Raw genomic sequence first — 56,559 nt, forward strand, 5'->3', positions numbered from 1 at the left:
GGGGGTTACTTCCCCCGTGGGGGGGGGTGTGGGGGGGTCCGGCCCGGGGGGGGCGGCACCGGGGCGCGCCCGGGGCGGGGGCCGGGCGCTCGACCCCCGCCCCGGGCCGGGGGATCGCCCGCGCCGCCTCGTCGGCCTGGTCCCCCAGACACCCGCCGACCTCCTCTACCTCGAAAGCGTCGAGCAGGAGCTCGACCAGGCCGACAGCGAGTCCGCCCACGGGGGCGAGTCCTCCGGGGCGCGGAGCATCCTCGACCGCCTGGCCCCGGGCATCGCCGACGCCACCCACCCCCGGGATCTGTCCGAAGGCCAGAAGCTGGCCCTCGTCCTGGCGATCCAACTGGCTGCCGCACCCCGGATCGTGCTGCTCGACGAACCGACCCGCGGGCTCGACTACCGGGCCAAGGCGGAACTGACCCGGATCGTCGCCGCGCTCGCCGACGAGGGCCGCTCCGTCGTCATCTCCACCCACGACGTCGAGTTCGTGGCACGGACGGCCGACCGGGTCGTCGTGATGGCCGAGGGCGACATCGTCGCGGACGGTCCCACCGCCGAAGTCATCGTCGCCTCACCGGTGTTCGCCCCACAGACCGCCAAAATCCTGGCTCCGCTGTCCTTCCTGACCGTCGATCAGGTGAACTCGGCCCTTTCGGCGGTCGCCGCCGAGCCCCACGACGGCGAGGACCGGACATGAACGCAGGCACCGCGACCGCCATCCGGCTCACCCCCCGCGTCTCGCTGGTCATCGCCCTGGCCGCGTTCCTCGGAGCGGTCGCGTTCTTCTGGCCATTCGTCGTCGCCCCCGGGAAGTTCGGTTCCAACTACGCGCCGCCGCTCATCTTCGGCGTCCTGCTCGTCCTCGTACTGTGCGTGGTGCTCTCCGAGATGGCCGAGGGCGGCATCAGCTCCAAGGCCCTGGCCATGCTCGGCGTGCTGTCCGCCGTCAACGCGGCCCTGCGTCCCCTCGGCGCCGGAACAGCGGGCATCGAAACGGTCTTCTTCGTCCTCGTCCTGGCCGGCCGCGTCTACGGCCCCGGCTTCGGCTTCACCCTCGGCTGCACCTCGCTCTTCACCTCCGCACTGATCACGGGCGGCGTCGGACCCTGGATGCCCTACCAGATGTTCGGCTGCGCCTTCGTGGGCATGCTCGCCGGATTCCTGCCCCGGGCCACCGGTCGCCGCGAGGTTCTGATGCTCGCCGCCTACGGCTCGGTCTCCGGATACCTCTTCGGCTTCCTGCTGAACCTGTCCTTCTGGCCGTTCTCCCTCGACCCGAACAGTTCCATCGCCTATCTGCCGGGCCTGCCGTTCACGGAGCAGTGGCACCGCTACCTCGCCTTCGACCTCGCCACCTCGCTCGGGTGGGACACCGGCCGGGCCGTCACCAACTTCGTCTGCATCATGCTGGCCGGCCCGGCCGTGCTCACCACGTTCCGCCGGGCAGCCCGCCGCGCCCGCTTCCAGGCCCCGGTCCGGTTCGCCCCGTCAGCGCCCCCCGCCCCCGACGTCAGGTGAGTCCGGGCGGCCGGGGCGAACAACACGCCCCGGCCGCCCGGCACTTCTCGGTCAGGAGGTGGGCAGCTCACCTCGGACGGTACGGGCCGCGGCCACCAGGTTCTCCAGGGACGCCCTGGTCTCGGGCCAGCCGCGGGTCTTCAGACCGCAGTCGGGGTTGACCCACAGGCGTTCGGCGGGAATCGCCTCCAGCCCCGTGCGGAGCAGCGCGGCCGCCTCGTCGGCACCGGGCACCCGCGGGGAGTGGATGTCGTACACGCCGGGTCCGGCTTCGCGCGGGTAGCCGTGCGCGGCGAGTTCGCGGGCGACCTGCATGTGGGAGCGGGCGGCCTCCAGGCTGATCACGTCGGCGTCGAGATCGTCGATGGCCTGGACGATGTCGCCGAACTCGGCGTAGCACATGTGGGTGTGGATCTGGGTGTCCGGGCGCACACCGCTGGTCGAGAGGCGGAATGCCTCGGTGGCCCAGTCCAGGTACGAGGCGCGGTCCGCCGCGCGCAGGGGCAGCGTCTCGCGCAGGGCGGGCTCGTCGACCTGGATGACCGAAGTCCCCGCCGCCTCGAGGTCGTCGACCTCGTCACGCAGCGCCAGGGCGACCTGCCGGGCGGTGTCGCCGAGGGGCTGGTCGTCCCGGACGAAGGACCAGGCCAGCATCGTGACGGGCCCGGTCAGCATGCCCTTGACGGGACGGCCGGTGAGCGACTGGGCGTACGAGGTCCAGCGCACCGTCATCGGCCCGGGGCGGGAGATGTCTCCCGCGAGCACCGGCGGGCGGACGTAGCGGGTGCCGTAGGACTGGACCCAGCCGTGCTGGGTGGCGAGGTAGCCGGTGAGCTGCTCCGCGAAGTACTGCACCATGTCGTTGCGTTCGGGCTCGCCGTGCACCAGGACGTCGATGCCGGTCTTCTCCTGGAAGGAGATGACCTCGCCGATCTCGGCCCTGATCCGTTCCTCGTAACCGGCCGTGTCGATGCGGCCCGCCCGCAGGTCCGCGCGGGCCGTGCGCAGCTCAGGGGTCTGCGGGAACGAGCCGATGGTGGTCGTGGGCAGCAGCGGCAGCCCGAGATGGGCCCGCTGCGCGGCGGCCCGTTCGGTGTACGGCTGGGAGCGACGGCCGTCGGCGTCGGTGACGGCCGCAGTCCTGGCCCGGACAGCGGGGTCGCGGGTGAGGGGGGAGTTCCTGCGGGAGGCGAGGTCGGCGCGGTTGGCGGCGATCTCCGCTGTGACGGCGTCGGTGCCCCGGGCCAGCCCCCTGGCCAGGGTGACGACCTCCGCCGTCTTCTGTTCGGCGAAGGCGAGCCAGCGCAGGACCTGGGGGTCGATGTCCCTCTCGGCCGCCGCGTCGAGGGGCACGTGCAGCAGGGAGCAGGACGCGGCCACGTCGACCCGGTCGGCGAGGCCGAGCAGGGTGGCGAGAGTGGAGAGGGACTTCTCGTAGTCGTTGATCCAGATGTTGCGGCCGTTGACGACGCCCGCGACGAGCCGCTTGCCGGGCAGCCCGCCGGCGGCGGCGAGGTCCTCGAGATTGGCGGCCGCCGCGTCCGTGAAGTCCAGGGCAAGCCCCTCGACAGGGGCCTTCGCCAGGACGGACAGGGCATCGCCGAGCCGGTCGAAGTAGGAGGCGACGAGGAGCCGCGGACGGTCCGTCAGGGAGCCGAGGTCACGGTAGGCGCGGGTGGCGGCGTTCAGTTCGGCCGGGGTGCGGTCCTGGACGAGCGCGGGCTCGTCGATCTGCACCCATTCGGCGCCTGCGGCGCGCAGATCGGCGAGTACCTCCGCGTACACCGGCAGCAGCCGGTCCAGCAGGGTGAGCGGTGCGAAGTCGGCCGGCACTCCCGGCGCGGGCTTGGCCAGCAGCAGGTAGGTGACGGGGCCGACGAGCACCGGCCGGGCGGTGTGCCCGAGCGCGAGGGCTTCGCCGAGCTCGTTGACCTGCTTGGTGGAGTCGGCGGTGAAGACGGTGTCAGGACCGAGCTCGGGGACGAGGTAGTGGTAGTTGGTGTCGAACCACTTGGTCATCTCCAGCGGCGCCACGTCCTGCGTGCCGCGGGCCATCGCGAAGTAGCCGTCCAGCGCGTCGGTTCCGACGGCCGCACGGTGTCGCAGGGGGACCGCGCCGACCATGACGCTGGTGTCCAGGACGTGGTCGTAGTACGAGAAGTCGCCGGTCGGTACCTCGTGGACCCCGGCGTCCGCCAGCCGCCGCCAGTTGGAGCGGCGCAGACCGGCCGCCGTCTCCCGGAGGGCGTCGGCGGTGACACGGCCCTTCCAGTAGCCCTCGATGGCCTTCTTCAGTTCCCGGTTCGGGCCCTGGCGGGGGTAGCCGTACACGGTGGCTCGTGCTGCCGCGGCTGCGGGCTTCGCTGTCACGGAACTCTCCTTCGCGAGATGACTCCTGAACATCCCGGGACGGGACGCGGACGCGAAGGGGTGACGAACCGGACGGATCCCGGCCGCGCCCTCGGCGCGGTCCTCCGTACGGTATGCACGCCGACCCGCCCACGAGGTCACCGGGATCTCCGCACACGAGTGGGTCGCGTGCGGGCAACGGGCAGGTCTTCGGACTCGCGGGCAGGTCCGCCGAGGCGGACACCTACTGGCCGTCGCTTCCCAGATCCGACCGGATCCAGTGCGTATGACGGCGGTCGTTCCCACTCACCGCTGCGGGGCAGTCCCGGAATCACACCGGGTTCCCTCTTGCGACGCGCCTGCCTGGCGGACAGGGCGAACCAGCTGCACGGGCCAGACTAGAGGGTCGTCCACGCCCCGGGCACCGCCGTTCACATTCCGGAACGTGAAATGAGACACGGGTCGGTGTCACGGCCTGGCCGGAGCCCGCCCCCACGCCGCGGTCCGGCGGGTACGCGGGACGCTCGCTCGAAGAGCGTGATCCGCGCTCCTGTGGGACGAATGTATTGCCCCCGGGCCGCCGCAGCCGCTGATCAGTGACCGTCCGGTTCCGCGAGGGGCCGCGCATCATCGCCGGCCGCCCGGGTACGCGCACCGGGCACCCACCCCGCCGGAGGAAGCGAGAACACCGTGAAGGAACCTCAGCCGAGAGACCCCGAGGACAGTGCGGACCCGATTCCGAGGGACCCGCCCGACCAGCAGGCCGCCGAGGACGAGGACCCCTGGGACGTGGTCGGTGGCTCGGCTCGGCCGGACGCCGACGAGAAGCCCGATTCGAAGATTCCCGACACGGACGAGGCCGGCACCGGCCGGCGGGGCTCCCCGCATCCGGGCCACCACCCCGAGCACCCGGTTCCCGACGAACCGTCCGGCTGACACCCACGACACGACGCGGCGAAGGCCGCGAAGGAGAACTGATGTCTACGTCCGCTGCGGATCAGGTCGTACCTGTCCCGGGCCTCCCGTGCTGGGTCAACCTGATGGTCGGTGACCTGTCCGCCGCCCGGACCTTCTACACGGCGGTGCTCGGCTGGGACTTCCGGGCCAGTTCCCTGGGCGGTGAGTTCCTCGTCGCGTCGTCCGGGGGTGAACCCGTGGCGGGGATCGGGGCCCAGCGGCCGGGGCTCTCCCCGTCCTCGGTGTGGACGCCGTACTTCGCGGTGCGGGACGCCGACGTGACGGCGGCGCGAATCCGGGACCGGGGCGCCACCATGGCGGTCGGGCCGATGGCGCTCGGCGAGGGCCGCGCCGGACTGGCAGCGGACCGGGACGGGGCCACGTTCGGATTCTGGGAGGGTCCCGCACTGGCCTGGTCGCCGGGCGAGGGCAGCGCCCCCGCCCGTATCGACCTGCAGACCCGTGACGTGTTCGATGCCGCGGTGTTCTACGGGGAGGTCTTCGGCTGGGCCGCGGGAGCGGACTTCGACATCGTGCACCGGCACGACCACGTGGTCGTCGAACGGGACGGACGAGCGGTTCTCTCACTGCGTGGCGGTGGCGTGCAGACGTCCCCGCAGACACACCTGCGACCGCGCTGGCTCGTGAACTTCACCGTCGACGACGTCGAGCGGGCGGTTGTCGCCGCGGTCGAGGCGGGCGGCAGCAGGCCCGAGCCCTCAGCCGCCTCCTGGACGCCGAAGGGTTTCTCGCGCACTCTGCAGGATCCGGACGGCGGGCTGTTCACGCTCTCCCAGCGGTAGGGGTGAGGAGGCAGCCGATACCCAGCACCCGGCTTCACCCGAACGGGTGAGTGGTCCGGGATCGGGCCCGCCGGCTCGCGGGCCCCGTGGTCAGACGGGCCGGACCCGGGTGCGCAGCAGGCAGAACTCGTTGCCCTCCGGGTCGGCCAGGACGTGCCAGCTCTCGTCACCGCTCTGGCCGACATCGGCGGGCCTGGCGCCGAGCCCGAGCAACCGGTCGAGTTCGGCGTCCTGGTCGAGGTCGGTGGGACTGACGTCGATGTGCAGCGGGAGCTTCCCCGGCCTCGGGTCGCTGCTGGGACTCAGGACGAGAGTGGGCTGCGGACCGCCGAAGCCGGCGTCGGGCGGCCCGATCTCGATGCTCCCGTCGTCCTCCCGGCCGAGTTCGGCGTAGCCGAGGACCTCGCCCCAGAACACGGCGAGCAGTTCGGGATCGGCGGCGTCGATGACCAGTTCGGAGATGCGGCATGCCATGGCCGGCAGTGTACGTGGACAGCCGGGCCGGGTCCGGGAACACGGCGGCCTGCCGGTCTCCGCGACAAGGACCCCGGGCCCGCGCGGAGGTAAAATTGCCGGTGGCCGGGTGACGCCCTCAATTCGGACGAGCCGGAGGACCATGATGCCCCGGACAGTGAAAGCGAAGCGTCTGCTCGAGGAGCACGGGCAGACCTATGCCGAGGAAGCCGGCATCCGGCTGCGGAACACGCCGGCACCGCTGTATCAACTGCTGACCCTCTGTGTGCTGTTCTCGGTGCCCATCAAGGCGGACATCGCGGTGGCCGCCGCCCGGCAGCTGTTCGGCGCCGGGATGCGCACGCCCCGGGCCATGGCGGCCTCCTCCTGGCAGGACCGGGTGGATGCTCTCGGCCGGGCCCACTACCGCCGCTACGACGAGAGCACGGCCACCGCGCTGGGGGACGGGGCGCGACTTACTCTCGACCGGTATCGCGGAGACCTGCGGAGGCTGCGTGACACGTCCGGCGGAGACCCGGAGCGCATCCGGGAACTGCTCCGGGGGTTTCCCCGCATCGGACCCGTGGGAGCCGACATCTTCAGCCGGGAGGCACAGGCCGTATGGCCGGAGCTGAGCCCGGCGTTCGACGCGCGGGCCCGCGACGCCGCGGCCGAGCTCGGTCTGCCCAGGACGCCCCAGGGACTGGCCCGTCAGGTCTCCGACGAGGACCTGCCGAGGCTGGCGGCGGCACTTGTCCGGGCCGACCTCGCCAAATGATGGGCGTCCCGCAGCGTCCCGCGGAGTCCCGCCGTCGAGCCGCTTCAGGGCGTGCGTGCCGGATGCCGCGGGGCGGAGGCGGACTTTCAGAACACGCCCTGGGAACCCTCAGACCTGGCCGAGGTCCGAGCTGAGCCAGCGTTGCGGCCGCATGTGGATGACGACCTGCTCGCCGTGCTCCTTCCAGGCGACGTCGACGTAGCCGTCCACCTTGTCGGCGGGCAGGTAGCGCGACGACATCTCGACCAGCTGTTCGCGTGTGGCCGGGACGGTCGAGACGACGGGGCCCTCGACCGAGACGTAGCGGACGGTCGGTGAGACCCGGTCGACCATCAGGCAGAACCGGCCGGCCGAGGCGATCGACTTCCCCTTGCGGGAGTTGAGCCCTGTCATGATCCAGACGTCGCCGCCGGGCCGGTACTGGTACCAGATCGGCACGGTCAGCGGTGATCGGTCCTGCTCCGTCGCGTTCACGGCCAGCGCGGCGACGTGCGGCTCCGCCAGAAACTGCTCGCGCTCTTCACGGGTCAAAGCCACGGGTGACTCCTTCGTGGTGGGTTCGTGAGCCCGGATGTGTCGATGCGAGGCATTATGCAGCGTTCGCCCCGTCACGTCGGTAGCGTCGCGGTCCGGCGTGGGGCGGGTGGATGTCAGGGCGTCAGAACGATCCGTTGCCCGGGTGCGGTGGGCGTGTTCCAGGCCTGCCCGACTTCGCTCAGCGGCATGGGCAGGGGGTCGACGGCCAGCGTTCCGGCGGCGATCTGCTCGGCGAGGGACGGCAGTTCGGCGACGATGCCGGCCGTCGTCACGGAGCCCTGGCCGCTGCCCATGATGTTCAGGTTCGCCGCGCGCAGCAGGTACGAGGGCAGTGAGATGTCCTGGCCGGCCATGGACCCGATCTGGATCCAGGTCAGGGCCTTCGCGCGGTCGCCCCGGGCGGTCAGCAGCGCGGGCATGGCTCGCTGGGTGACATCGCCCCACAGGTAGTCGATGACGACGTCGACGTCCGCCGCCGCCTCTCCGAGCCGGTCCGCCACGGCCCTCTCCTCGCCCGTGAGGCTGACCGTCCCGTCGGCCCCGAGGCTCTTCAGCAGGCCGAGCCGCTCGGGATCACGGCCCGCGCCGATCACCCGGGCGGCACCGAGGTGCCGGGCGATCTGGACGGCGAGCTGTCCGGCGCTTCCCGTGGCGCCCAGTACCAGGACGGAGCCCCCGGCCCGGAAGGAGGTGCGGGAGCGCAGCGCCACCCAGGAGGACATGCCGGGGTTCATGGCCGCTGCCACCGAGGCCGGGTCCGTTCCGGGCGGCAGGGGGACTGACCTGCGGCGGTCGACGACGGCCTGCTCCGCCATCGTGCCCAGGGCCTGGTCCGTGGCGACGAAGTAGAGCAGCTCGCCCTCCCGGGTGCGGCCGACCGCGTCGAGGCCGGGCACCAGGGGAAGCGTGCCGTCGGAGGTGTAGTGGCTGCCGTCCGCGGCCGAGCGCACTCGCGGGTGCAGACCGGCGGCCAGGACGTCGACGAGGACCTCGTGGTCCCCGGAGGCGGTGGGCGCGGGGAAGGTCTCGAACCGGGGCGGGGAGCCGAAGGAGCGTACGACTGCGGCGTGCATGGGGTTCTCCCGTTCCATGGGGATGCCGCCACCATTTGGTTTGCGGCACGTACTAAATTCGAAGGTAGTTTGCGCCGCGTACTACGTCAAATAGGCTGGTCCCATGACCACCGATTCCGAAGCGTCCGGCCTTGCCGACGACGGGCCCCAGAACACAGTGGACGCCTTGGTGCAGCTGTCCTTCCTCATCCATCGCATCGTGACCGCGGCCGGTGCCGAGCACGACCTTTCGGTCATCCAGATCAGGCTGCTCGGGATCCTGCGCGACCGGCGGGCGGGAATGGTCGAACTCGGTCGCCACCTGGGCCTGGACAAGTCCTCGATGACCGGGCTGGTCGGCCGTGCGGAGAAGCGTGGCCTGGTCGAGCGCGCACCCTCTCCGTACGACGGCCGCGCCGTCCTGGTCACCCTGACCCCGGATGGCAGGCAGCTCGCCGAGCGCTGCACGGACGAGATCGGCCGCCGGGTGACGGCGCTGACCGGTGAGCTCTCCGCCGGTCAGCGCGCCCGGCTCACGGAGCTCGCCGCCTCGCTCGTCTCCGCGCGGCGGGGCGTCTCCGGGCAGGCGGTTTGAGAGCCGCCGCCGGGCCGTCGGCCCCTTTCCGCCGGAGTATTCTCTCGTCCCATGGACGACCAGTACCTGGCCAACCTCGCGCACCTGCGCCGGGCGCGCGATCTGGTGGACCGGGAGTACGCGCGTCCGCTCGACGTGACGGCGATGGCGCGCCGCGCGCTGATGTCGCCGGGGCACTTCTCGCGGGCCTTCCGGGCGGCCTACGGGGAGACGCCGTACAGCTATCTCATGACCCGGCGGGTCGAACGGGCCATGGCTCTGTTGCGCACCGGTATGAGCGTGACCGACGCCTGCATGGCGGTCGGCTGTACCTCCCTCGGCTCGTTCAGTTCGAGGTTCACCGAGCTGGTGGGGATGACACCGAGCGCGTACCGGGCCGGGGACCACAGTGATGTGCGTGCGATGCCCGCCTGCCTGGCCAAGGCGCACACCCGTCCCGTCAAGGACCGGCCGGCCACCATCGGGGAAGCGGCCCGCACGGACCCCCGAGCCGTGCGGTAAGGGCTCACGGACACCCTTCGTCGGAGCGCGTCCGCTCACCCCCCAGGGGGCGACCCAGCCCGCCCCCACGAGCATGGTGACGAGCCCCCGCAACTGTCTCCGGGGGTCCGGGGTTCCGGAGTGCGCCGTCATCAGGAGGTGATGGGCGATCCCGACCACGGCGAGCGCGACCGCAGCCGTGTCCGTACCCGTCACGAGGCGCCCCAGGCGTAGTTCGGCGTCCAGCTACCGGGTGATGTTCCGCTGGGGCGCGGAGAAGCCTGGCGCCTCCGCCTCCAGTGACTCGCGCACCCGCAGGGAGGCGCCGGGGCGGGTCGGAGCCAGGGCGGCGCTCGTCGGACCGCTGGAATCCAGCAGCGCGAGCGCGACCTCAGGTTCCCGGCCACCGTGTCCTCGCCCGCGCGTCCGGGCAGGGCCTCGGCCTCCCGCGCGGTGCGCGAGCCGGTCCAGCACCAGATCGGCGGCGACCTTCCTGCTGGACACCGGCCCCGGCCGACACCTCACCGGCCGGGTGGACCAGGAGGCCGGGGACCGTGCGCGCGAGACGCTCGTGAGCCATCTGCGCGATCACGAGGAGCAGGACTCCGTCCGGCTGCGCAGCACCTCCTGGCTGGTCACCGCGGGCCCGCCCGGCGTGAGCGCGCCCGGCCCGGCGGACCGTGGGCGGCGGCTCGGGTGGTCGAGTGCCACGGGCCGGCCGGGACGTGCCTCGCTTGCGGTCGGCGGACGGGGGCGGCAGGGTTCGGGGGTGGCCACTCTGCTGATCGTGCATCACACGCCCTCGCCGAACTGCCAGGCGCTCTTCGAAGCCGTCGTCTCCGGTGCGGCGGCGGACGGGATCGAGGGCGTCCGGGTCGTACGGCGCGCGGCACTCGCCGCGACGGCGTGCGACGTGCTCGCGGCCGACGGTCTGCTGCTCGGCACCCCGGCCAATCTCGGCTACATGTCCGGCGCCCTCAAGCACTTCTTCGACCAGGTCTACTACCCGTGCCTGGACACCACGAGGGGCCGGCCCTTCGGGTACTACGTGCACGGGGGCAATGACGTGACGGGGGCCGTGCGGGGCATCGAATCGATCACCACGGGGCTGGGCTGGCGCCGTGCGGCGGAGGCCGTGACGGTGACGGGGGAGCCGGGCAGGGCCGACACCGAGGCGTGCTGGGAGCTCGGTGCGACGCTCGCCGGCGGCCTGATGGACTGAGCCGCCCGGCCGTTGCGGTCCGGCCCAACGGCACCCCGGCTGCGGCCGTTGAGACCGCAGGCCCCCCAACGCGGTGCGGACGTCGTGCACGACGCGGTGTCAGGTCACCGCGGGGAGACATCGAGGTTTCCGGCCCCGTCCGACGCGGACAGGGTGCAGCAGACCGGCCGGGCCACACCGTCCTCCGTGAGCCGCTCGTGCGCCTTGCCGATGGCGACGGGGTGGGTTCCGTCGTCCGTCAGGTGCCGCTCGGCGAAGCTGTCACGGTCAGCCCGGCCTCCTGGGTCCGGTCCGAGGACGGGCCGGTTCCGATCGCGAACTCCCCAGGCTCCACGGCCCGTTCCCACGCACGGGTGACGGAGGCAAGGGTGTCCGCCTCCACCGGGAAGGCCGCCTCGGCCCGCTGCCCCGGTGCGAGATCGATCCGGGCGAACCCGCGCAGCTCCCGTACGCGCGGCCACGACGTCCCGCCCAGTACCCGGCGTACGTAGAGCTGTACCGTCTCCCGCACCGGCCGGTCGCCCGTGTTGCGCACCTCCACCCTGCACAGGAGCGGTTCAGCCGTCCCGTGTGGTGCGCCCGTGCCGAACTCGGCCACCGTCGCCGAGGCCCGGGACAGCCGGGGTGCGCCGTACTCGACCGTCGTGTAGCTCAGGCCGTGGCCGAACGCGTGGCGGGCGGTGGCGGGCTGGTCGGCATAGCCGCGGTAGCCGTGGTCCTTGCCGTTGTAGAAGACCGGCAACTGGGCCGCGGACCGGGGGACCGACACGGGCAGCCGGCCCATGGGCTGCGCCGCGCTGAACAGCACGTCCGCCACCGCACGGCCACCCCACGGCCCCGGGTACCAGGCGCTCAGCACCGCCCCGGCCCGGCCGGTGAGATCCGGCAGAGCGTGCGGGCGGCCCTGGACCAGCACCACGACGACGGGCGTGCCGGTCGCCGCGACCGCGTCGAGCAGGGCCGACTGCCCCTCAGGCAGCCCGAGTCCGGCCAGGTCGACGCCTTCGCCACAGGTCATCTCCACGGGTCTTCCGGAGGTGATGACCGCGGCACCGTTGGCATCGAAACGCGTCCCGGACTCCCGAGCGCTCGAACCGCCGAGCACCACCACCGCCACATCGGCTGCGGCGGCGACGGCCACCGCGCCGGGAACGGCGGACAGATCGCCGCCGACCAGATCACAGCCACGGGCGTACGCGACCTCGGCGCCGGCCGGAGCCGCCGCCGTCACGCCGGCCAGGACGCTGATACCCGTGCCGGGCCGCTGGGGCGCGGTGTAGTCACCGATCTGCTGCGGTACGGAGTCGGCGTTCGGGCCGAGGACCGCGATCCGCCGGAGACCGCCGCCGAGCGGGAGCGTGATGCCGTCGTGCGCCAGGAGCGTGACGGATTCCCTGGCGATGCGCTCACTCAGCGACTCCGGTCCCGGAGCCGGAGCGCGCTCCCCGGTGTACGGCCGCTCGAAGAGGCCGAGCCGGAACTTCAGCGCCAGGACCCGCCCGACGGCCGTGTCGAGCGTGCCTTCGCCGACCAGGCCGCGTCGAACGGCCTCCTCCAGTCGGGGGAAGCAGTTGTCCCACAGGCTCAGATCGGTCCCCGCCTCCAGCGCCAGCGCACCGGCCGCCACCGGGTCCCCCGCCAGCCGCACCAGACGGTCCAGGGCCAGCCCGTCGGCCATGACCAGCCCGGTGAACCCCCACCTCTCACGCAGAACCCTCGTCAGCAGCTCCCGGTTCGCGGCGCACGGCACGCCGTCGAACTCGTTGTACGCCGCCATGACCCCCGCCGCCCCGGCCCGGACCCCGGCCAGCGCGGCCTCCAGGTGGATCTCGTGCAGCTCGCGGGCACCGAGCTCGGTGCCCGCACTGTTGCGGCCGCCGACCGTCGCCCCCTGCCCGGCGAAGTGCTTCAGCACGACCGCGGCCCGCTCGGGCCCGAACTCCCGGCCCGGCGGCCCCTGCACACCGCGCACCAGGGCCTGGGTGAACCGCGCCGCCAGGTACGGATCCTCACCGAAACACTCCTCCGCGCGCCCCCAGCGCGGATCGCGCACCAGGTCGAGCGCGGAGACCAGCGCCACATGGCCGCCGCGCGACCGCAGCTGCGCCGCGGCCGAGGCGGCGGCCTCCTCGTACAGCTCCGGGTTCCAGGTGGCGCCGACCGCCAGGTTGACCGGCAGCAGGGTGCCGTCCAGCGCCTGGAGGCCGTGCGGCATCTCCTCGACCATGAGGACCGGAATGCCGAGCCGGGTGTTCTCCACGACGTGCCGCTGGACCGCGTCCGAGACCCGTGCACCGTCCGCCGCTCCGATGCCGGTGGCCGCGGTCACACCCGACCACGGGTCGGCGCGCTGCAAGCCGTAGAGCGCGCCCATCCCGTCGTACGCGGCGACCTCGGCACGGAACGCCTCGGTCAGCCGGTGGCCCGAGGCGGTGCGCTCGTACGCGTCCCACCCGTACATGCGCTGGTTGACCTGGCCCACCTTCTCGGTGAGCGTCATCCGCGACAGCAGGTCACGGACCCGGTCGGCGACGGATACCGCGGGGTCGCGGAATAGCGGCTCGGACATCGGGTGGCTCACTTTCACGGTGCGGTGCGGGCGGCTCCGCGTCGAGCGGGGCCGCTGAGGTCAGCGCAGTTCGAGGACGCGCACCCCGTACGGAGCGATCACCACGTCACGCACCGGTTCCCCGCCGGTCAGCTCACGCAGCTCCCCGTCCGTGGACGGGCGCACGGTCAGCTCCTCGTCCGACTGGCTCACCAGCCACACGAAGCGGGCACCGTCCTCGCGGACCAGGGTGTCGGCCGCCACGAACGGCGTGTCGACGGTCACCGGCCTTGCGGCACCGGCGAGTTCGGCGAGTGCCGCATACAGCCGGTGGGTCTGCTCCGGATTGGCGCGGGCCGTGCGGGCGGCCATGTGCTCCAGCGGATAGGTCGCCAGGACCGTCCGGCCCTCGCCCGTCACGCGCAGCAGCAGGGCCGGGCGGCCGTGTGCGTCGGTGGCGACGACCCGCGCGTCCACCGGGACGACCGGCAGGTAGGCGCGGCTGTCCTCGTTGCCGGCGACCGGGAACGTCAGGGTCTCGCCGGCGGCGATGGAGCCGAAGTCCTCGGTGAACGTCATCTCCAGGACGTCGTCCTCGATCGGCTCGGCGACACCGTAGGAGAGCTGGAGCTCCACGCCGAACAGGCCGTCCAGGTCGTGGAACCAGGGACCGCGTGTCGTCGGGTACTCACCCGAGCAGAACGACAGGTAGACGGTGGCGCCTGCGCGGGCCCGCTCCTCCAGCCCGCGGCGGGTGCGGGTGGTCAACTGCCGTGTCGACGGCAGGAGATACAGCGAGGCGTCGTCCGGCAGCCCGTCCGCCTCCCGGGCGAACGCCACCGGCAGGTCCGCGCCGCGCGCGGCCACGTACCCCTGGTGCAGCGAGGTGAAGATCAGCGGCCGGTCGGCGGGACGGCTGTAGGGGTAGCCGCGCTCCAGGAAGGCGGGCACCACCAGGGCGGTGTCGGCGTCCGAGCGGCGGCACCGCGCGAAGTCGACCCGCTTCAGCACCTCGGCGAAATCGGCCAGTTCCCGCAGCGGTTCCTTCGGCCGGCCGTTGCGGTCGGTGATCCCGAAGTGCATCTCGAAGGGGTGGTGGTCGTACGGCGACTGGTCCCAGAGGTCGTCGTAGTCCGTGTTGTTCCAGGCCATCCAGCCGGTGGCGCCGCCGAGCAGCGAGTTGTGCAGGGTCTGCCGGTAGAACACGCCCGCGTTCGCCGCCGAGACCATGTCGGTCGAGAGACCGAACTCCTCCAGGACGACCGGCTGGCCGGTGACCGCGGCGAGTTCGCACTCGAACGCGGCGCGGTAGTGCTGGCGCGGCCGGTCCGTGTCCGAGCGGTACACGTGCGGCCCGACGAAGTCCACGTACTCGGCGGTGTCCCGCAGCGAGAAACCGTTGTCACGGCCCGTCACCTCGATGCCCCACGCACCGTCCCCGAGGGACACCGGCTGGGTGCCGCCCGCCGCGCGGACCGCGTCGCACATGAACTGCGCCCAGGCGGTGACGACATCGCCGGAGGGTGGGTCGACCTGGTAGATCCTGCCGTAGCCCGGCATCTCGTTGGTGATCAGCCAGCCGGTGACCGCCGGGTGGTCCTTGAAGCGGCGGGTCATCTGGGAGACGAACCACGCCTGCCGCCCGACGAGCCACACGTCCTCGTACAGATCGCGGCCCCCGCGCCAGGCCGGGTCCCAGTTCTCGCCCGACATGTGGCCGACGATGAAGGTGGGCACCGTCCCCATCCCGGCCTCGGTGTGGGCGTCCAGGAAGTCACGGAAGCGGTCGCACAGCTCCTCGTCGATCCGTCCGGGCTCGGGGTGGAAGTCGGGCCAGTAGAAGAACGACCGGGTCATGTTCAGCCCGTGGTCCCGGAGGACGGCCAGCTCCTCGCGGACCGTCCTCGGCTCGTAGTTCCGCCACATCAGCGGACCGCCGGTACGGGACCAGAAGTTGGCGCCGAGCCAGGGGAGAACGGCGGAGTCATGGGTGAGCTGGGCGCTGTGACGTCGCATGGTCTTGCTCTGACCTCTTCGAAGTACGGGGGTGGATCGGGTGCGTCCGGCGGCGTTCCCGGCCGGGCGGATCGCGTGCGGGGTGCGGTGGAGGAACCATGGTTCAGGGTGCGGGGGGCAGGGGGCCGGTCGACTCCCGTACGACCAGGCGCGGACGCCCGTCGAGCACCGGCGGGGGCACGTCCTCCCCGCACTGGACGAGCAGGGCGCGGGCGGCGGCCGCACCGACCCGCTGCACCTGCTGGTCCACGGTGGTGAGCCGGGGGTGCAGCCAGCGGCCGAGCGGCAGGTTGTCGTACCCCACCACCGACACGTCCGCCGGCACCCGCAGTCCGCCGCGTTGCGCCGTCCCGATGCCGCAGACGGCCATGGAGTCGTTGGGGAACACCAGGGCGGTCGGCCGGTCGGGCAGAGCGAGCAGTTCCTCGGTGACGGCGACCGCCGCCTCCTCGGTGAAGTCGGTGTGCCGGACGGCCACGGGCCGCAGCCCGGCCTCGGCGAGGGCCTCCTCGAAGGCGGCCCGGCGGAGCCGGGTGTGCACCAGTTCGGCCGGGCCCGCGACGTACGCGATACGGCGGTGGCCCAGCTCCAGCAGATGCGCGACGGCCTCACGGACACCGGCGCCCTGCTGCCCGAGGCCGACGCCGGGCACCGGGGCCGCGGCGTCGGGTGTGCCCAGCAGCACGGCGGGCAGCCCGAGGCCGTGCAGAAGCCCCGGGCGCGGGTCGTCCGCCCGCGCCTCGCTCAGCACCGCGCCGTCGATCCGTCCCTCGGCGACCAGCCGTTCGTACAGGGCACTCTCCTGGTCCATGCCGGCGACCAGGTGGAGCAGGAGACCGTAGCCGCGGGGGGCGAGTTCGCCCTCCAGGCCGGTGATCAGCTCGCTGAAGTGCGGGTCGGCGCCCAGGACGTCGGTGGGACGCCGGACGACGAGCGCGATCGTCCGGGTCCTGGCCCGGCGCAGGGCCGTCGCGGACGCGCTGGGCGACCAGCCGAGTTCGGCCGCCGCGTCCAGCACCCGCCGACGGGTGGCCTCCGAGATCCGGCCCCGGCCGTTCACCGCCTGGGAGACCGCGGCGGTGGACACCCCGGCCGCGGCGGCCACGGCCTTGATCGTGGGACGGACGGACCCCTCGGCCCCTCCGCGCCTGCCGGGCGGCGCGTTCCCGGCGGCCCTGCTTCCCGGTACCGCGCCCGTGACGCCTTCCGCGTCCTCGGGACGCTCCTTGAGACGTTCCTTCACATCTTCACCGCCCCGTTGACGAGAGCCTGTTGCATACGCTTCTGCAGCACCGTGTACACCACCCAGACCGGGACCAGCGTCAGCACGGTGCCTGCGGTCAGAATGCCGTAGTCGGTACCGGTCAGGGACTTGAGGGTGGGCAGGGCGACCTGCACGGTGCGCTGCTCCGGGTCGGGGCCGATGATGACGAGCGAGTACAGGTACTCGTTCCAGAACGTCAGGAAGTTCAGCAGCAGGATCGTCGCGATCCCCGGCATGCACATCGGTGTGTAGATGTGCCGCAGCACGGCGAAGGTGGACGCGCCGTCCAGCCGCGCGGCCTCCTCCATCTCGTGCGGGATGGTCCGCATGAACTGCACGAGGATCACGACGGAGAGCGGCATCGCCGTGGCCGGCAGGAACAGCACCATGAACGCCCTGGTGTGGAACAGCCCGGTCGCCGCGGCCAGCAGGAAGGTCGGGAACAGCGCGGCGAACGTCGGGACCAGGAAGCCCAGCGAGAAGACCCGCTCCACGAAGGCACCGAGACGTCCCTCGGTTCGGGCGATGGCGAAGGCCGCCGGAATCGCGAGCGCCAGGGTGAGCGCCAGCGCCAGCACCGTGACGAGCACGGAGTTGACGATGGCCGGACCCAGGTCGGCCGAGGAGAACGCCTCTGTGAAGTTGTGCAGCGAGAACGAGGTCGGCAGGGAGAAGGGGCTCCCGAAGATCTGGTCGTTCGACTTGAACGCCGAGACCAGCAGGTAGTAGAGGGGGACCACCAGCAGCGCCGCGTACAGCCACGCCAGGACGTGGGCCGCCAGCCAGGACCTTCCGAACTTCATGGAACCGCTCCGATCAGTAGTTCTGGCGGAAGACGCGACGGATGGTCAGCAGCCCTGCCAGGCCGGCCAGGAACAGGACCACGCCGACGGTCTGGCTGTATCCCAGGTCGGCCGCGATGAACGCCTTCTGGTAGACGAGGAAGGACAGGGTCGTCGATGAGCTCCCTGGACCGCCCTGGGTGAGCAGCAGGACGTTCTGCGCGGAGCCGAACAGGGTCCACAGGAACTGAAGCATCGTCACTACACCGACGAAGTCACGGATGACGGGGAAGTGGATGCGCCACATCGCGCGCCAGTGCCCGGCGCCGTCGAGCTGTGCGGCCTCACCGATCTCGCCCGGCACGCTGCCCAGCCGGGCGGCGAACAGCACGGCGGTGAAACCGATGCCGCTCCACACGTCGAGGAGGATCAGGCAGTACAGGGCGGTGGAGGGCGAGGCCAGCCAGGCGTCGGTGAGCGAGCCCAGCCCGATCTTGTCCAGGGCGCCGTTGAGCAGTCCGTCCGGTGAGAGGACGGCGTAGAACACCATCGCCTTGGCCGGGGTGGAGATCAGCCCGGGGATGAACAGCAGGTACCGCAGGACGCGGTGGCCCGGCGGCTGCTGTGCGACGTAGTACCCCAGCATGTAAGCGCACACGATCATCACCGGCAGTGCGATGACGAGCTGGATGGCCGTGTTGCCGGCCGACTCCCAGAAGACCGGGTCGTCGAAGACGGTACGGACGTTGCCGAGACCGGCGAAGGAGACCGGCTGGAGCATGCCGGGCCAGTGCAGCGCGGCGATGACGAAGATGGCGACCAGCGGGCCGACCATGAAGACGAGGTACCAGACCAGGGCCGGTACGGCGAGGACGACCCCGCCCTGCTTGCGGGGCGAGGCAGCGGGAGGCGGCGACGGAGGGGCAGGCCGGCGGACCGACGCGCCGCCCGGGGCGGACGAGAGCAACGTCATTCGGGACTCGCAGAGGGCTCGGGCGCGCGGATCAGGCCGTGCGGTAGGCGGATTCGAGGGCGGAGCGCACGGCGGCCGCGCTCGTTCCCCGGGTGAAGGCGGTGCTGGTCGCCGTGATCAGCGGCTGGGTGGCCGTCGGCGGGACGTACAGATCGGGCAGGAGTACCTGGCCGACCCGGTCGCCGAGCTGCTGGGCCTTGGCCACCAGCGGGAACCGTTTGCTGACGGTGTCCGTCACCAGGGCCATGTCCCGCCCGCTCTCGGTGATGAAGCGCGAGACCACCTCGGGCCGGTACATGAAGCGCAGGAACTTCTCGACCGAGGACAGCTTCTTGACGCCGTTGGGGCTGATCCAGAAGCCGATGAGGGTGTACGAGCGCAGGATCGTCGGCTTGCTGTGCGAGGCGCCGGGGGCCAGCGGCCAGCCGCCGACCTCGGTGTGCGCGGCGGGCTCGGGGGAGACCTTCGCCAGCGCCGAGGACATCGCGGACTGGATGGCCGCCGCCTCGGTGTTGTACTGCGTGGTCATCGTGTCGGACGTCAGCCCCTGTGCCTTGTCGGCGAAGACTCCGGCGTCCCGCAGCTGGACGAAGTACTCGATGCCTTCGCGGGCGCCCCTGCTGCCGCTGAAGTCGCCGCTCGTGTAGACCTTCCGGGCCTCGTCGGGGGTGAGGAAGGTCTGGATGATCTGGGCCAGCAGCTTCTGTCCCGTCCAGTCGTTCCCGCCGACGGTGACCGGCGCGATGCCCTTGGCCCGCAGCCTGCGGGCGGCACCGATGAGCTGGTCGCCGGTGGTGGGGACGGCGCCGACACCGGCCCGGTCCAGCAGAGCGGTGTTGTAGGCGACGGGCCAGTTGGTGGCGAAGTAGGGGAAGGCGCGCAGTCTGCCCTTGGAGTCGGTCCACTCCTCCAGGGCCTGGGGCAGGACGCGTTCGCGCAGCCCCCAGTCGTCGAGGTACCCCTTGACGTCCACGGTGGCACCGACGTCGGTCCAGGCGAGCGTCTTGTCGTAGAGGTTGACCATGACCACGTCCGGCTCCTTGCGGGCCAGCCGGGAGGTTTCGTACACCTGGGGAAGGTCGTCGCCGTTGACGAGGTTCTTGACCCGGAGCCCCGGGTTCTCCTCGTGGAACTCCTTCACGACGGCCTTGTAGGTGGGAGAGCCCGGCGCGGTGGTGCCGAGCTGGGTGTGCACGAGCAGGGTGCCGGGGTCGGAATCGGCCGAGGCGAGCGTGGAACAGCCGGACAGGGCGGGGACTGCGGCAGCGGCGGCGACGCCGGAACCCGCAGCGAGGAAACCGCGCCGACTCAGGGATGAGCGCACAGCGGGATGTCTCCAACCAGGACGTTAACCATGTGGTTAATCGATGTACCAGTGGGCTGCGAGAAACCTAGGGGCACTTCCCGGAATGGTCAACCCTTGGTTGCGCATGCTGAAGACACGGACAAATCGGCCGAGTTCCTTCGGCGTCCTACCGCGGAAGTCGGCTCTCCCCCCACGACGGCCTGCGCATCCTCGCCTCCTGGGCTGCCGACCGGCACCGCACCGCCTCATCGCAATGACCTCATCGCGATGACCTGAGTCCACTCACAGCCTGTTCCAAGGGGATGGGCGCGCATACCCCCCTTGCCGGCCGATGAGGGCGTGGGCCGGCCAGGCACTCCACACGTCGGAACATCTCGCTGTACGAGCACCGGTAACCGGCGGGCGCGCGCGGTGACGGTGCGCCCGGCCGATCCGGCGACAGAGGTGCAGGGTGCGGACCGGCAGGCTCGGAAGCGTCGCGAGCCGGCCGATGGTCAGGCCATCCGCCCGGTGCCGGCGAGCTGTAGCGTCATGACCATGAACCCTCCGACCGGCACCCCCACCGATCAGGCACCGGCCGATCCGGCCGCCACCGACGACATGCTGGCCTCCCAGCCCATCGGCTACTGGAGCGGTCTCGCCCATGCGTCGGTCACCCGGCATCTGCGTGACGCCATGGCAAGGATCGACGTCACGCAGCCGCAGTACTGGGTGTTGAACCGTGTGGACGGCGGGGCCGGGGAGTCGACCCGCGAGGAGGTCATCGCCCAGTTGACCCCTCTCGCGGACGGGCCGCACGAGATCGCGAGGGTCGTTGACCAGCTGATCCACCGCGGATGGCTCAGGGCCGGCCACGGGCAGCGGCTGCACCTGTCCGCGGCGGGGGAGGCGGCCAGGGTGCGGCTGCGCGAGCTGGTGACCGGGCTGCGTGCCGTGGTCCACGAGGGAATCAGTGATGAGGAGTACGTGGCCGCACTGAAGGTCATGCGGAGGATGGTGGCCAACGTCGAAGGAGACGAGGGGCCTTGGCGTGCCGGCCCTTCTCGCTCCAGCGCGGTGTGACGCGCCACGAGATACCGGGCGGACGTCGCGGCGGCAGTGGCGAGAAGGAACTTGTCCATGTCGGGCCTCCTGGGGTGGGAACCGGTCCACCGGCCTTCAGCACGCGGCCAGTTGCTCGGCGGTCGGGTGCTCGTGGAGCAGCCGGGAGGGTTCCGCCGTCGGGCTGAAGCCCTCGCCCGGGATCAGGGTGCGCCGCACGCTTCGTCAGCCCTCAGTGAGCCCGGCCCCCGTGCTGCGCACCGCCTCGGCGGTGGGCCGGTCAGGTGCTGCTCCATTCGGCTCTGAGAGGTGAGGCGGTCGAGTGGCGGGTCACCCGGGTGCCACTTAGCGTCACCTGTGCCGAGAGGCATAGCTCGCTTGTGCGGACAAAAGGTCCGCGGCTGCCTTTCGAGGATCCGGAGATTGATCATGCGCGTGATACGTGTCGCCTCTGCCGCCCTGCTCGGCGTCGCCGCCCTCGGCCTCACCGCCCCCGCGGCCCTGGCCGACGACGGGAACCACAACATCACGTCGTTCGGCTTCACCGTCTCCCCGTCGACGGTCGCGCCCGGCGGCACCGTGACCCTCAACGCCACCGGCTGCGAGGTCCCGTCGGTGACCGTCTCCTCCGGTGTCTTCGACACCGTCACCCTGGCGGAGGGGCACTCGGCCACCGCGCGGGTCGACGCGGACGCCAAGCCGGGCGCCGAGTACGACGTGACCTTCGACTGCAAGGGCGAGAAGGGCACCACGCCGCTGACCATCAGTAGTAACGGCTCGGGCCGCGGTGACCGCACGGGGCCGGTGAAGCCCGACAACGGTGTGCGCGCCGGCGCAGGCGGCAGCCTCTCCGGCATGAGCCCGGGGGAGATCGGAGCGGGTTCCGCCCTCGTGGCCGGTGTGCTCGGATTCGGCGCCCACAAGCTGCGCCGCCGCTCCGGCGGCAACGTCTGACCGGCTCCGCCCCGACGGGTCCGGCCCCCGAGGCGGGCCGGACCCGGCAGTCACCGGATCGCGAGGTGGAGGAGCCGTGCACAGAGCCGTGTGGCACGAGTGGATCGAACCCGCCGAACCCCCTGAACCTGCCGGAACCGCACGTCGGGAGCGGCGCGGCGCAGGCACCGGGCGCCGCGGCCCGCGCTGGAGCACCCTCGCGGTCGCCCTGCTGATCGGGGTTTCGCTGATCAGGCACGGCGTGGGGAATTCGGCCGGCCCGCCCCAGCCCGCCTCGGCCGTGGGTGACCCGTCCGGCTCCGCGGGGGCCGGTGCCTGGCCCAAGGGCCCGCCTCCCGCCCCCCTGTCCCGCTCGCTGCCCGAACGGATCACGATCCCCTCGATCGGTGTCGACGCCCCGGTGGGAAGGGTCGGGCTCGGTGCGGACGGCTGGATCGGCGTACCGCCGCTGACGGATGCCAACCTGGCCGCCTGGTACGACGGTTCCGTCACCCCGGGCGAACCCGGCACCTCCGTGGTCGTCGGTCACGTCGACAACGAGGCGGGTCCCGCCGTCTTCTACGGTGTCGGCGCACTGGACAAGGGGCGCCGCATCGAGATCCACCGTGCCGACGGCCGCACCGCTGTCTTCTCCGTCTACGCCGTGGAGGTCGTCAGCAAGGCCGACTTCCCCGCCGAGCGCGTCTACGCGGACGCCGCCGAACCGGAGTTGCGGGTGCTCACCTGTGGTGGCGGCTTCTCCCGGAAGGCCGGCTACGACGGCAACGTCGTCGCGTACGCCCGGCTCACCTCGGTCGGCTGACGGGGCGGCCGCCCGGAGTCAGGCCGTGGCCCGCATGTGCAGCTGTGCCCACTGGTCGAACGTGGTGAGCGGAATGCCGAGAGCGCGTGCGTACTCCGGTCGTGCGGGCTGACCGACCACGTTGAGCCGCTCGTGCGAGGCGCCCATCCCCGGCATCCCGGCGGCGGTCGCCTGCTGTTCGGTCATCACGGGTGCGGTGAGCGGGATGCCCAGCGCGCGCGAGAGGGTCGCGGCGATGTCCGTCATGGACAGGTAGTCGCTCGCCAGCTCCAGCTCGATCCCGTGGAACCGCTCCGGTTCGGTGAAGGCCGCCGCGGCGGTCGCACCGATGTCGTCCACCGCGACGACGGAGAGCAGCGTCGTGGGCTTCACGACGCTCACCAGGCCGCCCTCGACGCCGCGCGGGAACAGGAAGGCCATGGATGGGAGGAAGTTCTCCATGAAGAAGCCCGGCTTGATGAGCGTCCAGTGCGTGAAGCCCGCTTCACGCACCCGGTCCTGGATCCCCGCCTTGGTGGCGTAGTAGGGCTCCATCGTGGCCCAGCGGCCCTCGGCCCAGCCGGGCGCCTCGGTGTGCTGCCCGGCGCCGGAGACGGAGGTGTGCACGAACTGCGGTACGCCGGCGGCCAGTGAGCCCTCGATCAGATTGACCGCCTGGTCCAACTCCCCGTCGAAGCCCCGGCCGGTCATGTCGGGCATCTGCACCGAGAAGACGGCGCGGGCCCCCTCGGCGGCCCGCGTCACCGAGTCGCGGTCCAGGAGGTCGCCCGTGACGAGCTCGGCGCCGAGCTTCTCGACGGCCCTGGCCCGCTCGGTGGCAGGGTCGCGGACCAGTGCCCGGACGGGGACGCCCGCCGCGAGCAGGGCGCGTGCCGTGGCGCCGCCCTGGCGGCCGGTGGAGCCGGTGACGAGTACCGGCGCGGATGTGGGATCCGTGGACATGATGCTCCTCGAATGGTGCGCAGAGACTAAACGGCGGGCCCCGCCGTTTCTGGTTCGGTACGATACGGAGGGCCCCGCCACTTAGCAAGCGAACATCCGCGAGGCCGCCCGAACACAGGAGGAGAAGCCATGCCCGGCCAGCGTGCGGACGCCCGGCGCAACTACACGCGCATCCTCGACGTCGCCGAGGAGGAGGTCGCCGTGCACGGCGCCGACGCCTCCCTGGAACGGATCGCCCGCATCGCTGGAGTCGGATCGGCCACGGTGCGCAGGCACTTCCCGAGCCGGCGCGCGCTGCTGGAGGCGGTCTTCCACGAACGGATCGAGGCCTTGGGCGCCCTGGCGGCCGACCTCGCCGGGGCGGCGGATGCCCGCGAGGCGCTGCTGGAGTGGCTGACCGCCTTCACCGGGTACGCCGCGTCCGCGCGGGGGCTGGCCGCCGCGCTGGCACTCGACAGTGCGGACGGCCCCGACGAGGCCCATGTGAACGCCTGCTCCGCGAAGCTCAGCGACGCGTGTGACCCGCTGCTGGCCCGCGCCGCCCGGGACGGTGTGGTGACACCCGGTGTGACCTCCGCCGATCTGCTCACCCTGATCGCCGGTATCGCCCTGGCGACGGAGCACCACGCGGCCCCCGCCGCCGAGGCGGACCGGCTGCTCGCTCTGGCCATGACGGGAGTCTGCCCTCCGCGGTGAGGCGCGGGGCGAGGGCCGGCAGGGTGCCTACAGCGCCACGGTCGTGACCTCGGTCGCCTTGACGCTGGTCCACACCGGCACCCCGTCGGCGAGGCCGAGCTCGGCCGCGGCCTGCGGGGTGATCTCGGCGACGAGGTCAGGTGCCTGCGGCGAGGTGATGAGGACGCGCAGCCGGCTGCCGCTGGTGGTGATCTCCCTGACGGTGCCGGCCCAGATGTTGCGCGGGCTGCCACCGGGCTCCGCGCGGTGCACGGAGACGGCTTCGGGCGCGATGACCGCGAGCGCCGGGGTGCCCGCCGGCAGCGGATCCGCGATGACCAGGACGCCGCCGCCCCGGAGTTCGAGCCCGTCGGCGGTCGCGGTGCCCGGCCAGGCGTTGCGGCCGAGCATGCGGGCGACCCAGGGGGAGTGGGGGTGCCGGGTGACCTCTCCGGGCGGGGCGTCCTGGAGGACGCGGCCGTCCTCCAGGACGAGGACCCGGTCGGCGAGGGACACGGCCTCAACCGGGTCGTGGGTGACGATCAGGCAGACACCGCCGAAACCGGCGAGGTGCGTGCGCAGGGTGTGCCGGACATGCGCCCGGGTGGTCTGGTCGAGTGCGGCGAGCGGCTCGTCGAGCAGCAGCAGCCTGGGGCGGGTGGCGAGCGCCCTGGCCAGTGCGATGCGCTGCGCCTGGCCACCGGAGACCTGGGACGGCCTACGGGCGCTGAGGTGCCCCACGCCGAGACGGTCCAGCCACTGCCGGGCCCTGCGGCGGGCCTCGGCGCGCGGGACGCCCTGGGCGCGCAGCCCGTAAGCGGTGTTCGCGAGCGCGCTGAGATGGGGGAACAGCGCACCGTCCTGGGGGACCCAGGCGACGCCGCGACGGTGCGTGGGCAGCGCGCTGACGTCCAGTTCCCCGAGCCGCAGCGCGGCGTGGGCGCGCGGGGTGAGTCCGAGCAGGGCGCGCAGCAGGGTCGTCTTGCCCGCGCCGTTGGGGCCGACGACGGCGATGGTGGTGCCGGCACCGGCGTCGAGCGTCAGCTCGTTGAAGCCGGTGACCTCGGCGTGCAACGGCCAGCTCTCCCCGGCACCGGCGGCGTCCTCCTTGACCGGCGGAGCCGTTCCGGTGCCCTCCGGAATACCTGAGGACGGCTCGTCCACCCCGGCGCGCGGCCCGGCCGGCGCGGCGCCCGGGCCGCCGGTCCAGCGCCCGCGCAGGCCGATCAGGACGAGCATGGCGATCGCGAGCAGGAGCAGGGAGACCGAAGTGGCGGCCTCGGGGTTGTCCTGGAGGAGCAGATAGACCTGGAGGGGCAGGGTCTGGGTCGTACCGGGGAGGTTCCCGGCGAACGTGATGGTAGCGCCGAACTCGCCGAGCGCCCGCGCCCAGGTGAGTGCCGCTCCGGCGGCGAGACCCGGGGCGACCATGGGCAGGGTGACGGTGAAGAACACCCGTACCGGCGAGGCTCCGAGGGAGGACGCCGTCTCCTCGTAGCGCGGGCGCAGTCCGCCGAGCGCCCCTTCGAGGCTGATGACGAGGAACGGCATCGCGACGAACGTCGCCGCCAGGACGGCACCGGAGGTGTGGAAGGGCAGCGTGATGCCGAACGTGTCCTCCAGCCACGGCCCGAGCAGACCGCGGCGGCCGAACGCGAGGAGCAGGGCGACACCGCCCACCGTGGGCGGCAGCACCATCGGCAGGAGCACGAGCGAGCGGACGAACGTCTTGCCGGGGAAGTCGGTACGGGCCAGCAGCCAGGCCAGTGGCACACCGAGCACCAGCGAGAGCCCGAGCGCCCAGAAGGAGACGAGCAGCGACAGCTTCAGCGCCTGTGTCGTCCCGGGACTGGTCAGATGGGTGCCCAGATCACCCCATGAGGTGCGGGCGAGGATCCCGACCAGCGGCAGCAGCAGAAAGGCGATGGCCACGAGCGCGGGGATCGCCAGGGCGATCGGTGCGCGGGGGCCGGTCGTACGGCTGCGGAGGCGTCTCATCGAAATCCCTGGGGCTGGAGGTCCCTGAAGCTGGAAATGCCGTGCGGGCGGCCGGACCGAAGCCCGGCCGCCCGCACGGGGCGGTCACCGGTTACGGCTGCTGGAAGCCGGCGTCGGCGAGGATCTTCTGGGCCTCCGGGGTGGAGAGCCACTTCACGAACGCGTCCGCTGCCTCGCTGTTCTTCGTGGTCTTCAGAGTCGCGGCCGGGTACGAGGCGACGGCGTTCTGGGCATCGGGGATGTCGATGGCCTCGACCTTGTCGGTCGCCGTCGCGGCGTCCGTCTTGTAGACGAGACCGGCGTCCGCCTCACCGAGCTCGACCTTACTGAGCACGGCGCGCACGTTGGGCTCCTGCGACACCGGCTTCACAGTGATCTTCTGCGCGTCCAGGATCTGCTGACCGTAGCGGCCCACCGGCACCTCGGGGGCCGCCAGCACGACCTTCAGCTTGGTGTCGGCGAGGTCCTTGAGATTGTCGATCTTCTCGGGGTTGCCCTTGCCGGTGGCGATCACCAGGCGGTTCTTGGCGATGACGGTCGGCGTGCCGGTGTCGGACTTGAGACCGTCCATCGTCTTGGTGTCCGCCGTGACCAGGGCATCGGCGGGCGCGCCCTGCTTGACCTGGGCGGCGAGCTCCTGCGAACCGGCGAAGGAGAACTTCACCTCGGTGCCGGGGTGCTCCTTCTCGTACGCGGCGCCGGCCGTCTTGAAGACATCGGTCAGCGACGACGCGGCCAGCACCGTCAAATCGGCCTTCGGCACGTCGGAACCGGACGCGGACGCGGACGTCCCGGCGTCCGAGTCCTTCTTGTCGTTGTCGCTGCTACAGGCTGCCAGCGGGACGAGGAGAGCCGCCGTGAGGATCGCGGCTGCGGTGCGGCGTCTGGTGAAGGCGAGGGACATGAGGGTCGTGACTCCTTGGGAACGCGGTCGGCTGGTGCCGTCCGAGCGGATGGTGTGAGCCGCGCCGGGACGGGCGACGCCGCTTCTCTGTGGGGCTGTGGGGTCCGGGGTGCCGGATCAGGTGCGGTCGATGTGCACGCTGGTCGACTTGACGCGGGCGGTGGCCTGCATGCCGACCTCGAGGCCGAGTTCCTCGACCGCCTCCCGGGTCAGGAGGGAGACGAGCCGGTGCGGGCCGGCCTGGATCTCCACCTGGGCCGCGACATCGCCGAGCCGGACGGCGGTGACGATGCCCGGGAAGGCGTTGCGGGCCGAGGTGTAGGACGCGTCGTCCTCGGTGCCGCCCTGGGCCACCTCGACGGAGAACGCGGCCAGGTCCCGGCCGTCGATGAGGCGGCGGCCGCTCTCCTCGCGGTGGGTTGCGACCCGTCCGGCGTCCGCCCAGCGGCGCGCGGTGTCGGGGCTGACGCCGAGCAGGCGGGCGGCCTGTCCAATGGTGTAGGACTGCATGTGCCACAGAATAGGCGCTTTGGGTTTGCATTTACAATGTGTAATGCGATCCTCCATGGCAGATGCGTACCCGTTAGGAGGAACGTCCGAAAGGGTCGGCGCGCGGACACCGCGAGGCGGGCCCCGGTCGGTGGACCGCCGGCTCCGCTCCGCCGGTCGGACCGTTCCGGACCCGCGGCCCCTGCCGGTCTACGCCGGTTCGGCGCTCGCGGCGGGCCGTACGGAGACCGGCCACGCCCCGACCCATACATGCGTGATGGCGCTGATGTAGCGCGCCCCGCACCGGTCGGCGGGCACCACCAGCTGGCTTCCTGCCGTGTCCAGGTCATGGCCGTCCATCCGGGTGGCCAGGAGCACCGGCACATCGCCGAAATCGGCGTCGATCTCCGCCCAGGACAGCACCGTGTGGTGCCCGTCGCCTCCGGTGACCGCCACGAGGTAACGCGAGCGGTCCTTGCGCCTGCGGGCGTCGAACACCGGCTGGGCGTCGAGGACCACCTCCCGGAGCAGCGGCCCCTCGAAGCTGTGCCGCTGCGGGCCGTTGGTGGCGCAGTCGAAGACCACCTCCGCCCGCTGCTGCTCCCACCTGCCCCGGAGGTCCTCCACGGTCAGTGTCGCCGGCCGCTCGACGTCCCCGAGCAGGGCGAAGGGTGCGAGGAGCGGGGGAGGGGTGCGGGTTTGCGCGCTGAGTCGGCTCATGGGGATCCCCGGATCGGACGGCCCGCAGGGCGGCTGTCAGAAGGTATGCCCAGCGCCCGCTCCGTGGAATCGCTCCTACGGGGCAATGTCCGCCATCAGCCTGGCGTTTGTGAACCGATACCAAGGTTTTCCACCGTATCCCCGCCGTGTCGTCGGCCGTCGAGAAGCCCAGTGAAGCAACCGGGACGCCCCGCGCACGACTGGCGCACCACACGGAAAAATACGAGCCGCCGCACTGCGTTCTGGATGATCAACCAAGAGGTGTATGGATCACTTCACCTGGCATTTACGATGACCAGACTCGCAATCGCCTCGTGAATGTGAGATGTCGGGCCGGCGCCCGGCAGTCGCGCAAGGAGCCAGACCATGCACGTCGAACACCTCCTCCAGCTCGAATCCCTCGGACTCACCCTGCTGTGGGGCGAAGAGCCCCTGCCGGCCCGGGAGATCAGCGGGGTCACCGCCACCGACCTGGAGGACCCAGCCCGCTTTCTCCAGCAGGGCGAGGTCGTTCTCAGCGGCCTGGTGTGGTGGCACCCCGCCGACGGGCCCGAGAAGGCAGACCGGTTCGTCGCGGCGCTCCGGTCGGCCGGGGCCGTGGCCCTGCTCGCGGGCGAGGAGACGCACGGCACCGTGCCCGACGTTCTCGTCGAGGCCTGCCGGACCCGCGGCGTCACGCTCATCGCCGTCCCCGCCCGGACCAGCTTCCGCGCGATCACCGAGGCGGTCTACCTCCGACAGTGGGGCGACCTCAGCCGCAGGCCGACCCATCACTATGCGCTGCCCGAGAACGTGCGCAACGAGCTCAGCGCCCTGCTCGCGGCCGACGTGGACCCGGACACACTGCTCGACCGCGCCTTCGCCCACCTGGGGACCCCGGCCGCGTACCTCCTCAGCGCCACCGGGCGCACTCTCGCACGGACTCCATCGGCGCCGCCCCTGACCGCGCGACGGGGCGCCGAGTTCCTGCGCGGGCCCGCCGGGGCCACGCTGCGCGTCGAGTCGGACGGATCCCCCTACGACGTCTGGCACCTGTACGTCCCCGACACGGCCGGGGCACCGCCCCGCGTCCTGCACGAGATAGCCGACGTCCTCGCCCAGCACCGGCACCGCACCGCCCCCGCGGTGAACGCGGTACGCCGCAAGGGCGACGACCTCGTCGCGCTCGTCGGTGCCCCGCACGCCGACGGGACGTCACTGCGCATCGCCCTCCACGGCTGCGGGCTCGCGGACCGGGGCCCCTACCAGGTCATCACGGCGCGGCTCGCCCAGGAGGACGACGCGAGCGCCGCGGCGGACGCCCTGACCGAGGCCCTGCACCACGACCCGGACAGGCCGTTCGCCGTGGGCAGGCTCGCGGGTGGTGAGGCCGTGGCCGTCGTCCGGAGCGGACCGGACGGGAGCGAGGACCGGTTGCGCCACCTCTGGTCCGTGCTGGCCGACTGCCGTCCCGGCGCGGCACTCCACGGCGGTGCGGGAGCGGTGGCCGACGACCCCGAGGACCTGGGCGGCAGTCTCGTACAGGCGCGCTACGCCCTGACGGCGTCGCGCGCCACCGAACCCGTGGCGGGCCGGCTGACCTCGGTGAACGAACTCACCACCCTGCACGGGCTGCTCGCCGGTCTTCCGGAGGACGTGCGCGAGGTCTTCAGCGCCCGCACCCTGGGGCCGTTGGTCGACGGGGACGGCGCCTCCCAGCGGATGATGCTGCACACCCTTGAGGTCTTCCTCGCGCACAACTGCTCCTGGGCACGCGCCGCCGAGGCCCTCCACCTGCACGTCAACACGGTCCACTACCGTGTCCGGCGCATCGAGCAGCTCACCGGCCGCGACCTGTCGCGCCTCGACCACAAGCTCGATCTGCAGGCCGCCCTGATGTGCCGCTGACCGCACCGGCCGGGGCTCAGCCCCGGGCGCCCGGCCGGTCGATGTGCACGTTCGTCGACTTGACCCGTGCCGTTGCCATGACGCCTACCTCCAGGCCGAGTTCGTCGACGGACTCGCGGCTGATCAGCGACACCAGCCGGTGCGGTCCCGACTGGATCTCCACCTGTGCCACGACGTCGTCCGCCTTCACCGCGGTGATGATCCCCGCGAACGAGTTGCGGACCGACGTCAGGACCTCCCCGGGCACTGGATGCAGACCCGCGGCACGTTCCGTGGCGAAGCCCGCGAGGCTGGCTCCGTCGATCACCCGGTTCCCCGAACCGCCCCGGGCCATCACGAGGTGACCGCCGTCGGCCCAGCGGCGAACTGTCTCGGGACTCACGGCCAGCAGCTCAGCGGCCTGGCCAATGCTGTACGAAGGCACTCGCGCACTCTAGGGCCTTCGCAGGGGTCGTGCCGGGCCGAGGCCGGAACCGTCGGTTCAGGCCCGTCCGTCCTGCGCCGCGTCGCCCCCGGCCCGGCCCGCGCCGGAGGCCCCCGCCCGCAGCCCGTCCATCACGAGATCCAGCAACCGGGCGGCGCGCGGCTGCCAGTCGCTGTGCGGGTCGATCTGCCAGAGCCCGGCGATGGCGAGGATGAAGTCCTCGGCGCTCAGCCCCGGACGGATCGTGCCGGACCTCTCGTTGGCGTCCAGGAGGAGTGTGACCGCCCAGGTCAGCGGGCCGTGCCCCAGCTGGGAAAGACCGCCAGGCCTGCTGACCGTCGTGCGCAGCGCCTCGGCCAGCCCGGCCTTGGCCATGGCGAACTGTGCGAGCCGGTCCATCCACTCCCGCAGGGCCCGGTCGGGTTCACGGATCAGGAGCAACTGCCCGGCGCTGTCGGCGACCTGCTGCATCTCGTAGCGGTACACCTCCAGAACGAGGGCTTCGCGGTTGGGGAAGTTGCGGTAGAACGTCCCCTGCCCGACCCCGGCCTTCTTCGCGATCGCGCTCACCGGGGCGTCCGCCGCCCGCGTCAGCTCGGCCAGCGCGACCTCCAGGATACGCTCGCGATTGCGCTGGGCGTCCGGACGCAGAGGGGCGCTCTTCTCCTCCTGCACGGCTCCTCCTTCCGGGCTCACTGCCACGACAGGTCTTGATAAGCGGACAGCTGTCCACTAAGTTTGACCATCGGCGGACAGTTGTCCGCTTAGCCTCACCTTACCGGCAGATCCAGCCACTGTGGCCGACCGGTGCCCCGTCCTCATCTGCGTCATCACGCGCATCGCCTCCCTCCCTCCCGGGCCGTCCGCCGGGATCGTCACGTTCGACGCGCATCAGTAATGCGAAAGAAGGCTGATCATGGCCCCATCGACGTCCAGTGCCATCACCCTGAACATCAATGGCGAAAAGTACACGTTGCCGGTCGACCACCGCACGACCCTGCTCGACGCCCTGCGTGAGCGTCTCGATCTGACAGGTACCAAGAAGGGCTGCGACCAGGGCCAGTGCGGCGCCTGCACGGTGCTGCTCGACGGGCGCCGGGCCGTCGCCTGTCTGCAGCTCGCGGTCGCGGCCGAGGGGCGCGAGATCACCACCATCGAGGGAGTCGCCGACGGCGACCGGCTGCACCCGGTCCAGCAGGCGTTTCTCGACCTCGACGGCTACCAGTGCGGCTACTGCACACCGGGCCAGATCTGTTCGGCCCTCGCGGTGATCGAGGAACACGCCGCCGGCTGGCCGAGCGCAGTGACCGAGGACGTCCGGCCGGAGGCCGGGGTCCCCACCCTCACGGCCGAGGAGATCCGCGAGCGGATGAGCGGCAACCTGTGCCGGTGCGGCGCCTACGTATCGATCGTGCAGGCGGTCGCGCGGGCGGCGGAGTCCTCCGCGTCCGAGACCAAGGAGCCGGTGGCATGAGGGAATTCGGCTACGAGCGTGTCTTCGACGTCTCCGGAGCCCTCGCCCTGCTCGGCGCGGACCCGGAGGCCCGCTTCCTCGGCGGCGGCACCAACCTCGTCGACCTGATGAAGGCCGGCGTGGAGCGGCCCTCCCTGCTCGTCGATGTCCAGGAACTACCGCTGGACACCGTCGAGTTCACGGCCGAGGCCGGACTGCGCATCGGTGCGACCGTCACCAACAGCGATCTCGCCGCCCACGCCGAGGTCCGGCGTCACTATCCGGCGCTGGCCCAGGCGCTCCTGGCCGGCGCCTCCGGACAGCTGCGCAACATGGCCACGGTCGGCGGCAATCTGCTCCAGCGGACCCGCTGCGGCTACTTCGGCGACCTCGCCAAACCGTGCAACAAGCGAGTCCCCGGCAGCGGTTGCCCGGCCATCGCGGGAGAGCACCACAACCACGCCATCCTCGGCGCCTCCGAGCACTGCGTGGCGACCCACCCCTCGGACATGGCGGTCGCGCTCGCGGCCTTCGACGCCGTCATCCGGTACGAGACGGCCGACGGGCCGGGCACGTTGCCGATCACCGAGTTCTACCGCCCCGTGGGCGACACACCGCACATCGAGACGGCCCTGCCGCCAGGCGCCCTGATCACCGGCGTCACGCTGCCGCCGGCCGCGGTCGCCGCGAACTCCCGGTACCGGAAGGTGCGCGAGCGCGCCTCGTACGCCTTCGCGATCGGCTCGATCGCGGCCGCGATCGACGTCCGGGACGGTGTCGTGGCCGAGGTGCGTCTCGCCTTCGGGGCGGTCGCGTCCCGGCCGTGGCGGGCCCATGCGGCCGAACGGGCACTGACCGGCGGACCGGCGACCGCCGAGGCCTTCGCCGCCGCGGCGGACACCGAACTGGCAGCCGCCCGGACACTGCCCGAGAACGGATACAAGGTGACGTTGATGCGCAACCTCGTCGTGGCCGTGCTGACCGAACTCGCCGAGGAGGCCGCCCGATGACCACGACGACCGACAGCGCGGCGTTCACCGGGGCCATCGGCTCCGGCCGCACCCGGGTGGAGGGCCGCGACAAGGTCACCGGAGCGGCCCGCTACGCCGGCGAGATCCCCTTCGCGGAGCTCGCCCACGGCTGGCTGGTGCTCTCGACGGTGGCCCGCGGCCGGGTGCGCTCGGTCCAGGACACGCCCGTCCTGGCCATGCCCGGCGTCCTCACCGTGCTGCACCACCGGAACGCGCCGCGCGTCGACACCGAGTACGTCGGCATGCTGGGACGCCCCAACCCGGTCGTCGGGCTCTTCCAGCACGACCGGGTGCCCTTCGTCGGCTGGCCCGTGGCGCTGGTCGTGGCCGAGACGTCCGAGCAGGCCAGGGAGGCCGCCGAGGCTCTCGTCGTCCAGTACGACGACGAGCCGCACGACGTCGCCTTCTTCGCCGGGCACCCCGGCGCGTACACGCCGCAGCAGAGCGTGATGGCCGACGCCGAGACGTCGAAGGGGGATCTGGAGGCCGAGCTCGGAGCCGCCGCCTTCGTGGTGGACGAGGAGTACACCACCCCGGAGGAACACCACAGCTCGATGGAGCCGCACGCGGTGACCGCCCGCTGGGACGACGGGCGGCTCGACGTCCTCGACTCCAACCAGGGCAGCAGCTGGGTGGCCACCGAGATCGCGAAACTCTTCTCCCTCGATCCGGCCTCGGTACGGGTGCGGTCCGAGCATGTCGGGGGAGCCTTCGGGTCGAAGGGGCTCAGCCCCCACCAGGTGGCGGCCGTGATGGCCACGACCCTCCTGCACCGCCCGGTACGCGTCGTGCTGACCCGTCGTCAGATGTTCTCCCTCGTGGGGTACCGGAGCCCCACGGCCCAGCGGGTCAGGCTCGCCGCCGGGACCGACGGCCGGCTGCGCGCCTTCGACCACCGGGCGCAGAGCCTCACCTCGACCGTGCACGAGTTCGTCGAGACGAGTGCGGTGCTGGGGCGCGTCCTGTACGACGCCGACGCGCATCACACGCAGCACACACTGGTACGGCTCGATGTGCCGACCCCGACCTGGATGCGGGCACCGGGCGAAGCGCCGGGCTCCTTCGCCGTCGAATCGGCGTTCGACGAGCTGGCCGAGAAGTGCGGCGTGGACCCGATCGCTCTGCGCGCACGCAACGAACCCGCGACGGGCCCGGTGTCGGGCCTGCCGTTCAGCAGCCGCAACGTGCTCGCCTGCTTCGAGGAGGGCGCCCGCAGGTTCGGCTGGGCGGACCGCGACCCGCGTCCCGGACTGCGCCGCGAGGGGCGCTGGCTGATCGGCACCGGTACGGCCGCGGCCACCTACCCCTCGGGGGTCGGCCCCTCCACCGCGGCCGTGACCGCCGAGCAGGACGGTTCCTTCACCGTGCGGGTCAACGCGGCGGACATCGGAACCGGCGCCAGGACCGCGATGACCCTGGTCGCGGCCGACGCGCTGGAGGTGGACCCGGACCGCATCAGGATGCGGATCGGGGACAGCGACATCGGCCCGGCGATGATCGCCGGCGGCTCCACGGGCACCCGCTCGTGGGCCTGGGCGGTCAGGCTGGCAGCGGCTGACCTGCGCGAGCGGCTGGCCCTGGGCGGTGGCATCCCGGCCGAGGGGATCACCGCCCGGTCGAACACCGCAGAGGCCATCGGCGCCCTCCCGCAGCAGGAACGGCACTCCTTCGGCGCGCAGTTCGCCGAGGCCGCGGTGGATGTCACCACCGGCGAGGTGCGGGTGCGCAGGCTGCTGGGCATCTACGCCGCGGGCGTCATCGTCAACCCGCTCACCGCCCGCAGCCAGTTGATCGGCGGCATGACCTGGGGGCTGTCCATGGCCCTGCACGAGGAGGCGATCAGGGACCAGGCCTCCGGAGGCCACGTCGGCGCCGACTTCGCCGGTTACCACTTCGCCGCGCACGCCGACGTACCGGTCATCGAGGCGGACTGGGTGGATGACCACGTCCCCGACGACCCGGTCGGGATCAAGGGCATCGGTGAGATCGGCGTCGTGGGTGTGGCCGCCGCGATCGCCAACGCGGTGTGGCACGCGACCGGCGTGCGCCACCGTGAACTGCCGATCCGCCCCGACCGTGTCCTGCGCGCGGCAGAAGAGGCCCGACGGCGTGCGGAGGGGGAAGCCCCGCGTGCTTGATATCGCGGACGCGCTGGGCCGCTGGTTCGAGGAGGGCCGGGACTTCGCCGTCGCCACCGTCGTGGCCGTGGGCGGCAGCGCGCCGCGCGGCCCCGGCGCCGCGCTGGCCGTGGACAGCGAGGGCACCGTCATCGGCTCCGTCTCCGGCGGCTGCGTCGAGGGGGCGGTCTACGAGTTGTGCGTGCAGGCGCTCCGCGACGGGCGGACCGTGCGGGAACGTTTCGGATACAGCGACGAGGACGCCTTCGCCGTCGGGCTCACCTGCGGCGGCGTCATCGAGGTCCTGGTCGCACCGGTGCGTTCGGCCGCACCGGTCTTCCTGGCAGCGGTGTCGGCCGCGGACCGGGGCGAGTCCGCGGCGCTCGCCCGGATAGTCCGGGGGCCGGACGAACTGCTCGGAGGAGCACTGCTCGTGCACGCCGACGGCACCTGCGAGGGCGGCCTCGGCGGAACTCCGGAGCTGGACCGGACGGCAGCGGCCGAGGCCCGCGCGATCCTGGACACCGGCCGCACCGGCACCGTCGAGATCGCCGAGGACGGATCGGGCTGCCCCGGCGGTGTGCTGCTGTTCGTGGAGACGAGCGTGCCGCCGCCCCGGATGATCGTCTTCGGAGCGGTGGACTTCGCCACGGCGCTCGTGCGGGCGGGCAAGTTTCTCGGCTACCACGTGACCGTGTGCGACGCCCGCCCGGTCTTCGCCACCCGCGCCCGGTTCCCCGAGGCCGACGACCTGGTGGTCGACTGGCCGCACCGCTACCTCCGGGGAACGGCGACCGACGAGCGGACCGTGCTCTGCGTGCTCACCCACGACGCGAAGTTCGACGTCCCGCTCCTGGAGACCGCACTGCGGCTGCCCGCCGCGTACGTCGGCGCGATGGGCTCGCGGCGCACCCATGAGGACCGCGACCGGCGCCTGCGCGAAGCCGGGCTCACCGATGGTGAACTGGACCGGCTGCGCTCGCCGATCGGCCTCGACCTCGGTGCCCGTACGCCGGAGGAGACCGCGCTGTCCATCGCGGCGGAGATCGTCGCGGCACGCCGCGGCGGGACGGGCGCCCCACTGACCGGGTCGGGCACGCCCATCCACCACGACGCCGACGGACGGCAGGAGGGCGGAGCCCGCTCCTCGGCGGCGGCGTGACCGGGCCGGAGTGGCAGCTCTGGGCGTCAGTGCCGCCTGGGCACGTCGATCCGGTCGATATCGGGTGCGAAGCCGGAGGAGCCGCTGTCGAACGTGATGGTGTTCCGGCCCGCCGCGAGTGTCACGGGGACGCCGATGGTCTCCGTCGCGCCCCAGCCACCGCTGGAAGGGAAGATCCTGCTGGTGGCCGGTTCCCCGTTGGCGGAGATCTCGACGGACCGTTCGTCACCGGACGTGTAGGTCACATTGACGTAGTACGTTCCGGCCCGCGCGGTCTCGACGTTACCGAAGCGCAGCGCGCCGCCCTCGTAGAGGCCGCCGACCTTCCTGCCGCCGGAGCACGTACCGCAGTCGGAGACCGATGCGTTGCCGGTGAGCGTGTTGGCCGGGGACTCGGCCTCGTACGCCGTGGTCCGCAGCGGGGAGCCGTGCGGGGTGACGGTGAAGAGACGTGAACCGTGCGCGGGCAGCGCTTCGGTGATGCCGTCCTTGTGCGGGCCCAGGTCCTCGTGCTTCCACAGATCCCGGACCGACGCCTCGCCTGCGAAGCCGAGGGCGGACCAGCGGGCGGTCACCGGGGCGGGCGAGCCGCCGAGGTTGAACAGCGCCACGGTGTAGCCGCCCTCGCCGTTCTCCGAGGCCCACACCTGCTGGTCGCCGGCCGCGGTGACCGGACGGGCGGGGGCGCCCCGCCCCTGGTCGACCCGGAGCACCTCGCGGTTGGTCAGCAACGAGAGCCCGTACGCGTCCAGTTCCGTGAGGTCGTCACCCGAGTAGAGCGGCGACTTGGCGATCGACCACAGCGTCATGTAGCTCTGCCGCTCGGCCTTCGTCAGCCCGTCCATCGCGCCGTTGCCGACATCGATCGCGTCCAGGTCGTTCCAGCCGCCCGGACCCGCGTGCCGCGTCCACGCCGGGGTGTCGCGCCACCGGGTCCTCACCGAGTTGTCCCACGTCACCAGCGTCCCGCAGTAGCACTCGACATCGGTGTCCACCCGCCAGCCGTCGGAGTTCTCCTTCCAGCTGTCGGCGTAGTCGGCATCCAGCGACCAGGAGATCTCCAGGTGGATGGTGCGGCCGGTGCGCTTGATCGCCTCGTTCCAGGCGGCGACGTCCGCCCGGTTGTCGTAGTTGTCACCGCTCTTGAAGGAGCCGGGTCCCACGCCGTCGAGCTTGAGGAAGTCGTAACCCCAGTCGGCGATCAGCCGGGCCTGGGAGTCGATGTACTTCCGCGCGCACGGCCGCCCGAAGTCGATCTTGTACGAGCTGTCCCAGCCGTTCGTCGTGCGCAGATCGTCGTAGACGATGTCCCCGGTGGTGCAGCCCGGTGCGTGCCATATCGGCAGCTCGCCGCCGCCGTACCCCTCCTTCTCCAGACCGACGGGCAGATAGATGCCGGCCTTGAGGCCCTTGCGGTGGAGGTCGTCGGCGACCGGCTTCATCCCGCGCGGGAAGCGCTGGGGGTCGGCCTGCTGGCGCCCGTACCCGTCGAACTCCGGCGTCCACTCCTGATTCCGCCACCAGCCGGCGTCGATGTTGACGTACTCGTAGCCGTACGGCTTCAGTTTCGCGGCCATCGCGTCGGCCTGCTTGAGGACGTTCGCCTCGGTCAGATAGCTGTAATCGCCGGTGGGGTTGAGGCCGGGGTACGAGCTGGTCTGCATCGACCAGCTGCTCCACCCCATGAAGGGTTTGCGGGCCCGCCCCGGTCCGGTGGCGGGCGTGGGGACGGCGGTGACCGACGGTGCGGCGCGGACGGTCTCGCGTGCGGCCTGCGCCGGGAGCGCGGCGGTCAACAGGGCGGACGTGACGGCGAGGACGGTCGCGGCGCGCACGGCTCTTCGCGTGGTTCGGGCGGGGGAGGTCATGGGGGTCTCCTGCTCCGGTTGCGCGGGGACGGGGCGGCGGTGCGGACGGACCATGGCCGCCGCGTCGTATCTCCGCTGATGCGGCGGAATCTGACGGGACGTCCGGGCCGGGCAGCAGTGGCCCGCCAGCAGGCATGGCCGGAAACGTAAGTGAGTTGTTTTCCTCTGTCAAGAAACAAATACCGTCTTGTTGGCCGAGCCTTCACCACTGCGATGTCCGGCGTACCCGGCAGCGCTCCGGGGTTCCTCAAGGCTCGACATGGGCATGTCATCGCATGGCCGGCCCGACCAGCTTCGACCAGGAGGAAGCAGTGAAGAGAGAACGACGGATCCGCAAGGTGGCCTTGGTACTTGCCGCGGCCGGGATGTTGGTCCTGGCCTCACCGGGCAGCGCCTTCGCGGCTGTGCCCGGCGCTCTGCCCGCGAACGCGGACAGCCTGGAACAGACCTTCCAGCCGGCCTACGACTACGACGGAGACGGCTGCTACCCGACCCCGGCCATCGGCCCCGACGGTGCCATCGCCCCCGGGCTGAACACCACCGGCGCCGTCAACGGCAGCTGCCACGACTCCTGGGACCTGGACAACACCAACGGCTACTCCCGTTCGAAGTGCAACAACGGCTGGTGCGCGATCATTTACGGCCTCTACTTCGAGAAGGACCAGGCCGTGGCCGGGAGCGGGCTGGGCGGTCACCGGCACGACTGGGAGCACGTCGTGGTGTGGGTGCAGGACAACGAGGCGAAGTACGTCTCCACCTCGGCCCACGGGGGCTTCAGCGTGTACGGCCGCGATCAGATCCAGTGGGACGGCACCCATCCCAAGGCCGTCTACCACAAGGACGGGATCGGCACGCACTGCTTCCGTCCCGCGACCACCGGCGACGAGCCGGCGGAGAACCACTACCACGAGTGGCAGTTCCCCGACCTGGTCGGCTGGAACGGCTACCCCGACGGCATCCGGGACAAGCTGGTGCAGGCCGACTTCGGCAGCGCGGTCTTCGGTCTGAAGGACGGCAACTTCGCCGCCCACCTGGAGAAGGCGATGCCTGCCGGGATCCCATTCGACCCGAACGCCTGACGGGAGCGGCGGGGCGGCGGGCCCGGGTCAGCGGGCCGCCGCCCCGGCGGTCCGGCCGGGGAGCGGGGCGAAGAGGCGGTGGGCCGCCATCGCCGCCCCACCGCGCGCCCAGGTCTCGAACGGCAGTGGCCGCACCACGAGTTCGCACCGGGCCGCGGCGCCGAAGGCCTGATCGGCGAAGGTGCGGCGGATCTCGTCGGAGAACAGGTCGTAGGCCGCCACGCCCTCGCCGGAGATGATGATGCGCTCCGGCCCGATGAGGTTGGCCACGGACGCGATCCCCAGCCCCAGCGCCCGCCCCGCCCGGGTGAAGACGGCGCGCGCGGTGGTGTCCCCGGCCCGCGCCAGGTGTACCGCGCCGGCCAGGGACAGCTCCGCGTCCCCGGTCTGTTCCCGCACCTGTTCCACGATGGCCTGCGTCGACGCCACGGCCTCCACGCAGCCGGTGTTGCCGCACGTGCAGACCCGGTCGCTGCCGCCGACGGGCAGATGCCCCAGCTCGCCCGAGACCCCGAACGCCCCCGACACCACCCGGCCGTCGATGGACATCCCGCAGCCCACCCCCGCGCCGACCGTGACCACGGCGAACGAGGAGAGGCCCACCCCGGCACCGAACCAGCGCTCGGCGACGGTGAGGGCCCGTACGTCGTTGTCGATGACCGCCGGAATGCCGGTGGCCTCCTCGACCAGGGCCGCGAGCCGCACCCCGTGCCAGTCCAGGAAGGGGGAGTAGCGGACCGTGCCGCCCGGGCCGTCCACGTCGCCGGAGACCGTCACGCCGATGCTGTGCACCGCCGGGACGGAACCGGTCGCCTCCCCTCCGGCCGGCCCGTCTCCGGCCCCAACCCCTCGGGCCCGCCCCTTTCCGTCCGGTCCGCGGAGGGTGCCGACCAGCCGTGCGACAGCCCCGACCACCGTGCCGACGTCCCGTGAACGGAGCGGCGTGCGGTGGGTGGTCAGCGGGGTGGCCGTGAGGTCGACGAGCATGCCGATCAGCTCGTCCGACGTGATCTTGATGCCGATGAACCGGGCCCGCTCGGGCCGCACCGCCACCAGCGTGGCCGGGCGGCCGGGCTGCCGGTCGCCGGACGGCCCGAGCTCGGTGATCCAGCCGTCGTCCAGCAGCGGGGCCGAGACCTTGGTGACGGCCCCGGAGGAGAGCCCCGTGCGTCGGCCGAGCTGTGCCCGCGTCAACGGGCCCTGGGTCAGCAGGGTCTGGAGGACGAGTGCTGCGGACGGCGGCTGCCGGGTGAGGTTCACCCCGTCGAGATTACCTTCTGGTCGAAGGCAAAACGGGCGGTTCCGGGCAGTGAATTCGCCGGGAACGCGACGGTACTCCTCCGGACGGCGCTGAATATTCTGACCGTAGAAGGAAATGATCGTTGCGGCATCGCCACAGCGGAGCCCCGCCGCCGCCCACCGGTTTCGAGAGGACATGCCATGACCCGCATCACCACCCGGATCGCGCACCTGCGTGCGGCCGGGGTGAGCTTCGTCGTCGAACTCCGCGCCCCGCTGCCCCGTGTCCTGCACTGGGGCGAAGACCTCGGTGAGCTGACCGGTGACGGCCTCGCGGCCCTCGGCCTGACGGCGGACGCCGCCGCGCTCAACAACTCTCTCGACGGACCACGACAGTTCACCGTCTGGCCCACCGAGGCCGACGGCTGGTCGGGCACCCCGGCCCATCAGGGCCACCGGTCCGGGACGGCCACCACCCCGCGGGTCACCATGACGGGTGCCGAGGAACGCCCCGGCGAACTGGTCATCGACCTCCACGACGCGGACGCCGGACTCGACATCGTCCTCGCCTACCGACTGGACCCGTCCGGTGTGCTGGGGGTAAGCACCACCCTGTCCTGCCCGGCCGGCGCCCCCGGCCCCGCCCCCTACGACCTGACCGCCACCACCGCACTGCTCCCGCTGCCGGGCCGCGCCCAGGAGATCCTGGACTTCACCGGCAAGTGGTGCCGCGAACGCTCCCCGCAGCGTGGCCGGCTGGGCTTCGCCGGCCACGTCCGCGAGGTACGCCGGGGCAAGCCCGGACTGGACGCGCCCCATCTCCTGACGGTGGGCGTGCCCGGCTTCGGTTTCCGTACGGGCGAGGTCTGGGCCCTGCACGTCGGATGGAGCGGCAACCAGCGCTGGCTCGCCGAGCGGCTGCCCGAGGGCGCTGGTGTGCACGGGGGAGTCCTCGGTGGTGGCGAGCTCCTGGCGCCCGGCGAGATCCGGCTCGCCCCGGGGGACCGTTACACCTCGCCCGAATGCTTCTTCGCCTGGTCAGGCGAGGGACTGGACGGACTGGCCGCCCGCTTCCACACGATGCTCCGCGCCCGCCCCGGGCACCCGTCCACGCCGCGTCCGCTGACCCTGAACACCTGGGAGGCGGTCTACTTCGACCACCGACCCGAACAACTCCTGGCACTGGCCGACGCCGCCGCCGACATCGGGGTGGAACGGCTGGTCCTGGACGACGGCTGGTTCCTCGGCCGCCGGGACGACACGGCGGGGCTCGGCGACTGGACGGTGGACCCGCGGGTGTGGCCCGAGGGGCTGACCCCGCTGGCGGACCGGGTGCACGCCCACGGAATGCAGTTCGGGCTCTGGGTGGAACCCGAGATGGTGAACCTCGACTCGCGGATGGCCCGCGAACACCCCGAGTGGATTCTCGGCCCGTCCGCCGGTGTGGGACCCAGCTCCCGCCACCAGTACGTGGTGAACGTGGCCCGCGAGGACGCGTTCGGGTACCTGCTGGAGCGGTTGGACGCCCTCGTCACCGAGTACCGCATCGACTACCTCAAGTGGGACCACAACCGGGAACTGCACGAAGCGGTGCTGCGCGGGGCGCACGGCGCCGACCGGCCCGGGGTACACGCCCAGACCGAGGCCCTCTACCGGCTGATGGACACGCTGAGGTCCCGCCACCCCGCGTTGGAGATCGAGTCGTGCTCCAGCGGTGGTGGACGCGTCGACCTAGGCGTCCTCGCCCGCACGGACCGGGTCTGGGCCTCGGACTGCAACGATCCGGTGGAGCGCCAGTCGATCCAGCGCTGGACCGCGCAGTTGCTGCCGCCCGAGCTCATGGGCGCCCATGTCGGGGGCCCGCGCAGCCATACGACGGGCCGGGTCTCCGACGACTCGTTCCGGCTGATCACCGCGCTGTTCGGCCATGCGGGCATCGAGGACGACGTGACCGTGCGCACCCCGGCCCAGCGCGTGGCGCTCGCCCGGTGGGCGGCGCTGTACAAGGAGATGCGCGGGCTGCTGCACAGCGGACAGGTCGTCAGGGCGGACCTCGGCGACGAGGCCACCCAACTCCACGGTGTGGTCGCGCCGGACGCAGGTGCCGCGCTGTACTGCTGGGCCCGGACGGAGACTTCCGTACCGGGTCAGTCCGGCCGGGTCCGCCTCCCCGGTCTCACTGCCGGACGCCCCTACCGGGTCCGGATCCGTACGGAGGCGGGGCTGCCCGGCCTCCACCAGGTCACCGGTCCCCTCTGGTGCACGGCGGCACTCGACGGCTGGGTCCCGGTGCCGGGCGCCGTACTGACCGGCGCTGGGCTGCCGATGCCGACGCTCGACCCGGGCCAGGCCCTGTTGATCGAGGTCGCCGCTCAGCCACTCTCGGACTGACGGGCGACCGTCGGGGTACCGGCCCGCGCGGCCGGCACCCCGACGGGTGGTGTCACGGGCTCGCCGCGTCGTAGCCGTAACGCAGCGGCCCGTCGCCCGGGGGCAGGCCGAGCCGGTAGACGTACAGCGCCTCGGCCCGTACGCCGCCCGGCGCCGCCTCCACCTCGCAGGGGCGGGTGATCTGTACGACCGGCGGTCGGTCGGTGACGCGCAGGCGAAGGCCGTGGGCGGGGCCCCCGACGAGCACCGCGTGCTCCTCGTGTGTCGTGCAATCGGTGTCCATACGCATACTTTAAAGGTTGCGCAATAAAACAACTATGGGGTCCGCCCATTGCCGCACACGGCGGTCGCATCGCCGGGATGCGTACGTACCTTTCGGTGGCGTGCGGATCGGCCGTTCGCCGCGGCGGACCGGATCATCGAGGAGATCGCCGCCGCCGCGGAGGAACAGCCCGGTACCCGACCGTAGCGGTCACCGCCGGCGCGCACGTCAGGGGCGCGGGCGATGACCGAACCGCACCCCCTCCCACGGCGCGCCGGCCGGGAACGACTCCGCGCGGCGCTGGCCGGCCGGACGGACGGCGGCACGCTCGATCTCCGGCTTCGCGCCCTCGATCCGCTCCAGCCACGCCAGCAGTTCCGCGCGCAGTTCGTCGGCGACCGCCCGGTGGGAGTCCAGTCCGGCGAGGTTGTCCAGCTCGTAGGGGTCGGCCGCCAGGTCGTAAAGCTCCGTCTCCGTGTAGCCGTCCGCGTCCGCGTCGTGCCAGGCGTCCGCGTCCGGAGCCACCACCGCGTACTTCCACCGGGAGGTACGCACGGCACGGCCCACCCGGTCCTCGCTGATCTGGACGAACACCGATCCGGGCCGGCCCGGATCGCTACCACCGCCGGTCAGCGGGAGCAGGGAGCGCCCCTGCACGCCGTCCGGTACCGCGATGCCCGCCGCCGCCAGCAGCGTGGGCATCAGGTCCACCGTCCCGACGGGATGCCGGACGAGCCCGCCCCCGGTGAAACCCGGTCCGGTGAGCGCGAGCGGCACCCGGACGGACGCCTCATGCGCCGAGCGCTTGTACTCGCTGTTGCGGGTACGGAAATGGGAACCGTGATCCGCCGTCCACGCCAGGACCGTGTTCTCCTCGGTCCCGATGCTCCGCAGCGCGTCGCGGAGCCGTCCCACTCCTTCGTCGACCCTCTTGATCTGGCCGAGGTAGCCGGCCAGATGGCGGTGCGCGCCGCCTTGCGGGGCGCCCGGCGCGAGCGCGGCCAGATCCGGCGGCAGCCAGGCCCCCTCGTAGCGCTCGCGGTAGCCCGCCGGGGCCGGGTAGTCGTCGGTGGGGTTCTGGTGGTGCGGTTCCAGCAGCGAGAGGAAGAGCAGGTACGGACGGTCGTGGTGGTCGGCGACGAAGCGGATCGCCGCGTCGATGAGCGCGTCGGACCGGTAGCCGGGCAGCCGGACGGGCTCGCCGTCCTCGTCGTGCACCACCGTCCGGTACGCGTCCGAGGTGAACTCGAGCCGGTCCGAGGCGAGCCACCGCTCGTAACCGCCCCGGCTTTCGGGCGGCACGGGGCCGTCCGGGTTGTCCTCGCCCGCCAGATGCCATTTGCCGATGTATCCGGTCGCGTAGCCGGCCGCCGCGAACTCCCCGGCGAGTGTCGGGATGTCCCGGGGGAGCGGCAGCCCGTTGCGGAAGACGCCCGTCGCGGTCGGGAAACGGCCGGTCTGCAGCGCCGAACGTGCCGGTGCGCAGACGGGGTTGGAGGTGATCGCCTGCTCGAACAGAGTGCCTTCGCGGGCGATCCGGTCGAATTCGGGAGTCACCCCGGCCCGGTTGCCGTGTACCCCGGCCGTGTCCCAGCGCTGCTGGTCGGTGAGGACCACGATCACCTGTGGGGGTCCCCCGGCGGACGACGCCGAGGCGCCGCCCGCCGGAGCCGGTGCGGACGCGCTCATGCGGAGGCCGTCTCCGCGCCCTCGGCGGCCGAGGCGCCGGACGCGATACCGAAGGACGGGTCGGGAACGGCCTCCGGGCTGATGAGGGTGGAGGAGCGGCCGTCGGTGCCGACGGGGACGTCGCCGTCGATGGTGACGCGGCGCAGCTTGCGCTCGTGCGTGTCGGAGTCGTCCACGCCGTAGTGCTGGGTGGCGCGGTTGTCCCAGATGGCGACGTCGCCCACCTGCCAGTCCCAGCGCACCGTGTTCTCCGGGCGCTCGATGTGGGACTGGAACAGATCGACGAGGGCCCGGGAGTCGCGGCCGGTCAGACCGCTGATCCGCTGCACGAAGTTGCCGAGGAGCAGGACGCGCTCATCGGTCTCGGGGTGGACGCGGACCACCGGGTGCTCGGTGAGGAACTTCGTCGATGTGAAGACCTCCTTGTACTTGGCGAGGGCCTCCGGCACGGCGTTCGGACGCAGTGCGGCGTAGTCGTAGTCGTTGGAGTGGACGGCCCGCAGACTGTCCGCCAGGGCGCGCAACTGCTCCGGCAACTCGGCATAGGCGGCAGCGGTGTTGGACCACAGGGTGTTGCCGCCGTACGGCGGGATCACGACGGCCCGCAGGATCGAGAAGGCCGGGTAGGCGGGGACGAAGGTGACGTCGGTGTGCCACTGGTTGGCCCGGCCGCCGTGGTCGGAGTCGATGCCGAGCGAGTAACGGCCGTCGGCCGAGGGAACGGTGGGATGGGCGACCGGGGTGCCGAGCAGCCGGCCGAACGCCTCGTGGCTGTCCTCGTCCAGGTGGTCCTGGCCGCGGAAGAAGACGACCTTGTTGGCCAGCAGGGCGGACCGGATGGCGGTGACGGTCTCGGGGGCGAGGTCGCCGCCGAGGCGCACTCCGGAGATGACGGCGCCGATGCGGCCACCGAGCTTCTGGACGGTGATGGCGGGAGCCGGGGCGGTGGTGGTGGAGGACATGGCGAATTCCCTTCTCAGGACGCGCTCGTCGTATGCCGTCGGTGCGGCTCGGCCGATGGCGCGCCGATTAACCTTGGAGAGGAAGTAATTGGGGCGTGAGACGGCCGCGGGCGGACACGGGTGCGGTGTCCGGGAGCGGATGTGCGGTGGGACGGAATCGTCCGGGACGCGGTGAGCCGACTGTCGTCAGGCGGCGGTACAGAGGCCCGGACATGCGGGCGTCATTGCGGGGCGGCCGGTGCGGACGGGCCGCGCATCGGGAACTGCCGTCGCGAACATGTCCCGGAGACTTCCAGCGCCCGGCGGCGTACGTCAAGCACCCGCAGTCGCCCCCACGAGCGCCGGACAGTGGTTCAATCGGCGCCTGCACGCGGCCCGCACCCCTCCGGACAGATGCCGAAAACCCCTGCCTGACCTGGGGTTTCGTCGGCGCCTCTGAACGGGTGGCAGGACCGGTCGGCAGGAGGGGCGGCAGGCCCCGCGCGATTTCACGCCGCCGTAACGTTGCGACCGCCCCGGCGTCGCAGGACCGAAGGAAGGCCCCATGACAGCCGCTCCCCACATCTCCCGCGCCACCGGTGACGGCAGGCGCGAGACCAACGCCGCCACGGTGCTGCGGACCGTCCTGGACCACGGGCCGGTCGCCCGACGGGCGATCGCCGAACGCTCCGGGCTCAGCCCGGCCGCCGTCTCCCGGCAGTGCACCGACCTCGTACGGCTCGGCCTGGTGAGGGAGTTGCCCGAACTGGTGGCGAGCAAGGGTGTCGGCAGACCGCAGATACCGGTCGACCTGCACACCGGGGAGAGCGGCGGCCCGCTGGTGGGCGGCGTCCACATCGGGGTGCCCGGCTCGACGTTCGGACTGCTGGACCTGCGCGGCCGGCTGCTGGACCGGCGGAACCTTCCGCACGACGGCATCGACCCCGGCGAGTTGCCGCGCAGGATCGTCCAGGGGCTGCGCGCCTTCCTCGACGAGGCCGGGCGCGGCCGGCGGCTGCTGGGCGTGGGCGCGGCCCTGGGCGGCTGGGTGGACCCCGGCACGGGGACGGCCGTGCGGCACCAGTCGCTCGGCTGGGCACAGCGGCCGCTGGCCGCCGAACTCGCCCGTGGCCTGGGCGGACTCGAGGTGCGGGTCGACAACCACGCCCGGGCTGTCGCCCAGTCCGAGATCCTCTTCGGCCGGCCCGCGGCCCGGCGCAGCCTGGTCCACCTCTTCATCGGGAACGTGGTCGACGCGGCGTTGGGCATCGCCGGGGTGGTCCACCAGGGCCCGGGCTCCGGCGCAGGGGACGTGGCGCATCTGCCCGTACCGGACTCCACGGCCCTCTGCCCCTGCGGACGGTCCGGCTGCCTGGAGGCGACGGCGTCCAACACGGCTGTCGCGCAGACCGCCGTGCGGCGGGGGATCGTGCCCGAGCCGGACGCGTTCCTGGTGGTGGACGCGGCCGCGGCGGGCGACCGGCGCGCGGACCGGCTGCTGCGTGAGCGGGCCCGGGCGGTCGGCCGGGCCACGGCTCTGCTGCTCGATGTCCTCAACCCGGATCTGGTCGTGGTCACCGAGCACTCCAGCCTGGTCAATCCGGACTATCTGGAGGAGATCCGGGGCGCGGCGGTGGACCACTCCCACGTCTGCGGCGATCCCGAACGGATCGTCAGTCCGCATGCCGGGACGGCCGTGCTGCCCGTCGCCGCTGGCACCATTTTGCTGAACCCGCTGTTCAGAAGCCCTTTGACGGCGTCCTTCGAGTAGCCGCCCGTAAGGGGCAGAAGGCGGTTTCGTACCAAGATCCGGACATGGCAGGTTGACCGTCCGGCGAGGCCACTGTCATATTGCTCCCGTGAACCCGGACATGCGCCTCATCTCCCGCAGGCACGTCGACCTCTGTCGACAGGCCAGCGCGGTCTGTGCCGTCCACAGCTGACCCGGGCCCTCTCTTCCACAGCCCCGGCCCGGTGCTCCGGGCGTCCCGCTGACACACCGCATCCGGCTCGGGGCCCCCGCACGGGGCAGCAGTCCCGAGGTCCCGCACGGTGTCCCGGCCCGGTGGTCTGACCTCCCCCTTTCCCGATCGGTCCGTGCGGCCGCCATGCCGATTCCGTACGACCGCGGAGCGGTCCCGGAAGGCGTTCTTCGAGCTGCGCACCGCTGTCGATCAATTCCTCCCGCAGCGGAACCAACCGCGGCGGAACGAATGCGTGAACGTGCTCCGCCGTACCTCCCCTCCACCGTCCCTCACCGTCACAGGCAGGCTTCGATGACCGAGCTGTACCCCTTCACACCCCCCGGACCGTCCCGGCGCTCCACGCTGCGCGCCGCGGGCGGCGGCACCCTGCTCCTCGGACTGGGTCTGGCGGGCTGCCGCTCGGCGGTGTCGGATTCCTCGTCCGCCCCGAAGGGCGCGAGCACCGCACCCAAGCGCGGCGGCGTGCTCAACATCGCCGTCAACGCCGACTTCACCCCCGCACTGCTGTTCTCCCAGAGCGGGCAGTCCCTCCAGCACCGGTTGATCTACAACACCCTGACCCGCTACGACGACAAGCTCAGCCCGCAGCCTGAGCTCGCCAGCTCGTGGACGTACGCCAAGGACGGGCGCAGCATCACGCTCCGGCTGCGCGACGACGTCACGTTCCACAACGGCCGCAAGTTCACCGCGGACGACGTCGTCTTCGCCGTGAGGAACCTGCAGAACCCGGTACGCGCCGCTCAGTTGCGCAGCACGGCCGCCGCCATCACCGGTTTCGAGAAGCGCGGCGACCACGAACTGGTCCTCGAACTGGCGCATCGCGTCAACAACCTCTTCGACCTGTTCGAATTCATGATCATCACCGATTCGAAGACGGTCGAGGACGCCGTCACCGGCAGGACGCTGATCGGAACCGGGCCGTTCGAGCTCAAGAAGTGGAGCCCCGGCTCCGGCCTGAGCCTGACCCGGAACGACAGCTACTGGCAGCCCGGCCGGCCCTACCTCGACGGGGTCGAGCTCCGGGTGATACCCCAGGCCGACGCGCTGATCTCCTCCCTGCGCTCCGGCCAGTCCCAGCTCTCCTTCGACGTCCCCGGCAAGAGCCTGAGCGTCCTCAAGAGCGACCAGCGCCTCACCATCACCAACTACGACACGGGCGCCGGCGCCGTCTACCTCGGCGTCAACACCACCATCGCCCCGCTGGACGACCGGACGGTCCGCCAGGCGCTCGCCTGGGCCGTCGACCGCGACCGGCTGCTCGCGCAGACCCTCGGCGGTTACGGCCTCGCCTCCGCCGCCCCGTGGCCCAAGTCCTCGCCCGCCTTCACCGAGGCCCACCGCACCCACTACTCCCACGATCCGGGCAAGGCCCGGGAACTGCTGAAGTCCGCCGGCCACAGCAAGCTCGAACTCCCGCTGCTGCACCTCGCGCTGCCCGCCGACACGGCCGTCGCCGAATCCATCCAGTATGACCTCAAGCAGGTGGGCGTCCGGGTCACGCTCCAGCCCACCGACCCCGCCACCGGGCAGAAGAAGCTGATCTCCCAGGACATGCCGGCCCTGTGGACCATGGGGCACGGCTTCGCCCAGGTCCAGCCCTCCACCCTCGCCGTGAGCGCCTATCCGTTCAACGAGGCGAAGAACACCTCCAAGTACCGCTCGGCCGAGTACACCGAGGTCGTACAGGACGCCTGGACCAAGCCCGAGTCGAGCGCGGCGGTGGCCAACGCCCAGCACGAGAAGATCTCCGACATCCTGCTCGAAGAGGCCTTTCTCATCGACCTCGCGGTCCGCGGTCAGGTCCAGGTGGCCGCCGACGGGCTGCACGGCGTCACGCTGAACAAGTTCTCCTACCTCAACCTCGACAACACCTACCTGGTGTGACATGCGCGGCTACCTGCTCCGACGCCTGCCGTCCGCCCTCCTGGTCCTGCTCGCCGCCTCGTTCCTGATCTTCACCATCCTGCGGCTCGTTCCCGGCGATCCGGCCACCACCCTCGCCGGCCCGGACGCCGACGCCGCGACCGTCGCCGCGATCCGGGAGCGGCTCGGGCTCGACGCACCCCTGCTCTCCCAGTACGCGCACTGGATCGGCTCCCTGCTCACGGGCGACCTCGGGCCCTCGTACGCGATAGGCGGACGGACCTCCGACCTGATCGGGGACGGGCTCGGCGCCACCACCGAACTCAGTGTGGCCGCCCTCCTGTTCGTCATCGTGCTCGGTACGGCCTTCGGTATCCTCGGGGCCACCTCCCGCAGCCGCTGGATCCGCACCGTGATCCGGGTGACGACGACCGCCGCCCTGGCCGTGCCGCCCTTCGTCAGCGGAGTGCTGCTCGTGCTGCTGTTCGCCGTCGCCCTCGGTGTGCTGCCGCCCGGCGGCCGGGTCGCCTTCCTGACCGCGCCCGACCTCGCCGTCCAGTACCTCCTGCTGCCCGCGCTCTGCCTCGCGCTGCCCAGCGCCGCCGTCCTCGGCCGCTACCTCAAGGACGGCATCGAGCGCGGGCTCGCCGAGGACCACATCCGCACGGCCACCGCCGCCGGGGTCGCCCCGCGCCGGCTCCTGTGGCGCCACACTCTGCCGAACGCCCTCCCGCCCGTCGTCACCCTGCTGGGCATGCAGACCGGCCATCTGCTCGGTGGGGCCGTGCTCGTCGAGGCGATCTTCGCCTGGCCGGGCCTCGGCCAGCTCGCCGAACAGGGCCTCGTCCGACGCGACTACCCGGTGGTCCAGGACCTCCTGCTGCTCCTCGTCGTCGTTTTCGTCCTCGTCCAGCTGCTCACGGACCTCGTGTACGCCTGGCTCGACCCCAGGATCAGGTGGGAGTAACCCTCATGACCTCGACCGCCGACCTCCTCACCGCCGGCCCGCCATCCACCGCCCCGAAGGCGCGGAACCGGACCCGCGCCCGCCACCCCTACCGCAGCGCCCTGTCCACCGCACGCGCCCGCACCGGGCTCGTCCTCGTCGGCGCCGTCATCCTGGCCGGACTCCTCGCACCCGTGCTCGCCGGGCACGGGCCCACCGACCAGAGCGGCCGGAGTCTCGCCGCCCTCGGCACCCCCGGGCACCCGCTCGGCACCGACGACCTCGGCCGGGACCTGCTCAGCCGGCTCCTGTACGGCATCCGCGCCGACCTCGGCATCATCTCGCTCGCCGTCCCCATCGGCGCCGCGCTCGGCTGCCTGTTCGGGCTCGTCGCCGCCGCGCACCCGGTGGCCGACACCGTCGTCCAGCGGATCTTCGACCTGCTCCTCGCCTTCCCCGGCCTGATCCTGGCGCTCGCGGTCACGGCGATACTCGGCCCCGGCCGCATCCCCGTCGTCCTGGTCATCGCGCTCGCCGAGATCCCCGCGTTCGGGCGGCTGCTGCGCGGCGGGATCCTCGTCGAGCGGGAACGGGAGTACGTGACCGCCGCCCGGGTCGGCGGCAGTTCGGGCCGCCGGGTACTGGTCCGGCACATCCTGCCCAACGCCGCCGACCCGCTCGTCGTGCAGATCGCCGTCTCACTGAGCGTCGCCGTCTTCATCGAGGGTGCGATGAGCTTCCTCGGAGTGGGCGTACGGCCGCCGGAGCCCACGCTCGGAGCCGTACTGAGCCAGTCCATGCCCTATCTCGCCCAGGCGCCGAACTTCGCCGCGGGCCCCCTGATCACCGTGACCGCGCTCGTCCTCGGACTCTCCCTCATCTCCGAGGCGCTCAACCGGGAGATACGCCGATGACTTCCCAGGAGCTGCTGCAGGTCCGCGACCTCGGCGTCGAGTTCACCGCCCCCGACGGATCGGCGCTGCACGCCGTCCGAGGCGTCTCGTTCACCCTGAACCGGGGCGAGACGCTGGCCGTCGTCGGCGAGTCGGGCTCCGGCAAGTCCACCACCGCGCTCGCCCTGACCCGGATGCTGCCCGGCACCGGACGCATCACCACCGGGACCGTCCGCCTGGACGGCCGGGACCTGGCCGCCGCCGGCGAGGCGGAGCTGCGCGCGGTGCGCGGCGCCCGCATCGGCATGATCTTCCAGGACCCGATGACCGCCCTCAACCCCGTGCTCACGGCAGGCAAGCACATCGACGAGGTGCTCCGCGCCCACGGCAACCGCGACAGGGCGGCCCGCCGGACCCGCACCGTCGAACTCCTGGACCGGGTCGGCATCCCGGAGCCGCACCGCCGCGCGGACGACCACCCGCACCAGTTCTCCGGCGGCCAGCGCCAGCGCATCCTCATCGCGATGGCGCTGGCCGGCGAGCCCGACATCCTGCTGGCCGACGAACCGACCACCGCACTCGACGCCACCGTCCAGGACCAGATCCTCACTCTGCTGGCCGACCTCAACCGCGAAACCGGCACCGCCCTCGTCCTCATCACGCACAACATGGGCGTCGTCGCCCGCTCCTGCGAACGCGTGCTGGTCATGTACGGCGGCACCGTCGTCGAGGACGGACCCACCGCCCAGGTGCTCACCCGCCCCAGCCACCCGTACACGGCGGGCCTCCTCGCGGCCGTACCGCGTCTCTCCGCCCCGTCCGGCACCCGGCTCACCGGCATCCCCGGCAGCCCGCCCGACCTCACCCTGCTCGGGGACGGCTGCGCCTTCGCCGACCGCTGCACGCTCGTCGAGGACCGCTGCCGCACCGGAACACCGCCGCTGACGCAGCTGCCGAACGGGGTGCGGGCCGCCTGCCTGCCCGCCGCCGGGCGCACCGAGCCGCTGCCCGCGCCCGCCGCACCGGCCCGCATCGACCGGCCCACGCCCGGCGCGGTCGTCCTGGAGGCCGACGGCCTGCGCAAGACCTACAGGAAACGCGGGGCCCGGCGACGCGGCTTCACCGCGCTCGACGGGGTGTCGCTGACCCTCGCGGAGGGGGAGACGCTGGGCATCGTCGGCGAGTCCGGCTCCGGCAAGTCCACCCTCGCCAGGGTGCTGGCCCACGCCCACACCTCGGACGGCGGCACCATGCGGCTGCGCGGCGAGGACGTCACCCGGCCGTCCCGCCGCGAGCTGCACGCGGTGCGCCGCCAGGTCCAGATGGTGTTCCAGGACCCCTACGCCTCGCTCAACCCCCGGATGACGGTGGGCGAGATCGTTGCCGAACCCCTCATCGCGTTCGGCCTCGGTGACCGTGACGCACGCGAGTCGCGCGTGGCGGAACTCCTGGAGCTGGCGGGCCTCGACCCGGCCGTCGCCGACCGGCACCCGCGCTCCTTCTCCGGCGGCCAGCGTCAGCGTATCGGCATCGCCCGCGCGCTCGCCCCCGAACCCACCGTCCTCATCTGCGACGAACCCGTCTCCGCACTCGACGTCTCAGTCCAGGCGCAGATCGTCGGCCTGCTCACCGACCTCCAGCGCGATCTCGGTCTCGCCCTGGTCTTCATCGCCCACGACCTCGCCGTCGTCCGACAGGTCAGCCATCGGATCGCCGTCATGCACCAGGGCCGGATCGTGGAGAGCGGCAGCGCCGACGAGGTCTGCGAGCACCCCCGGGAGGCGTACACCCGCGCCCTGCTGGCGGCGGCGCCCGAACCCGTACCCCCGGCGGTCCGGGCCGCACACACCGAGAAGACGGGAGCGCTCGCGTGAGCGCCTGCTGCACACCCGGCCGTCCCTGTACGGGCGTACTCCCTCTCCCGGTGGTACGCCGCACGGCCCGGCCGCCCGCCCTCGCACACCGGGCGATGGCCGAACTTCCCGGAGGCGTCTTCCGGATGGGCGACGCCTTCGGCGAGGGATACCCCACCGACCGGGAGGGGCCGGTGCGCGAGGTCGCCGTGGCCCCGTTCGCCATCGACACCACCGCCGTCAGCAACGCCGACTGGGCCGTCTTCGCCGACGCCACCGGCTACCGCACCGACGCGGAACGGTACGGCAGCTCCTACGTCTTCCATCTGCTCGTGGCGCCGGCCGCCGCGCGCCACGTCATCGGCCGGGTACCGGGCGCACCCTGGTGGCTCGGCGTCGAGGGAGCGTACTGGAGGGCGCCCGAGGGCCCCGGCCCGGGGATCGAGGACCGGGCCGACCACCCCGTCGTGCACATCTCCCACGACGACGCCCGCGCCTACTGCGACTGGGCCGGACTCCGGCTGCCGACCGAAGCCGAATGGGAGTACGCCGCCCGGGGCGGACGCAACGGCGCCCGCTACCCGTGGGGCGACGAACTCGCCCCCGGCGGACGCGAGATGTGCAACACCTGGCGCGGCAGCTTCCCGCACCGCTCGGACCGGCCCGGCGGCCGCACGGGCACGGTCCCCGTCACCACGTACGAACCCAACGGCCACGGCCTGTACAACACCTCCGGCAACGTCTGGGAGTGGTGCGCCGACGCCTTCGGCGCGGGCGAGCGCGTCATCCGGGGCGGCTCCTACCTGTGCCACTCCTCGTACTGCAACCGCTACCGCGTCGCCGCGCGCTCCCACAACACCCCCGACTCCTCGACCGGCCACGGCGGCTTCCGCTGCGCCCGTGACCTCCCCGCCACGGAAGGACGTGCCCGCCCGTGAAGGCCGTCATGGTGATGTTCGACAGCCTCAACCGGCATCTGCTGCCGCCCTACGGCGCCGACTGGACCCACGCCCCCAACTTCCGCCGTCTCGCCGAGCGCACGGTCACCTACGACAAGTGTTACGCGGGCTCCATGCCGTGCATGCCGGCCCGCCGCGAACTGCACACCGGGCGCCACAACTTCCTGCACCGGGGCTGGGGGCCGCTGGAGCCGTTCGACGACTCGATGCCCGAGCTCCTCAAGCGGCACGGCGTCTACACCCACCTCGTCAGCGACCACCAGCACTACTGGGAGGACGGTGGCGCCACCTACCACGGCCGCTACAACTCCTGGGAGTTCTTCCGGGGCCAGGAGGGCGACCCCTGGAAGGGGCAGGTCGCCGACCCGCGGCCCCCCGACGACCTGCGCACCACCCGCAACGACGTGTGGCGGCAGGACTGGGTCAACCGTCAGCACCTGGACACCGAGGCGAAGCAGCCCCAGACCCTCACCTTCGACGCGGGGCTCGAATTCCTGCGGACCAACCATGCCGAGGACGACTGGTTCGTCCAGATCGAGACCTTCGACCCGCACGAACCCTTCTTCACCCAGGACCACTACATGGACCTCTACCCGCACGACTACGACGGGCCGCACTTCGACTGGCCCGACTACAACCGGGTCACCGAGACGAAGGACCAGGAGACGCACGCCCGTTACGAGTACGCGGCACTGCTCTCCATGTGCGACCACTCGCTGGGCCGCGTCCTCGACGCGATGGACGCCCACGGCCTGTGGGACGACACCATGCTCATCGTCTGCACCGACCACGGCTACCTGCTGGGGGAGAAGGGCTGGTGGGCGAAGGTCGTCACCCCCTGGTACAACGAACTCGTCCACACCCCGCTCTTCGTGCACGATCCGCGGCGCCCGGACCGGGCCGGCAGCCGTGACGACGCGCTCGTCCAGACGATCGATCTCGCGCCGACACTCCTCGACTTCTTCGGAGCCGACCGCGCCCCCGACATGCGGGGCCGACCGCTGCGGGAGGCGCTCGACGCCCAACAGCCGCGCGAATCAGCGCTCTTCGGAATGTTCGGCGGCCATGTGAACGTCACCGACGGACGGTACGTCTACATGCGCTCATGTCACGACGACCGCAACCGCCCGCTGTACGAGCACACCCTGATGCCCACCCATATGCGCGGCCGCTACACCCCCGACGAACTCTCCGGCATGACCCTGACCGAACCGTTCTCCTTCACCAAGGGGGTACGTACCCTCAGGATCGCCGCAAACCCCTCACCGCTCCTCGGACCGCAACGCTTCGGCACGCTGCTCTTCGACCTGGAAACCGACCCGCGCCAGGAGAGGCCGTTCGTCGACGACGCCGTCGAACTGCGCATGATCCGGCTGCTGGTCGAGCAGCTCGGGGCGAGTGAGGCACCCGCCGACCAGTACGAACGGCTCGGTGTACCGCGCGATCCCGGCGAGGTCGGCGAGCCCCATCTGCTGGTCGCCGCCCAGCGGGAACGGGCCGAGAAGGCCCGTGAACCCGCCGCCCGCTCGGACGAGTTCACCGAAGGGGCCCTCAACCTCCGTACGCCGCTTGCGCAGCTGCTGGCCGAACCCGCCGCCACCGAGGCGATCCGGCGCATCGTCCCCGGTCTGCTCGACACCGAACTGCTGACCGTGCGCGGCGCCGGCACCCTCCTCCAGATCGCCGCCTTCGCCGGACACCCCGGGCGCGACCAGCTCACCGCCCTCGCCGACGAACTGGCCCGCCTCTTCCCGCTCACCCCGACGACCGACGACGGAGCCCGGAGCCGATGACCACCAGCACCCGACGCGACCCCTACGAAGGCTTCCCCGGCACGATCGGCCGGACCTTCGCCGAATCCGAGCCGGCCTGGCCCCCGCACGGCTCACCGGGCCGCGGCGCCCCGAACATCGTCGTCGTCCTCGTCGACGACATGGGCTACAGCGACATCGGCCCGTTCGGCTCCGAGATCGCCACCCCGAACCTCAGCGCGCTGGCCGAGGAGGGCGTACGGCTCTCCAACTACCACACCATGCCGCTCTGTTCACCGGCCCGTGCCGCCCTGCTCACCGGCCTCAACCCGCACCGCGTCGGCTACGCCATGGTCGCCAACTCCGACCCCGGCTTCCCCGGCTACGGCATGGAGATTGCCGACGACATCCCGACCCTCGCCGAACTCCTCCACGACTCCGGGTACGCCACCTACGCCGTCGGCAAATGGCACCTGGTCCGCGACTCGGCCTCCAACGCCGCCGACGACCGCGGCAACTGGCCGCTGAGCAAGGGCTTCGACCAGTACTACGGCGTCCTGGAAGGCCTGACCAGCCTCTTCCACCCGCACCAGCTGGTCCGCGACAACAGC

At 72.0% G+C, this 56,559-nt stretch carries 51 protein-coding genes and 1 riboswitch (1 of these 52 only partly in view); of the genes, 28 read left to right on the forward strand and 23 right to left on the reverse strand.

The window, feature by feature from the left end; genetic code table 11:
* Together ACFVJX_RS08755 and ACFVJX_RS08760 are read left to right on the forward strand one after the other, a co-directional pair.
* Positions 1–694 (forward strand): AAA family ATPase (locus ACFVJX_RS08755; protein WP_385744154.1); only part of this gene is annotated, 694 nt, incomplete at its 5' end.
* Positions 691–1,515: an ECF transporter S component gene (locus tag ACFVJX_RS08760; protein ID WP_384122129.1), complete on the forward strand. Its 825-nt coding sequence runs from the start codon at positions 691–693 to the stop codon at positions 1,513–1,515. The genes ACFVJX_RS08755 and ACFVJX_RS08760, both read left to right, overlap by 4 nt.
* A gap of 51 nt (positions 1,516–1,566) precedes the next feature.
* On the opposite strand, the gene metE is transcribed toward ACFVJX_RS08760, so the two are convergent.
* Entirely contained in the window at positions 1,567–3,885 is a 2,319-nt protein-coding gene (metE, locus tag ACFVJX_RS08765; protein ID WP_384122126.1) for a 5-methyltetrahydropteroyltriglutamate--homocysteine S-methyltransferase, read from the reverse strand.
* A 162-nt stretch (positions 3,886–4,047) separates the two neighbouring features.
* Positions 4,048–4,264: riboswitch (cobalamin riboswitch) on the reverse strand.
* Between the two features lie 290 nt (positions 4,265–4,554).
* Between metE and ACFVJX_RS08770 the strand changes: the two genes are divergently transcribed.
* Both ACFVJX_RS08770 and ACFVJX_RS08775 read left to right on the forward strand, forming a co-directional pair.
* Positions 4,555–4,800, forward strand: coding sequence for a hypothetical protein (locus ACFVJX_RS08770; RefSeq protein WP_384122122.1), 246 nt, complete (start codon positions 4,555–4,557; stop codon positions 4,798–4,800).
* A gap of 41 nt (positions 4,801–4,841) precedes the next feature.
* Positions 4,842–5,624, forward strand: coding sequence for a VOC family protein (locus tag ACFVJX_RS08775; protein WP_384122118.1), 783 nt, complete (start codon positions 4,842–4,844; stop codon positions 5,622–5,624).
* A 90-nt stretch (positions 5,625–5,714) separates the two neighbouring features.
* On the opposite strand, the gene ACFVJX_RS08780 is transcribed toward ACFVJX_RS08775, so the two are convergent.
* Positions 5,715–6,098, reverse strand: coding sequence for a VOC family protein (locus tag ACFVJX_RS08780; RefSeq protein ID WP_384122116.1), 384 nt, complete (start codon positions 6,096–6,098; stop codon positions 5,715–5,717).
* 145 nt (positions 6,099–6,243) lie between these two features.
* Here ACFVJX_RS08780 and ACFVJX_RS08785 point away from each other — a divergent pair, with 145 nt between their 5' ends.
* Positions 6,244–6,855: an endonuclease gene (locus tag ACFVJX_RS08785; RefSeq protein ID WP_384122114.1), complete on the forward strand. Its 612-nt coding sequence runs from the start codon at positions 6,244–6,246 to the stop codon at positions 6,853–6,855.
* Between the two features lie 108 nt (positions 6,856–6,963).
* Here ACFVJX_RS08785 and ACFVJX_RS08790 read toward each other — a convergent pair whose 3' ends face one another.
* Positions 6,964–7,392, reverse strand: a complete 429-nt coding sequence (locus ACFVJX_RS08790; protein ID WP_384122111.1) for a pyridoxamine 5'-phosphate oxidase family protein — start codon at positions 7,390–7,392, stop codon at positions 6,964–6,966.
* A 113-nt stretch (positions 7,393–7,505) separates the two neighbouring features.
* Positions 7,506–8,465, reverse strand: a complete 960-nt coding sequence (locus tag ACFVJX_RS08795) for a zinc-binding alcohol dehydrogenase family protein (protein ID WP_384122109.1) — start codon at positions 8,463–8,465, stop codon at positions 7,506–7,508.
* A 103-nt stretch (positions 8,466–8,568) separates the two neighbouring features.
* Between ACFVJX_RS08795 and ACFVJX_RS08800 the strand changes: the two genes are divergently transcribed.
* Positions 8,569–9,039 (forward strand): MarR family winged helix-turn-helix transcriptional regulator, encoded by a 471-nt coding sequence (locus tag ACFVJX_RS08800; RefSeq protein WP_384122106.1) that lies wholly within the window; start codon positions 8,569–8,571, stop codon positions 9,037–9,039.
* A gap of 51 nt (positions 9,040–9,090) precedes the next feature.
* Positions 9,091–9,540 carry a helix-turn-helix transcriptional regulator gene (locus ACFVJX_RS08805; protein ID WP_384122103.1) on the forward strand — a complete coding sequence of 150 codons (450 nt, stop codon included), beginning with the start codon at positions 9,091–9,093 and terminating at the stop codon, positions 9,538–9,540.
* Between the two features lie 225 nt (positions 9,541–9,765).
* Here the strand turns inward: ACFVJX_RS08805 and ACFVJX_RS08810 are convergent, their stop codons facing one another.
* Positions 9,766–10,023: a hypothetical protein gene (locus tag ACFVJX_RS08810; RefSeq protein WP_384122100.1), complete on the reverse strand. Its 258-nt coding sequence runs from the start codon at positions 10,021–10,023 to the stop codon at positions 9,766–9,768.
* A gap of 265 nt (positions 10,024–10,288) precedes the next feature.
* Here ACFVJX_RS08810 and ACFVJX_RS08815 point away from each other — a divergent pair, with 265 nt between their 5' ends.
* Entirely contained in the window at positions 10,289–10,741 is a 453-nt protein-coding gene (locus tag ACFVJX_RS08815; protein WP_384122606.1) for a flavodoxin family protein, read from the forward strand.
* 238 nt (positions 10,742–10,979) lie between these two features.
* On the opposite strand, the gene ACFVJX_RS08820 is transcribed toward ACFVJX_RS08815, so the two are convergent.
* The 6 genes from ACFVJX_RS08820 to ACFVJX_RS08845 form a co-directional block, all read right to left on the reverse strand.
* Positions 10,980–13,310, reverse strand: a complete 2,331-nt coding sequence (locus tag ACFVJX_RS08820) for a glycoside hydrolase family 3 N-terminal domain-containing protein (RefSeq protein ID WP_384122097.1) — start codon at positions 13,308–13,310, stop codon at positions 10,980–10,982.
* Between the two features lie 60 nt (positions 13,311–13,370).
* Complete coding sequence (locus ACFVJX_RS08825) at positions 13,371–15,305, reverse strand: cellulase family glycosylhydrolase (protein WP_384122094.1); 1,935 nt, start codon at positions 15,303–15,305, stop codon at positions 13,371–13,373.
* A 103-nt stretch (positions 15,306–15,408) separates the two neighbouring features.
* Entirely contained in the window at positions 15,409–16,410 is a 1,002-nt protein-coding gene (locus tag ACFVJX_RS08830) for a LacI family DNA-binding transcriptional regulator (RefSeq protein WP_384122604.1), read from the reverse strand.
* 134 nt (positions 16,411–16,544) lie between these two features.
* Positions 16,545–17,372 (reverse strand): carbohydrate ABC transporter permease, encoded by an 828-nt coding sequence (locus ACFVJX_RS08835; protein ID WP_384122091.1) that lies wholly within the window; start codon positions 17,370–17,372, stop codon positions 16,545–16,547.
* Positions 17,373–17,385: 13 nt separating this feature from the next.
* Positions 17,386–18,324, reverse strand: coding sequence for a carbohydrate ABC transporter permease (locus tag ACFVJX_RS08840; protein WP_384122088.1), 939 nt, complete (start codon positions 18,322–18,324; stop codon positions 17,386–17,388).
* Positions 18,325–18,355: 31 nt separating this feature from the next.
* Positions 18,356–19,648: an ABC transporter substrate-binding protein gene (locus ACFVJX_RS08845; RefSeq protein WP_384122085.1), complete on the reverse strand. Its 1,293-nt coding sequence runs from the start codon at positions 19,646–19,648 to the stop codon at positions 18,356–18,358.
* A 519-nt stretch (positions 19,649–20,167) separates the two neighbouring features.
* Here ACFVJX_RS08845 and ACFVJX_RS08850 point away from each other — a divergent pair.
* The 3 genes from ACFVJX_RS08850 to ACFVJX_RS08860 all read left to right on the forward strand — a co-directional run bounded on the left by ACFVJX_RS08850 (position 20,168) and on the right by ACFVJX_RS08860 (position 22,427).
* Positions 20,168–20,692: a MarR family winged helix-turn-helix transcriptional regulator gene (locus tag ACFVJX_RS08850; RefSeq protein ID WP_384122082.1), complete on the forward strand. Its 525-nt coding sequence runs from the start codon at positions 20,168–20,170 to the stop codon at positions 20,690–20,692.
* A gap of 408 nt (positions 20,693–21,100) precedes the next feature.
* Complete coding sequence (locus ACFVJX_RS08855; protein ID WP_384122079.1) at positions 21,101–21,625, forward strand: hypothetical protein; 525 nt, start codon at positions 21,101–21,103, stop codon at positions 21,623–21,625.
* Positions 21,626–21,833: 208 nt separating this feature from the next.
* On the forward strand, positions 21,834–22,427 hold the full coding sequence (locus tag ACFVJX_RS08860; RefSeq protein ID WP_384122602.1) for a class F sortase: 594 nt from the start codon (positions 21,834–21,836) through the stop codon (positions 22,425–22,427).
* 18 nt (positions 22,428–22,445) lie between these two features.
* Here the strand turns inward: ACFVJX_RS08860 and ACFVJX_RS08865 are convergent, their stop codons facing one another.
* Positions 22,446–23,369, reverse strand: coding sequence for an NmrA/HSCARG family protein (locus ACFVJX_RS08865; RefSeq protein ID WP_384122076.1), 924 nt, complete (start codon positions 23,367–23,369; stop codon positions 22,446–22,448).
* Positions 23,370–23,498: 129 nt separating this feature from the next.
* On the opposite strand from ACFVJX_RS08865, the gene ACFVJX_RS08870 reads away from it, so the two are divergent.
* Positions 23,499–24,065 carry a TetR/AcrR family transcriptional regulator gene (locus tag ACFVJX_RS08870; protein WP_384122072.1) on the forward strand — a complete coding sequence of 189 codons (567 nt, stop codon included), beginning with the start codon at positions 23,499–23,501 and terminating at the stop codon, positions 24,063–24,065.
* 27 nt (positions 24,066–24,092) lie between these two features.
* Here the strand turns inward: ACFVJX_RS08870 and ACFVJX_RS08875 are convergent, their stop codons facing one another.
* From ACFVJX_RS08875 to ACFVJX_RS08890, 4 genes are all read right to left on the reverse strand, one after another.
* A complete protein-coding gene (locus ACFVJX_RS08875) occupies positions 24,093–26,042 on the reverse strand; it encodes an ABC transporter permease (RefSeq protein WP_384122069.1) in 1,950 nt (649 codons plus the stop codon).
* Between the two features lie 91 nt (positions 26,043–26,133).
* On the reverse strand, positions 26,134–26,946 hold the full coding sequence (gene modA, locus ACFVJX_RS08880) for a molybdate ABC transporter substrate-binding protein (RefSeq protein WP_384314418.1): 813 nt from the start codon (positions 26,944–26,946) through the stop codon (positions 26,134–26,136).
* 117 nt (positions 26,947–27,063) lie between these two features.
* On the reverse strand, positions 27,064–27,456 hold the full coding sequence (locus ACFVJX_RS08885) for a molybdopterin-binding protein (protein ID WP_384122066.1): 393 nt from the start codon (positions 27,454–27,456) through the stop codon (positions 27,064–27,066).
* Between the two features lie 189 nt (positions 27,457–27,645).
* On the reverse strand, positions 27,646–28,155 hold the full coding sequence (locus ACFVJX_RS08890) for a molybdopterin-dependent oxidoreductase (RefSeq protein ID WP_384122063.1): 510 nt from the start codon (positions 28,153–28,155) through the stop codon (positions 27,646–27,648).
* Between the two features lie 366 nt (positions 28,156–28,521).
* Here ACFVJX_RS08890 and ACFVJX_RS08895 point away from each other — a divergent pair, with 366 nt between their 5' ends.
* On the forward strand, positions 28,522–30,042 hold the full coding sequence (locus ACFVJX_RS08895) for a PucR family transcriptional regulator (RefSeq protein WP_384122061.1): 1,521 nt from the start codon (positions 28,522–28,524) through the stop codon (positions 30,040–30,042).
* A 16-nt stretch (positions 30,043–30,058) separates the two neighbouring features.
* Here ACFVJX_RS08895 and ACFVJX_RS08900 read toward each other — a convergent pair whose 3' ends face one another.
* Complete coding sequence (locus ACFVJX_RS08900; RefSeq protein ID WP_384122058.1) at positions 30,059–30,466, reverse strand: molybdopterin-binding protein; 408 nt, start codon at positions 30,464–30,466, stop codon at positions 30,059–30,061.
* Between the two features lie 57 nt (positions 30,467–30,523).
* Positions 30,524–31,141 (reverse strand): TetR/AcrR family transcriptional regulator, encoded by a 618-nt coding sequence (locus ACFVJX_RS08905; protein WP_384122055.1) that lies wholly within the window; start codon positions 31,139–31,141, stop codon positions 30,524–30,526.
* Between the two features lie 241 nt (positions 31,142–31,382).
* Between ACFVJX_RS08905 and ACFVJX_RS08910 the strand changes: the two genes are divergently transcribed.
* The 4 genes from ACFVJX_RS08910 to ACFVJX_RS08925 are packed head-to-tail and all read left to right on the forward strand — an operon-like array spanning position 31,383 to position 36,229.
* Entirely contained in the window at positions 31,383–31,940 is a 558-nt protein-coding gene (locus ACFVJX_RS08910) for a (2Fe-2S)-binding protein (RefSeq protein ID WP_384122052.1), read from the forward strand.
* A complete protein-coding gene (locus ACFVJX_RS08915; RefSeq protein WP_384122049.1) occupies positions 31,937–32,929 on the forward strand; it encodes an FAD binding domain-containing protein in 993 nt (330 codons plus the stop codon). Before ACFVJX_RS08910 ends, ACFVJX_RS08915 begins: the two co-directional genes overlap by 4 nt.
* Positions 32,926–35,088 (forward strand): xanthine dehydrogenase family protein molybdopterin-binding subunit, encoded by a 2,163-nt coding sequence (locus ACFVJX_RS08920; protein WP_384122046.1) that lies wholly within the window; start codon positions 32,926–32,928, stop codon positions 35,086–35,088. The genes ACFVJX_RS08915 and ACFVJX_RS08920 overlap by 4 nt, the downstream gene beginning before the upstream one ends.
* On the forward strand, positions 35,081–36,229 hold the full coding sequence (locus ACFVJX_RS08925) for an XdhC family protein (RefSeq protein ID WP_384122043.1): 1,149 nt from the start codon (positions 35,081–35,083) through the stop codon (positions 36,227–36,229). The genes ACFVJX_RS08920 and ACFVJX_RS08925 overlap by 8 nt, the downstream gene beginning before the upstream one ends.
* A gap of 26 nt (positions 36,230–36,255) precedes the next feature.
* On the opposite strand, the gene ACFVJX_RS08930 is transcribed toward ACFVJX_RS08925, so the two are convergent.
* A complete protein-coding gene (locus tag ACFVJX_RS08930; RefSeq protein ID WP_384122040.1) occupies positions 36,256–38,097 on the reverse strand; it encodes an alpha-galactosidase D in 1,842 nt (613 codons plus the stop codon).
* A 275-nt stretch (positions 38,098–38,372) separates the two neighbouring features.
* Between ACFVJX_RS08930 and ACFVJX_RS08935 the strand changes: the two genes are divergently transcribed.
* A complete protein-coding gene (locus ACFVJX_RS08935; RefSeq protein WP_384122037.1) occupies positions 38,373–39,176 on the forward strand; it encodes an NPP1 family protein in 804 nt (267 codons plus the stop codon).
* A 27-nt stretch (positions 39,177–39,203) separates the two neighbouring features.
* Here the strand turns inward: ACFVJX_RS08935 and ACFVJX_RS08940 are convergent, their stop codons facing one another.
* A complete protein-coding gene (locus tag ACFVJX_RS08940) occupies positions 39,204–40,436 on the reverse strand; it encodes an ROK family protein (protein WP_384122035.1) in 1,233 nt (410 codons plus the stop codon).
* Between the two features lie 180 nt (positions 40,437–40,616).
* On the opposite strand from ACFVJX_RS08940, the gene ACFVJX_RS08945 reads away from it, so the two are divergent.
* Positions 40,617–42,806, forward strand: coding sequence for an alpha-galactosidase (locus tag ACFVJX_RS08945; RefSeq protein ID WP_384122033.1), 2,190 nt, complete (start codon positions 40,617–40,619; stop codon positions 42,804–42,806).
* 52 nt (positions 42,807–42,858) lie between these two features.
* On the opposite strand, the gene ACFVJX_RS08950 is transcribed toward ACFVJX_RS08945, so the two are convergent.
* The 3 genes from ACFVJX_RS08950 to ACFVJX_RS08960 form a co-directional block, all read right to left on the reverse strand.
* Positions 42,859–43,089 carry a hypothetical protein gene (locus tag ACFVJX_RS08950; protein ID WP_384122030.1) on the reverse strand — a complete coding sequence of 77 codons (231 nt, stop codon included), beginning with the start codon at positions 43,087–43,089 and terminating at the stop codon, positions 42,859–42,861.
* A 207-nt stretch (positions 43,090–43,296) separates the two neighbouring features.
* A complete protein-coding gene (locus ACFVJX_RS08955; RefSeq protein ID WP_384122028.1) occupies positions 43,297–44,757 on the reverse strand; it encodes a sulfatase-like hydrolase/transferase in 1,461 nt (486 codons plus the stop codon).
* Entirely contained in the window at positions 44,754–45,719 is a 966-nt protein-coding gene (locus ACFVJX_RS08960) for a TauD/TfdA dioxygenase family protein (RefSeq protein WP_384122025.1), read from the reverse strand. Before ACFVJX_RS08960 ends, ACFVJX_RS08955 begins: the two co-directional genes overlap by 4 nt.
* A gap of 544 nt (positions 45,720–46,263) precedes the next feature.
* On the opposite strand from ACFVJX_RS08960, the gene ACFVJX_RS08965 reads away from it, so the two are divergent.
* From ACFVJX_RS08965 to ACFVJX_RS09005, 9 genes are all read left to right on the forward strand, one after another.
* A complete protein-coding gene (locus ACFVJX_RS08965) occupies positions 46,264–47,469 on the forward strand; it encodes an ROK family protein (RefSeq protein ID WP_384122023.1) in 1,206 nt (401 codons plus the stop codon).
* Positions 47,470–47,569: 100 nt separating this feature from the next.
* Positions 47,570–47,641 (forward strand): putative leader peptide, encoded by a 72-nt coding sequence (locus ACFVJX_RS08970; protein WP_317824983.1) that lies wholly within the window; start codon positions 47,570–47,572, stop codon positions 47,639–47,641.
* 333 nt (positions 47,642–47,974) lie between these two features.
* Positions 47,975–49,567, forward strand: a complete 1,593-nt coding sequence (locus ACFVJX_RS08975) for an ABC transporter substrate-binding protein (RefSeq protein ID WP_384122021.1) — start codon at positions 47,975–47,977, stop codon at positions 49,565–49,567.
* A gap of 1 nt (position 49,568) precedes the next feature.
* Complete coding sequence (locus ACFVJX_RS08980) at positions 49,569–50,513, forward strand: ABC transporter permease (RefSeq protein ID WP_384122018.1); 945 nt, start codon at positions 49,569–49,571, stop codon at positions 50,511–50,513.
* Between the two features lie 5 nt (positions 50,514–50,518).
* Positions 50,519–51,406, forward strand: coding sequence for an ABC transporter permease (locus tag ACFVJX_RS08985; protein WP_384122016.1), 888 nt, complete (start codon positions 50,519–50,521; stop codon positions 51,404–51,406).
* Complete coding sequence (locus ACFVJX_RS08990; RefSeq protein ID WP_384122013.1) at positions 51,403–53,259, forward strand: dipeptide ABC transporter ATP-binding protein; 1,857 nt, start codon at positions 51,403–51,405, stop codon at positions 53,257–53,259. Before ACFVJX_RS08985 ends, ACFVJX_RS08990 begins: the two co-directional genes overlap by 4 nt.
* A gap of 95 nt (positions 53,260–53,354) precedes the next feature.
* A complete protein-coding gene (locus ACFVJX_RS08995) occupies positions 53,355–54,176 on the forward strand; it encodes a formylglycine-generating enzyme family protein (protein WP_384122010.1) in 822 nt (273 codons plus the stop codon).
* Positions 54,173–55,990, forward strand: a complete 1,818-nt coding sequence (locus tag ACFVJX_RS09000) for a sulfatase (RefSeq protein WP_384122008.1) — start codon at positions 54,173–54,175, stop codon at positions 55,988–55,990. The genes ACFVJX_RS08995 and ACFVJX_RS09000 overlap by 4 nt, the downstream gene beginning before the upstream one ends.
* Positions 55,987–56,559 carry the start of an arylsulfatase gene (locus tag ACFVJX_RS09005; RefSeq protein WP_384122005.1) on the forward strand. It continues 1,743 nt past the right edge of the window, so the window shows 573 of its 2,316 coding nt (coding positions 1–573); it begins with the start codon at positions 55,987–55,989; its stop codon lies off the right edge, out of view. The genes ACFVJX_RS09000 and ACFVJX_RS09005 overlap by 4 nt, the downstream gene beginning before the upstream one ends.

The organism is Streptomyces sp. NPDC127177 (assembly GCF_042672475.1).
Lineage (GTDB): Bacteria > Actinomycetota > Actinomycetes > Streptomycetales > Streptomycetaceae > Streptomyces.

Coding starts and splice junctions, on each gene's coding strand:
- ACFVJX_RS08760 (WP_384122129.1), top strand. CDS start 691: ATGAACGCAGGCACCGCGACCGCCATCCGGCTCACCCCCCGCGTCTCG.
- ACFVJX_RS08775 (WP_384122118.1), top strand. CDS start 4,842: ATGTCTACGTCCGCTGCGGATCAGGTCGTACCTGTCCCGGGCCTCCCG.
- ACFVJX_RS08780 (WP_384122116.1), bottom strand. CDS start 6,098: ATGGCATGCCGCATCTCCGAACTGGTCATCGACGCCGCCGATCCCGAA.
- ACFVJX_RS08785 (WP_384122114.1), top strand. CDS start 6,244: ATGCCCCGGACAGTGAAAGCGAAGCGTCTGCTCGAGGAGCACGGGCAG.
- ACFVJX_RS08795 (WP_384122109.1), bottom strand. CDS start 8,465: ATGCACGCCGCAGTCGTACGCTCCTTCGGCTCCCCGCCCCGGTTCGAG.
- ACFVJX_RS08800 (WP_384122106.1), top strand. CDS start 8,569: ATGACCACCGATTCCGAAGCGTCCGGCCTTGCCGACGACGGGCCCCAG.
- ACFVJX_RS08805 (WP_384122103.1), top strand. CDS start 9,091: ATGGACGACCAGTACCTGGCCAACCTCGCGCACCTGCGCCGGGCGCGC.
- ACFVJX_RS08820 (WP_384122097.1), bottom strand. CDS start 13,310: ATGTCCGAGCCGCTATTCCGCGACCCCGCGGTATCCGTCGCCGACCGG.
- ACFVJX_RS08825 (WP_384122094.1), bottom strand. CDS start 15,305: ATGCGACGTCACAGCGCCCAGCTCACCCATGACTCCGCCGTTCTCCCC.
- ACFVJX_RS08835 (WP_384122091.1), bottom strand. CDS start 17,372: ATGAAGTTCGGAAGGTCCTGGCTGGCGGCCCACGTCCTGGCGTGGCTG.
- ACFVJX_RS08840 (WP_384122088.1), bottom strand. CDS start 18,324: ATGACGTTGCTCTCGTCCGCCCCGGGCGGCGCGTCGGTCCGCCGGCCT.
- ACFVJX_RS08850 (WP_384122082.1), top strand. CDS start 20,168: ATGAACCCTCCGACCGGCACCCCCACCGATCAGGCACCGGCCGATCCG.
- ACFVJX_RS08855 (WP_384122079.1), top strand. CDS start 21,101: ATGCGCGTGATACGTGTCGCCTCTGCCGCCCTGCTCGGCGTCGCCGCC.
- ACFVJX_RS08865 (WP_384122076.1), bottom strand. CDS start 23,369: ATGTCCACGGATCCCACATCCGCGCCGGTACTCGTCACCGGCTCCACC.
- ACFVJX_RS08870 (WP_384122072.1), top strand. CDS start 23,499: ATGCCCGGCCAGCGTGCGGACGCCCGGCGCAACTACACGCGCATCCTC.
- ACFVJX_RS08875 (WP_384122069.1), bottom strand. CDS start 26,042: ATGAGACGCCTCCGCAGCCGTACGACCGGCCCCCGCGCACCGATCGCC.
- modA (WP_384314418.1), bottom strand. CDS start 26,946: ATGTCCCTCGCCTTCACCAGACGCCGCACCGCAGCCGCGATCCTCACG.
- ACFVJX_RS08885 (WP_384122066.1), bottom strand. CDS start 27,456: ATGCAGTCCTACACCATTGGACAGGCCGCCCGCCTGCTCGGCGTCAGC.
- ACFVJX_RS08890 (WP_384122063.1), bottom strand. CDS start 28,155: ATGAGCCGACTCAGCGCGCAAACCCGCACCCCTCCCCCGCTCCTCGCA.
- ACFVJX_RS08895 (WP_384122061.1), top strand. CDS start 28,522: ATGCACGTCGAACACCTCCTCCAGCTCGAATCCCTCGGACTCACCCTG.
- ACFVJX_RS08910 (WP_384122052.1), top strand. CDS start 31,383: ATGGCCCCATCGACGTCCAGTGCCATCACCCTGAACATCAATGGCGAA.
- ACFVJX_RS08915 (WP_384122049.1), top strand. CDS start 31,937: ATGAGGGAATTCGGCTACGAGCGTGTCTTCGACGTCTCCGGAGCCCTC.
- ACFVJX_RS08920 (WP_384122046.1), top strand. CDS start 32,926: ATGACCACGACGACCGACAGCGCGGCGTTCACCGGGGCCATCGGCTCC.
- ACFVJX_RS08930 (WP_384122040.1), bottom strand. CDS start 38,097: ATGACCTCCCCCGCCCGAACCACGCGAAGAGCCGTGCGCGCCGCGACC.
- ACFVJX_RS08935 (WP_384122037.1), top strand. CDS start 38,373: ATGGCCGGCCCGACCAGCTTCGACCAGGAGGAAGCAGTGAAGAGAGAA.
- ACFVJX_RS08945 (WP_384122033.1), top strand. CDS start 40,617: ATGACCCGCATCACCACCCGGATCGCGCACCTGCGTGCGGCCGGGGTG.
- ACFVJX_RS08950 (WP_384122030.1), bottom strand. CDS start 43,089: ATGGACACCGATTGCACGACACACGAGGAGCACGCGGTGCTCGTCGGG.
- ACFVJX_RS08955 (WP_384122028.1), bottom strand. CDS start 44,757: ATGAGCGCGTCCGCACCGGCTCCGGCGGGCGGCGCCTCGGCGTCGTCC.
- ACFVJX_RS08960 (WP_384122025.1), bottom strand. CDS start 45,719: ATGTCCTCCACCACCACCGCCCCGGCTCCCGCCATCACCGTCCAGAAG.
- ACFVJX_RS08965 (WP_384122023.1), top strand. CDS start 46,264: ATGACAGCCGCTCCCCACATCTCCCGCGCCACCGGTGACGGCAGGCGC.
- ACFVJX_RS08975 (WP_384122021.1), top strand. CDS start 47,975: ATGACCGAGCTGTACCCCTTCACACCCCCCGGACCGTCCCGGCGCTCC.
- ACFVJX_RS08980 (WP_384122018.1), top strand. CDS start 49,569: ATGCGCGGCTACCTGCTCCGACGCCTGCCGTCCGCCCTCCTGGTCCTG.
- ACFVJX_RS08985 (WP_384122016.1), top strand. CDS start 50,519: ATGACCTCGACCGCCGACCTCCTCACCGCCGGCCCGCCATCCACCGCC.
- ACFVJX_RS08990 (WP_384122013.1), top strand. CDS start 51,403: ATGACTTCCCAGGAGCTGCTGCAGGTCCGCGACCTCGGCGTCGAGTTC.
- ACFVJX_RS08995 (WP_384122010.1), top strand. CDS start 53,355: ATGGCCGAACTTCCCGGAGGCGTCTTCCGGATGGGCGACGCCTTCGGC.